The following is a 57,671-nucleotide window of genomic DNA, read 5'->3' on the forward strand; positions in this document are numbered from 1 at the left end:
TCTAGCCGGCAGGAAAGTTCACCCATCCTTTTCTTTTGGAAAATTAATTCAAAATCATTTTACAAACCTAAGAGCCGACAAAGGCAGGCTCATGAGGCATTGCACGGAAACGAATTTTCAATTTCGAGGCAAGTCTTGGAGTATTAAAACCTTTAGCGGTGCCAATAAAGCGCATAAAAAAACCGGCTTCAAGCCGGTTTTTAAATATGATATTGTTGCAAATTACATTTGCTGATTAGCAACAATAGAAATTTCTAATTCGATATCATCGTTGATGAATTTGTCACCAAGGTTATCAAAAACAGATTTAGAACCGTAGTTTACATCCCAATCTGTACGATCGATAGTGAATGGCTCAGACTTTAAAGTCATTGTGTTACCAGAAACTTCATAAGTTACAGGAAATTCAATGTTCTTTTTAGTTTCTTTTAAAGTCAAGTTACCTGCCATCATTTTCTTTCCGTCTTCACCTTCAGTGATTCCTGTGATTTCAAATGCAGCTGTTGGATATTTTTGAACATTAAAGAAGTCACCTTCTTTACCTTCAACAGTTCCTTTTAAGTGATCTTCAAGACTTGCTTTTTGATCTCCTTCTAAATCTTGAACCGTGATAGAAGTCATATCGATAAGAAAGCTTCCGCTTATTTGATCACCTTCAACACGTACAACTCCAGATTCAAGACCTACAATACCATCGTGTGTTCCGGTTGGTTTTTCACCTAACCATTTTATTTCAGAAGCTTCTTTGTCAACCATATATTTGGTTGCTTCTGCAGTTGCCTCAACAGCAGCTTCAGCTTCAGCAGCTTCAGTTTCGTTTTTCTTTTCGTCTTTACAAGATACTAAAGCTGTAACCATCGCAGCCATAGTAAAAAGCGTTAAAAATTTAGTTTTCATTCTATTTACCTTTTTTAGTGTTAATTGAGAGCTCAAAATTAACAGAAGAATTGGTTTTACCTCTTAAATAAACTATAAAATATATCGGTGACATTTTGACATTTTTGTAGAATTGGCAGTACTTTTGCCGTTTGCAAAGCAAATTAGAAAAACAATGAGTTCAGAAAATAAAGAAGAAACACTTCACGAGAACGAAGAACATAAAGCACAAGATGTGCAAAGCGCTGAACATGAAGCTGAAGACAATGCTTCTAGTGCTGAAGCTGCCGAGACCAACGAAGATGAGTTGGCGAAATATCAAGCCGATTTAGAGAAGGAAAAAGATAAATTCTTGCGTCTTTTTGCTGAGTTTGAAAACTATAAGCGTCGCACAAGTAAAGAACGTGTTGAACTGTTTAAAACTGCCGGTCAAGAAGTGATGCAGGCGATGTTACCTGTTTTAGACGATTTTGATCGCGCGATGGTTGAGATTGAAAAAGCAAAAGACAAGAATCTTGTTAAGGGTGTTGAGCTTATAAGTAATAAGTTGAGAGAAACCCTTAAGGCAAAAGGTCTAAAGCAGATGGAAGTGCAAGCCGGCGATGCCTTTGACGCAGACGTACACGAGGCGATTACTCAGATTCCCGCTCCACAGGAAGATTTAAAAGGCAAGATCGTTGATGTAGTGGAGAAGGGCTATGAGCTTGGAGAGCGTATCATACGTTATCCTAAGGTTGTAGTTGGGCAGTAATTGAAGATTAATATTAAAGATTGAAGAAGAGACAGGGATGAAAGAAGATTATTACGACATACTAGGCTTAAGCAAGAATGCGACCGCTGCAGAAATAAAAAAGGCATATCGTAAAAAAGCCATCAAATATCACCCGGATAAAAACCCCGGAGATACAGAGGCTGAAGAAATGTTTAAGAAAGCTGCGGAAGCCTACGAAGTCTTAGGTGATGAGAATAAGCGTGCGCGTTATGACCAGTATGGTCACCAGGCCTTTGAAGGCGGTGGCTTTGGCGGTGGCGGAGGTATGAATATGGACGATATCTTCAGTCAGTTTGGTGATATTTTCGGAAGCGCTTTTGGCGGCGGAGGTGGCTTCGGCGGTTTTGGTGGTGGTTTTGGCGGCCAGCGTAGAACCAAAGGAAGTAACCTGCGCATTCGCGTAAAACTTACCTTAGAAGAAATTGCTAATGGTGCCGAAAAGAAAATCAAGGTCAAGCGTAAAAAGCAAGCCAGCGGAACAACTTATAAAACCTGTTCTACGTGTAACGGTACCGGTCAGGTAACACGCGTTACCAATACGATTTTGGGTAGAATGCAAACCGCTTCACCGTGTACTGCGTGTGGAGGTAGCGGTCAGATGATCGACTCAAAACCTAACGACGCCGATGCTCAAGGAATGAAGACTGAGGAAGAAACAGTTTCTATCAAAATTCCTGCAGGTGTTGTGGACGGCATGCAATTAAAGGTTACAGGAAAAGGTAATGAAGCCCCCGGTAATAATGGTATAGCAGGAGATCTTCTTGTGGTTATTGAAGAGGCAGAACATGAAACCTTGAGCCGTGAGGGTGATAACCTGCATTACGACTTATACATCAGTATTCCGGAAGCTGTTTTGGGTACGAGTAAAGAGATTGATACGGTTACCGGTAAGGTGCGTATCAAGATCGAAGAAGGTGCGCAGAGCGGAAAAATATTACGCTTACGCGGAAAAGGAATTCCTTCGATCAATGGTTATGGTAAAGGGGATTTACTGGTTCACGTAAATGTTTGGACACCTAAAACCCTTAAGAAAGAGCAACGCGAATTTTTTGAAAGCATGCTTGAAGATGAGCACTTTACTCCTCAGCCACAACGCGAGGATAAATCCTTTTTTGAAAAAGTAAAAGATATGTTTTCTTAAATTTTAAGATGTTATTAAGAAAAAAGTGTATATTTGAATATCACTAATCACTAGTTAGTGATATTTTTCTTTTTCATAGCAATTTTTTTCCCATCCTTGATTCACATTAAGGGTGGGTTTTTGTTTTTAGGGCTTTTATGATTGGTTTTTGATACTAAATAATTCTTAACTGACTCCTGAGCTCTAAGGTTTTCAATATCTTTAGCCTTTATTGGCGCCATCAAAGGGTATGATATCCCAAGGCATGCCTTGAAATTCAAAATTTGCGTTTAACGAATGCCTTTTGGGATTGCCCCCGAGGTAGCTTACTTTTATCCGATCATCGAGATTTATATTCTATGACAGACCTTTTAGTCGCAGACCATATTAATAAAAAATACGGAGGATACACCGCGCTCAATGACCTATCTATTTCAGTTCCTAAAGGAAGTATTTTTGGACTTTTAGGACCTAATGGCGCGGGTAAAACGACGCTCATTCGTATCATCAACCAAATCACCATGCCTGATACGGGCAAAGTGTATCTGGATGGAGAGGCGCTAGATCAAAAGCATATCATCAACATAGGTTATATGCCTGAAGAGCGTGGCTTGTACAAATCGATGAAGGTAGGAGAGCAGGTTATTTATTTGGCACGTCTTAAAGGATTGACAAAAGCAGAAGCTAAAGAACGCAGTGCCTATTGGTTTAACCGTCTTGGGATGATGGACTGGTGGAATAAAAAGATTCAGGAGCTTTCAAAAGGGCAAGCGCAAAAGGTACAGTTTATCGTTACGGTTTTGCACAAACCCAAACTGCTTATTTTTGACGAACCCTTCAGTGGTTTTGATCCTATCAATGCTACGTTGATCAAAGACGAAATCTTAAAGTTACGTGATGACGGAGCCACGATCTTATTTTCTACGCATCGTATGGAATCTGTGGAGCAGATGTGCGATCATATTGCATTGATGCACAAAAGCAATAAGGTGCTCGACGGGCGCCTTTCAGATATTAAAAGAGCGTATCGTACCAATACCTTTGAAGTAGGGATTCAAACTGCAGATGATAGTGTTCAAAGTCTTGAAACACTTAAGAAAAATGTACTCGAGAGCGCAAGCGATGATTGGCAGCTTAATCCTGCGCAGTTTAAAACTATTAACGAGAACGACCTCAAACTTCAAGTAAAAATCCCATATGGCTTGAGTCCTAATGATCTTTTAGGCTTCCTTGCAAATAAAGGGACGATCAACCATTTTGTGGAGGTAGTGCCCACAGCAAATGATATTTTCATTCAAACCATAAACGCAAATTAATGGGGTCTTTAGCATTAATAATCAAGAGAGAATATAAAGCCCGCGTAAGCAATCGCTCGTTTATCATCATGACTTTTTTGAGTCCGTTGATCGTGGTTGGGATGATTATGTTAATCACGTATCTCACGCAACTTAATCAAGCCGGAAAGCAAACTATTGTGGTGGTTGATGAGAGTGGGTATTTTTATAAGGAATTTGAGAGCACTGCCAAGATAGATTATCTCGATCTTTCTCCACAAGGGCTGGAAACCGCCAAAGATTTGGTGGAAGAAAATAAATACTTCGGCTTACTTTATATTCCTGAAAATGTTAAGAAAAACACCTCTGGCGTTCGCTTTTACGGCAATGAAGCGCCGGGAATTTCTACAATTGAAGGAATCGAAGAGCAAATTGAAACCAAACTTACTAACGAGAAATTACTAGATCGCGGGGTTGATCTTGATCTTATAGATGCTTCAGAAACTCAAATAAGCATAACTATTGAGGATTTTGCCGGAGAGCGTACTTCAAAAATTTCAAACTGGATTAAAGCCGGTTTTGGAGGTGGTGCCGGTTATCTTTTGATGATGTTTATCATCATTTACGGCAATATGGTGATGCGCTCTGTGATTGAAGAAAAGACCAATCGTATTATCGAGGTGATCATTTCTTCGGTAAAACCTTTCAAATTAATGATGGGTAAAATTATGGGTACCACGCTTGCAGGAATTACGCAGTTTATGATCTGGCTGCTGATTGGCGGTGGTTTACTTACCTTTTTAAGTCTGTATCTGGGCTTAGAGGGCGGTGCGCCCAATGCCGCGGTGGGCAATATGGCCACAACAGATTTAGACAAAATCGAATTGATTCTTCTGGATGTACTTAATCTGCCACTTCTAAAGCTGGCGTGTTTCTTCCTGATCTACTTTATTGGGGGCTACTTTTTATACAGTTCGATCTATGCGGCCATTGGAGCTGCGGTTGATAGTGAGACCGACACGCAACAATTTATGTTGCCTATTATAATGCCGTTGATGCTAGCGATTTACGTTGGCTTCTTTGCTGTGATCGAAAATCCAGACGGTTCTATCGCGACCATATTTTCTATGATCCCGTTGACCTCACCTATCGTGATGTTGATGCGCATTCCTTTTGGAGTGCCGTGGTGGCAGTTGGCACTCTCTGTGAGTATTTTGATCGCAACCTTCCTTTTTACGGTTTGGTTCGGTTCAAAAATATATCGAGTGGGAATTCTTATGTATGGTAAAAAGCCTACCTATAAGGAAATTTTAAAGTGGATGAAGTACTAGCATGATTCAGGAGGATGTAAAAGAAACAGTAAAAGAAGGCGCCGAAAAAGTAAAGGACGTCATCGAAGAAAATGTGTGGGGAACCATAAAGGATTTTCTTAATCTGGGTATTCACTTTAAAACGGGGAATACACCTATAGATTTTACGGTTGGTCATTTACTGCTGGTGATTCTAGCGTTTATTGTGGCCACAGCTGCTTTGCGCCTGATACGCAGTTTTATCACGCGTAATATGGATCTTGAAAACGAACTCAAGTTCAAAAGCATTTTCAAGTTCATCAGGTACATCGTTTATGTCATTGTCGTGGTGATCACTTTAAGCGCTTCGGGAATTGACGTTACCGTATTGCTTACTGCTTCTGCTGCTTTATTTGTAGGTTTAGGTCTCGCCTTGCAGGATTTATTTACAGATATCATTGGCGGAATTTTCATTATGGTCGATAAATCCCTTTCCGTAGGAGATGTGATCGAGATCGACGGAAAAGTGGGTCGTGTTTTTGAAATTAAGCTGCGTACTACTCGAGCCCTTACGCGTGATGATAAGGTAATTATTATACCCAACCATCACTTCATCAACGAGATTGTTTTCAATTATACGCAGAATCATAAAACCACTCGGGAAACCGTGAAAGTAGGTGTCGCCTATGGAAGCGATACACAGCTCGTTCGTAAGATTTTGTTAGACTGCGCCAATAAACAAAATGGTGTGCTCAAGACCCCGAAGCCTACAGTGCTCTTTGAAGATTTTGGAGATTCTTCGTTGAATTTTGGCGTTTATTTCTTCATCAATGACAGCTTTTCAGATCCGCGGATCAAGAGTGAAATTCGTTTTAGAATTGACGAAGAGTTTAGAAAGAATAATATTACCATTCCCTTTCCACAGCGGGATGTACACTTTTTTCCAACCGAAAATAAATAAGAAAACCTTTTATGTCAAAATATATTCTGGTACCTGTATTGCTTTTTGTGATGTTTACGATGCGATCGCAAACCACAGATATCGCCAGGGTAGAATATATGCACATTCCGTTTAGTAATTCTAACAATTCGGTAGGACGATTCAGAGCACTTTTGCAAGTTCCTATTCCGTTAGATAAAGAGCTCAATAATATGCTGGTAGCCGGTTTTCAATATCGAAACATCAATATTGATATCAAAGATGCGGTTCCAGATGGTTTCAATATTCACGATGTGAGCACGCTACATCGTATTTCGGCTTATGCCGGATATGTGTGGCGGTTTAAAGAAAATTGGGTTTTTGGTGTAAAAGCCGGCGCCCGAATCAACTCCAATATCGCGGGCACTTTAGTTCCTGATGATTGGATTTATACGGCTTCTGTCTACGCGATAAATGATAGAAAGAAAAATTCTCCGACAAAACCGTATCGCTGGATTTTTGGTTTGGATTATTCTACAACTCCGGGGCGTAATTTTCCGCTTCCGCTAGTAAATTACTATAGAGAATTTCATCCCAATTGGACATACACCTTGGGTGTGCCCAAAACCAATGTGCGTCATTATTTGAATGACTCACATAAAGATGCACTGCAGGCTTTTGCAACCTTAGATAACATTTTTGCAAACATTCAGAACAATATGGTTATCGATGGGCGCACGGCTGAAAATATTTCGATGACCATTATTCTGGCGGGTCTGGGTTACGAACATTTTTTTACAGATCATTTACTATATTATGCCTACGCAACGCATTCTGTAAGCAATGATTTTAGATTGCGGAATAATAACCGGGATGATATTTACACGATAAATAGTGACAACACGTTTTATTTTAGAACGGGTGTGAAATTTAAATTTTAAGTATGTCAAAGATTTTAATCATAGAGGATGAGGCGGCAATTCGTCGCGTGCTCGTCAAAATTTTAACCGAAGAAAATAAGGCGTATCAGGTTGAGGAGGCTGAAGACGGTCTCGCCGGAATGGAAAAGATCAAAGACAACGATTATGATCTTGTACTTTGTGACATCAAAATGCCTAAAATGGATGGTGTTGAAGTACTTGAGGCGACCAAAAAAGTAAAGCCCGAAATCCCGATGGTTATGATTTCTGGTCACGGAGATCTTGATACAGCCGTAAATACAATGCGATTAGGAGCATTTGATTACATTTCAAAACCACCCGATTTAAACAGACTGCTCAATACAGTGCGTAATGCTTTAGACCGAAAGAACTTGGTTGTAGAAAATACGCGACTTAAGAAAAAAGTAAGCAAGCAGTACGAGATGATCGGGGAGAGCGATCCCATCACCAAGATCAAAGATATTATTGAAAAAGTAGCGCCAACCGAAGCCCGTGTTTTGATCACCGGTCCCAACGGTACCGGTAAAGAACTCGTTGCGCATTGGCTGCACGAAAAAAGTGATCGTGCAAAAGGACCAATGGTTGAAGTGAACTGTGCAGCGATCCCTTCTGAGTTGATCGAGAGCGAACTTTTTGGTCACGTAAAAGGAGCCTTTACTTCAGCAAATAAAGATCGTGCCGGGAAGTTTGAAGCCGCAAACGGTGGGACAATTTTCTTAGACGAAATTGGAGATATGAGTCTTTCGGCGCAAGCTAAGGTCTTACGTGCTTTGCAAGAAAGTAGAGTGTCTCGCGTAGGTAGCGACAAAGATATTAAAGTGGACGTGCGCGTTCTTGCAGCAACCAATAAAGACCTGAAAAAGGAAATTGCAGACGGTAAGTTTAGAGAGGACTTGTACCATCGTCTTGCAGTTATTCTAATTGCGGTACCGGCTCTTAATGACCGCAGAGATGATATTCCGCTTTTGGTAACTCATTTTGCCAATAAGGTTGCCGGCGAACAAGGTACAGCGGTCAAGAACTTTACAGATAAAGCGGTCGAAAAGCTACAAGAATACGATTGGACGGGAAACATACGCGAACTGCGCAATGTCGTAGAGCGTCTAATTATTTTGGGTGGTAGCGAAGTTTCTGAAGAAGATGTGAAACTCTTCGCTAGTAAATAATCAGCATAAAAATTTAGGCTTATGAAAGCTTCAGACTATCAAATTACGGGACCCGTAAAACTTTCAGAACGTAAAACCCACGAGGATTTTGGGAAGACCAAAGAACTCGAGCAAGAGTTGGATGAGGTAAGTAAAAAGATTGCCGATATTCAAAATGCGATGTACGCGCATGGGAAATATGCTGCGCTTATCTGCATTCAAGGTATGGACACTGCCGGAAAGGATAGTCTGATTCGCGAGGTTTTTAAAAACTTTAATGCTCGGGGTGTGGTGGTGCACAGTTTTAAAACGCCAACGTCTTTAGAATTGGGGCACGATTATTTGTGGCGTCATTACATCGCATTGCCGGCTAGAGGTAAAGTGGGTGTTTTTAATAGAACGCATTACGAGAATGTTTTGGTGACGCGCGTGCATCCTGAATATATACTGAATGAAAACATTCCTGGGATCAATGAAGTTTCAGATATTGATGAAGCCTTTTGGGAAAATCGTTTTGAGCAGATCAATAATTTTGAAAAGCACATCGCCGATAACGGAACGATCATCTTCAAATTTTTTCTACATCTCTCTAAAGAAGAGCAAAAGAATCGTTTGCTTAGAAGATTAAATAAACCGAATAAAAACTGGAAGTTTTCCGCAGGCGATCTTAAAGAGCGCGCCTTGTGGGATGAGTATCAGCAGTGTTACGAAGATGCGATTAATAAAACTTCAAAATTTCACGCACCTTGGTATATCGTTCCGGCAGACGATAAACCTACCGCGCGGTTGATTTTAGCTAATATTCTTCTAGAAAAGCTTTCGTCTTACAAAGACATTAAAGAGCCGGAACTCGATGAGAAGACTAAAAGTAATATTGATGCGTATCGCAAACAGTTGGAATCAGAATAATAGTTGAGAACTTTATAATTTCAGCATTACATTTAATGAAACTATCAAAAATCGGCACGGAAGTGGCGATTTTTCTGTTTAATGGCGTAAATACCGCAAGAGAATATTATTTTTAGGACTCATCTAAAACACAACTAATTTTGAAAAGAATTTTCCTCTTCGTCATGTTGTTTGCAGGATTCAATTTGGTTTCTGCTCAAACAACTAAAGACTCCTTACAACTGCGTAATTTTTACGATTTGTCCTTATTGAACGGGAACAGCTATCAGTGGCTTGACGAACTATCAAATGATATAGGTCCGCGTCTTAGCGGAAGCACCGGCGCAGAAAAAGCAGTGCAATGGGCAAAAAAAGAACTTGAATCAATCGGACTTGATAAAGTGTGGCTACAACCGGTAATGGTTCCCAAATGGGAGCGAGGCGCACCGGAAAAAGCACATATTGAAGGTCCTGACGGAAGCATAGACGTTCCTGTTTGTGCTTTGGGTGGTTCTATTGCTACGGCGCCTTCTGGAGTTACTGCAGAGGTTGTTGAAGTGCAAGGTCTTGATGATCTAGCAAAATATGGCGAAGACCAATTGAAAGGTAAAATCGTTTTTTATAATCGCCCAATGCAGGCCGATTTGATCCAGACGTTTTCTGCTTATGGCGGTTGTGTAGATCAGCGTTATGCAGGTGCTATGGAAGCTGCAAAATATGGTGCTGTGGGTGTTATTGTGCGTTCGATGAATTTAAGAATGGACGATCTTCCACACACCGGTTCGATGTCTTACGGAGACTTGCCTAACGACAAGCGTATTCCAGCAGCTGCCATAAGCACTAATGGAGCAGCGCTGTTGAGCAAAATGCTTAAAAAAGACAAGAGCACGCAATTCTATCTTAAAATGAATTGCAAGAATTATGAAGAAGATGTGCCTTCGTTTAATGTGATTGGTGAAATTACCGGAAGCGAAAAACCTAACGAATTTATGGTTGTAGGTGGTCACTTAGATTCGTGGGATCTGGGAGACGGAAGCCACGATGACGGTGCCGGTGTGGTACAAAGTATGGAAGTGTTGCGCTTGATGAAAGCTGCAAATTATAAACCGAAGCACAGCATACGTGTTGTACTTTTTATGAATGAAGAAAACGGCCTGCGCGGCGGTACAGAATATGCAAAAGTGGCGAAGCAAGAAGGAGAGAAACACGTTTTTGGTTTAGAAAGCGACGCCGGTGGCTTCACACCTCGCGGATTTTCTTTTGACGCTGATAAGGCCAATTTTGAGCAGGTACAAAGCTGGATTCCGTTGTTTAAGCCGTACTTGATTCACTTTTTTGAATTAGGAGGTAGCGGGGCAGATGTTGGTCCGTTAAAAGAAGAAGGAACTGTTCTTGCAGGACTACGTCCTGATTCGCAGCGTTATTTTGATCATCACCACGCTTCTAATGATACGTTTGACGCGGTAAATAAAAGAGAATTAGAGCTGGGCGCGGCGACAATGACCAGCTTGGTTTATCTTTTTGATACGTACGGCGTGATTCCTCCAATAACTAATGAGAAGCCGCTTAAAGACTAAGATTGTTGTTAAACTTCTACTAAGTAAAGACCTCGTTTTCACGAGGTCTTTTAATTTTATAGCAAACCAAACTAACAACTAAATCATGGCAATATTAGGCTCCATCATAAAAGGGATTATCGATATTTCAGATAAAGTAATTCCAGAATCCAATCCGCTTGAAGAACAGGAAGAGGTCTTAAAATCTTTATTAGAAAAAGCCAAAGACACCCAGTTTGGAAAGCACTATGATTTTAATGCGATTTTAGAATCAGAAAATCCGGCAACCTTGTTTGCAGAAAAGCTTCCGTATTTTGATTACAACAGTATCAATGAAGCCTGGTGGTCAAAATTGCACGAAGGGGAGACTGATGTCACTTGGCCGGGAACTCCGCATTATTTCGCTTTGAGTAGCGGGACCACAGGAAAAAGCAGCAAGCGCATTCCGGTGACCGATGAAATGGTTGATGCCATTCGTATGGCTGGGATCAAGCAAGTGGGGGCTTTGGCCCACTTTGATCTAGAACCTGACTTTTTTGAAAAGGAAATCATGATGTTGGGTAGTTCTACAGATCTCGCAAAGCGAAATGGCCACGAGGAAGGAGAAATAAGCGGAATTAGCGCAAGTAATATCCCGTTTTGGTTTAGAGGCTATTACAAGCCGGGAGAAGATATTGCCAAGATTGAAGATTGGGATGAGCGTGTACAACACATTGCAGAGAAAGCCGAAGAGTGGGATATAGGTGCCCTAAGCGGAATTCCAAGCTGGATCGAGTTGATGTTAGAAAAAGTTATCGAGTATCACAACTTGAATAATATTCATGAGATCTGGCCTAACCTTCAGGTATATACTTCAGGAGGTGTAGCGTTTCAGCCGTATGAAAAGAGTTTTAATGCACTTCTTGGGAAACCCATTACGGTGATTGATACTTATCTCGCTTCAGAAGGGTTTATCGCATTTCAGGCAAGACCAGAAACCGACGCGATGAAATTGGTAACCGATAACGGTATTTACTTTGAGTTTGTGCCTATGATCCCGGATTATATCAACCAAGATGGTTCTCTGGTACAAGATGCGCCGGTAATAAGTCTGGCAGACGTAGAAGAAGAAACCGATTATATTTTGATCATTTCTACCGTTTCGGGAGCGTGGCGTTATTTGATCGGGGACACCATTGCTTTTACTAATAAAGAGCGCGCAGAGATCAAGATCACAGGAAGAACTAAATTCTTTTTGAACACGGTGGGTTCGCAACTTTCAGTGAATAAAATGGAAGCTGCAGTACAGGAACTCGAAGGGCAATTCGATATTAAAATCCCTGAATTTACTATTGCGGCAAAGCGTAACCCCGAAGATGATGAGTTTTATCATTATTGGTATTTGGGAACCGAAACCTCAGTTTCTAATGAAGAACTGGCAGATGCTTTAGATAAGAGTTTACAGGAAGCCAATAAGAATTATGGTGTTGCACGTAGTAAAGCGCTTAAAGGCGTTTTTGTAAACACGGTGAGTCCTGAGATTTTTTATGAATGGAGTGGTGCCAACAAGAAAAAAGGCGGACAAGTAAAAATGGAAAAAGTGATGAACGAAGAAAAGTTTGCCGAGTGGGAGGAATTTGTTCAGAAGCAATCAACTAATTAAAGCTAGTTGCTAGAATTTAAGTTGTAATGGAATATTTCGTATTTGTTTTCTCTTTTACCATAATACTCTTATGTTCATTTATAGTAGTCCTTTTATTAAAACCTATTTTAAATTTACTGAGTAAGCGCTTTTTCAGGAATTGGAATGTTAAAAATATATTGCTGAAATCTTCAGCAACACTATTTGCAATTTCAATTATTTCATCTTTCTATCTTTCTTATAGGATTGTATATCCTTCTGATTCCGAATTAATAGGAACTTTTGAAAATTCATTTAAATTAAAATATCCTAGTTCGGGAGTTATAATATCAAAAAAAGCAGATAGGGGATTTAACGACTCTTATACATACTTTACTATTAAAATTGATAGACAAAATGAATACGATAAAATAAAGTATGATTTAGTCAAGCAAAACTATAAAATAAGTAGTCATCATTCATATAATAGAATGAGTGATACGATTTATACTGTAACGAGATTAAACACCTTTAACATTCAGTTTATAAATAACAATGAGATTTTCTTTGAAGAAATTAATTGAATTTCTAATTAGAAATTACTCCTTGTTAATCAGTATCATAATCTCTTCCGGGGACAAATAAAGTTTTTTGATACGCGCTTTATACTTTGCTGAAATATGCGCGTGATTGAGGATGAAGTCTTTGGTAACCAAAATGTATTTTCCCATACCGTGCGAGACAGCGAATGTGTCTGCCGCACGCTCTGCTTCCCTGATGAATTTAGGGAAATACAAATATTTAATACCAAACCAAATTAAATCTAAACTGCTGCGATCGCGATAATCCATAATATGTCCCAACTCGTGGCCTATCCATCCAATCAAAACATCTGAAGGAATATCAGTGATCTTAAAAGACTCAGATTCGATCTTTATTTTTTTACTGATGAAAATCACATACGACCTTTTCTTTCTTGGTTTTAGCAAGGATTTGAAAGCAGGTTGCGCCTGCATGGTAGACTTCTTTATGTCTTTCTTAAATCGAAAAGCAATAGGCGTTTCTGCAAGTTCAGGGTAATACGAGAGCGCTATTTTTATTTCGTGCGAAATGCGTTCAGGTATTTCTTTGTTTTTGAGTTCGTGATCGTTGTGCATAGCTTGGTAAAATTACGCATAGCGCAAGCCTTCAGCTGTTAATTAGTTTTTAAAATGCAGCTCAGGTTAAATTTAAAATAAGGTTCGTCTTAAGTAAACTTGTTCTTGAACTTAAATCTTACTTTTGCAGTCCGCAAAAAAATACCGTTGTGCTATCAAATTATACTAAAGAATTTCGACAAAATTTAAAGATCGCTTACCCGGTGATGCTAGGGCAGTTGGGGCATATTCTTGTTGCTTTAGCAGATAATCTTATGGTTGGGCGTTTGGGAGCTGCACAACTCGCCGCAGTCTCTTTGGGTAACAGTCTTATCTTTATTGCACTGAGCTTGGGAATCGGTTTTTCTTTTGCGATCACGCCTTTAGTTGCTGAAGCCGATGGAGCTAATGATACACAAACCGGCCGCAATTATTTTCATCACGGGATCGTAATGTGCGCTTTAAATGGCATTTTACTTTTTGTCTTATTACTGCTGGCCAAACCTATTTTATACTATCTCGATCAGCCTGTTGAGGTGGTTGAGCTCGCCATCCCGTATATGGATATTGTGGCATTTTCATTGATCCCGTTGATGGTGTTTCAGGCATTTAAACAATTTGCAGACGGCTTGTCAAACACGCGTTATGCGATGTATGCTACATTGGTTTCAAATGTAGTTAACGTGTTTTTCAACTTTATTCTTATTTACGGCTTTTGGATTTTTCCGCGTCTGGAGCTTGTTGGTGCTGCCTATGGAACCTTGATCTCGCGTTTCTTTATGCTGTGGATGCTGTATTATATTTTAAGCCGAAAAAAGAAGTTTCAACCGTATTTTGTGTGGACGCGTCGCAAAGCGTTTCAGCTTCCTATTTTTAAAAAGCTTTTTGATCTGGGCTTTCCAACGGCAATGCAAATGTTGTTTGAAGTGTCGCTGTTTACTTCCTGTATTTTCTTATCTGGAATTTTAGGGACTAATGCTCAGGCGGCAAATCAGATCGCGCTCAATCTTGCGGCGATGACGTTTATGATCGCAGTGGGACTCGGGGTTACCGCAACCATTAGAGTGGGCAATCAAAAAGGAAAAGCCGATTTTGAGAATATGCGCCGCATTGCATTCTCGCTGTTTTTACAGGTGTTTTTGATCGAAGCGGTTTTTGCCGTTGGGTTTATTCTGCTTAAAGATATCCTCCCTACATTTTATATTGATAATGTTGAAGTGATCGTGCTTGCAGCGCAGTTGCTTATTGTGGCAGCACTTTTTCAACTGAGTGATGGTTTGCAGGTGGTTATTTTGGGAGCATTACGCGGATTGCAAGATGTGAATATTCCTACGTTTATTTGTTTTATTGCGTATTGGTTGGTCGGGTTTCCGGTGGCTTGGTATTTTGGTCAGGAAGATCAAATGGCAAGTCAGGGAATTTGGTATGGCTTGCTTGCCGGACTTAGCGCTTCGGCGGTGTTGTTGTATATTCGTTTTAATTATTTAAGCCGAAAACTTATTCATCAGGTTTCCGAAGGAAAAACTACAGCAGGCTAATTATGAACGAACTCCTCACAGACCAAGTTTTTGAAAATCACAATTTTGCTGAAAATCCACTTGTGGTAGATTTTGAAGATTGTGTATTCAGGAGTTGTGTTTTTACAAAAGCCAATCTTTCAAAGCTTACGTTTACCAATTGTACGTTTGAAAACTGCGATTTGAGTGGTGCTAAATTGGTACAGACGGCCTTTCAGGAATGTGACTTTTCGGCGTGCAAAATGCTGGGAATTGCTTTTGAAGCATGTAACAGCTTTCTGTTTCAGATCTATTGTTCGAGTAGTACGCTTGATTTTAGCAGTTTTTATCAAGTTGATTTGAGTTCGTCTCAGTTCAGTCAATGTCAGTTAAAAGAAGCCGATTTTACTGAAGCCAATCTTTCGGGCGTTTTTCTAGACGAATGTAATCTTGCAGGAACCACGTTTGACCAAACCAATCTGGAACAAACCGATTTTTCTTCGGCGGTAAATTATGAGCTCAATCCTGATGAAAATAACATACGCGGAGCGATCTTCAGCAAAGAAGGTTTAGCCGGATTGCTCAGTAGTTACCACATAAAAATTGTTTGATCTTGAACCCGGAAAGCCTTATCGAACTTGCCTATTACAAAATGCCTTTTGGCAAATACAAAGACCGTTATCTGGTAGAAATCCCGGAGTATTATTTTGGGTGGTTTAAGAAGAAGGGCTTTCCTGAGGGAAAACTGGGTTTTATGATGCAGCAAATGCACGAGATCAAAATCAATGGGTTAGAAGAGCTTATTTTTAAAATCAAACGACAATACCCAGCGCCTCAGCCTAAAAGAAAACCTTAAAAATTATCCTAAAATCCGCTTAAAAGGTTCGTCAATAAATCGCTATCTTTGCATCCCGTAGACGCGCTCTTCATGTTAAAAAGAGCTTAAAAAATAATCAGGATACAGATGGCAGATACAAAGTACATCTTCGTCACGGGCGGGGTTTCTTCTTCATTAGGTAAAGGTATAATCGCAGCTTCGTTGGCTAAATTACTTCAGGCAAGAGGCTATAGTGTGACTATTCAAAAGCTAGACCCATACATTAATGTTGACCCGGGAACACTTAACCCTTATGAGCACGGAGAATGCTATGTAACCGATGATGGTGCAGAAACCGACTTAGATTTAGGGCATTACGAGCGCTTTTTAAATGTAAATACTTCTCAGGCAAATAACGTGACCACCGGTCGCATTTATCAAAGCGTTATAGAGAAAGAACGCCGCGGTGAGTTTTTGGGTAAAACCGTTCAGGTGGTGCCGCATATTACCAATGAGATTAAAGAACGTATCAAGCATCTGGGGAATACCGGAGATTATGATATTGTGATCACTGAAATTGGCGGGACTGTTGGTGATATTGAGTCTTTACCGTATATCGAATCGGTACGTCAGTTGAAATGGGAATTGGGTGATGAGAATGCTTTGGTCATTCATTTAACCCTTGTTCCTTATCTGTCGGCTGCGGGTGAATTGAAAACTAAGCCAACGCAGCACTCGGTGAAAACCTTGATGGAAAGCGGAATCAAAGCTGATATTTTGGTTTGTCGTACCGAGCACGAATTGAGCGATGATCTTCGTGAGAAGTTGGCGCTGTTTTGTAACGTGCGTAAAGAAGCGGTGATTCAGTCTATTGATGCGTCAACGATTTATGACGTACCTAACTTGATGTTGGAAGAAGGTCTTGATGCGATCACGCTTCAAAAGTTGGGGCTATCTCAAGACAGTGAGCCAGAACTTACGCGTTGGAACGAATTCTTACGCAGACATAAAAACCCAAAGGCCGAAGTGACGATTGGTCTTATTGGTAAATACGTTGAGCTTCAGGATTCTTATAAATCGATCTTAGAAGCCTTTATTCACGCCGGTGCAGAAAACGAGGTTAAAGTACGCGTAGTGCCTATACATTCTGAATTTATTTCGCAGGATGTGATTCAGAATAAGATCTCAAAATTAGACGGTCTACTCGTAGCTCCAGGTTTTGGTGAGCGCGGTATTGAAGGAAAGATCAAAGCCGTGCAGTATGCCCGCGAACATAAAATTCCGTTTTTAGGAATTTGTCTAGGAATGCAAATGGCAGTTATTGAATTCTCACGCAACGTTGCAGGATTGAAAGATGCCAATTCTACCGAAATGCAAAAAGATACTTCGGCTCCTGTAATTTCGTTGATGGAAGATCAAAAAGACCTGAAGCATATGGGCGGAACGATGCGTTTAGGAACTTGGGACTGTAAATTGGCGGCAGATAGTATTGTTGCTGATGTTTATAAAAGTGAACTGATCACAGAGCGTCACCGTCATCGTTATGAGTTTAACGATAAATACAGAGAGACACTAGAAAAGGCCGGACTTAAAATCACAGGTACAAACCCAAAAACCGGATTGGTAGAGATCATTGAGATGGAAGATCATCCTTGGTTTGTAGGCGTTCAATACCATCCTGAATATAAGAGTACTGTGGCGAACCCACATCCGCTTTTTGTGGCGTATGTTCAGGCTGCAGTAAAATACAGTCAATCAAAAAGTTCCGACAATGTGGCACAAAACTAATCTGTGGGATTGTTATTGCTTCTAGCCACTTAACTTAGCCGGGTTTCCCGTAAACTAAATTACATACGAATACAATAAGGCGTGAGCCTCGATGATTATGGAAGAAAAGAAATTTGACAAACAGTCAATGATTGGGTTCCTTTTAATAGGAGCTATTTTATTATTTATGCTTTGGCAAAACCAGCCAACTGAAGAAGAACTTGCTGCGCAAAAAGCACAAGAAGAGCAGGTTGAAGCTCAGGAAGCAGCTGCAGAAAAAGCATCGCAAACCGATGCTGTAGTTGAAAGCACCACGCCGCAAAATGACTCTTTGGCATTAGAGCGCTACAAAGCTACTTTAGGAAGTTTTGCGTACTCAGCGACTTTACCTTCAGCGACAGATGATGTTACCGAGCTGGAAAACGATGTGCTTGCGCTTAAAGTGAGCAACAAAGGTGGTTTTATTACTGAAGCACGTTTGAAGAATTTCAAGAGTTATGATTCTGTTCCTGTTTACCTAATTAAAGATGGAAACAGCCGATTCAATCTTACCTTCAGCACTACAGATAATCGCACCTTGAACAGTGAGAACTTGTACTTTGAACCTTCACTTTCAAAAGAAGGAGAAAATCAAGTGCTGTCTATGAAACTTAAAGTTTCAGATTCAGAATATTTAGAATACCGCTATACGCTGACGCCAGATGACTATATGATGGGCTTCGGCATCAAAACAGTAGGATTACAAAATGTAGTTAATACTTCGCAGCCTATCAATTTAGATTGGCAACTGAAGGGTTATCGTCACGCAAAAAGTATTACTTATGAAAACCGTTATACGCGTTTAACTTATGAATATGAAGAAGGAGACCACGACAAATTAGACCAGACCGGTGATGATGATGCGATCGAGACCGATGTAGACTGGTTTAACTTTAGACAGCATTTCTTCAGCTCTATATTATTAACCGATCAACCTTTTGATGAGGTGCGTTTTTCTTCTAAAAATTTGGTTGAAGATGAAGAAGTTGATACCGTATATACCAAGCAGTATGCAGCCAATATGACGCTGAAGCCGGTAAATGGCGAGCTTAACTATGCGATGGACTTCTATTATGGTCCAACCGATTATCAGATCTTAAACAACTACGATCGAGATATTGACGAAGCGATGCCGTTAGGTTGGGGGATTTTTGGTGTGATCAACAAATACTTGATCATCCCGTTCTTTAATTTCTTGATCGCTTATTTCCCTGCAGGAATTGCCATTATTTTATTGACGATCTCGATCAAATTATTGCTTTCTCCGGTGCAGTACAAGCAGTACTTATCTCAAGGAAAGATGAAGGTTTTAAGACCGGAGATCAATGAGATCAACGAGAAGTATGCAGATAACCCGATGAAGAAGCAGCAGGAAACGATGAAGCTTTATAGTAAAGCCGGTGCCAGCCCCTTGAGTGGTTGTATTCCCGGATTGCTTCAGATTCCTGTGTTCTATGCCTTGTTTACCTTTTTCCCTTCGGCATTTGCATTAAGACATAAGAGCTTCCTTTGGGCAGACGATTTATCGAGCTATGATAAAATTGCAGACTTGCCGTTCCATATTCCGTTTTACGGAGATCACGTGAGTTTGTTCCCGATTTTGGCATCAATTGCAATCTTCATTTATATGACGATGACAACGGGTCAAAGTATGCAGCAAACACAGCAGCCGGGAATGCCGAATATGAAATTCCTGATGTATTTATCACCAATTATGATGTTGTTTTTCTTCAACAACTATGCGAGTGGATTGAGTTTGTATTACTTTATTTCAAACCTGATTACCATCGGAATTATGCTAGTGATCAAGAATTTTATTTTAGATGAAGATAAAATTCACGCGAAGATCGCTACAGCTAAGGCAAAGCCAAAAAAGAAGAGCAAATTCTCTCAGAAGTTTTCTGAAATGATGGAGCAAGCTGAAAAACAGCAGCGCAATAAATAATCTTTTTTGTCCCACCACAAATTGAAAAGCTTCAGTACCTTACTGAAGCTTTTCGTTTTTTAGAAATACGCTCTTTGTTTTCGTAATTTTGCACAAAAGTATTCGACTTAGCATTCAAATTGAACTGTATGAAAACCGTAGTAGTAGGCCTTAGTGGTGGTGTAGATAGTAGCGTCTCAGCATATTTGTTGAAGGAGGCCGGTTATAATGTGATTGGTTTGTTTATGAAAAACTGGCACGATGATTCGGTGACCATTTCAGATGAATGCCCCTGGCTCGATGATAGTAATGATGCCATGCTCGTTGCAGAAAAACTTGGGATTCCCTTTCAAACGGTAGATTTGAGCGAGCAATATAAAGAGCGTATTGTAGATTATATGTTTTGGGAATATGAGATGGGACGCACACCTAATCCTGATGTGTTGTGCAACCGTGAGATCAAGTTTGATGTTTTTATGAAAATTGCGCTCGATCTCGGAGCAGATTATGTGGCTACAGGACATTATTGTCAGCGAGGTGAGACCGAAATTGATGGGAAGCCTGTATATCAATTGCTAGCCGGAGCGGATGCTAATAAAGATCAGTCGTATTTCTTATGTCAGTTATCTCAAGAACAGCTTGCCAAAACCTTATTTCCTATTGGGCATTTGCAGAAAAGCGAAGTGCGTAAAATCGCAAAAGCACAAGATTTGGTGACTGCAGAAAAGAAAGATTCTCAAGGTTTATGCTTTATCGGGAAAGTACGCTTACCTGATTTTCTTCAGCAAAAATTAAAGCCGAAAGAGGGCGTGATTGTAGAAATTCCTGCGGAACGCGCTCAGGAAAAAATTAACGATTTTCAAGAAGCTAATGATTCTGATGTCGCCGTGACTGATGTTGCTGTATTAGCTAAAAAACCAAAGTACAGCATTGCCGAAGGTAAGGTTGTAGGCAAGCATCAAGGGGCGCATTATTTTACAAAAGGGCAGCGCAAAGGTCTTGCCGTAGGGGGTACGCCAGAACCGCTTTTTGTGATAGATACAGACGTTGAAGAAAATGTGATCTATACCGGTCAAGGGAAAAACCATCCGGGATTGTTGCGCAGCGCGTTGTTTGTGCAAGAGGATGAGGTACATTATATCAGAGAAGATCTAAAACTTCAGGAAGGAGAAGTTGTAGAAACTAAAGCACGCATTCGTTACCGACAGCCGCTTGAAAAAGCCTGGTTGCATAAAGTGGAAGATGGGCTTTTTGTTTCTTTTGAAAATCCACAATCTGCGATTAGTGAAGGACAATTTGTAGCTTGGTATGATGGCGACGAATGCTTAGGTAGTGGCGTAATCTCATAAACTTTTATTTTGAATAGAATCACAGCACTTTTTGATATTGAATATCCACTCATTCAAGCCGGAATGGTGTGGAACAGCGGTTGGAAACTTGCCAGTGCAGTGAGTAATGCCGGCGGTCTGGGACTTATAGGTGCGGGTTCTATGTATCCCGAAGTACTGCGTGAACATATTCAAAAATGTAAAGCAGCAACTACAAAGCCTTTTGGCGTAAATGTACCATTGCTGTATCCGGATATCGATAAACTGATGCAAATCATTATCGAAGAAGGAGTTCAAATTGTATTTACCAGCGCCGGAAATCCTAAAACCTGGACGACGCATTTGAAAGATCACGGTATAAAAGTCGTGCACGTAGTAAGCAGTGTAAAGTTTGCGTTGAAAGCCCAGGATGCAAGCGTTGATGCTGTGGTCGCTGAAGGTTTTGAAGCAGGAGGCCATAATGGTCGCGAGGAGACGACGACTTTTACGTTGATTCCCATGGTGAAAGAGCAGCTAGAAATTCCTTTAATTGCCGCAGGTGGTATTGCAACAGGAAAGGGAATGTTTGCTGCGATGATTTTGGGAGCGGATGGTGTACAAATAGGTAGCAGATTTGTCGCTACACCTGAAGCAAGCAGTCATCAAGCTTTTAAAGATTTGGTAGTAGAGGCTAAAGAAGGCGCTACCGAACTTACTTTAAAAGAGCTTGCTCCCGTAAGATTACTGAAGAATAAGTTCTACACAGACGTAAAGCGTCTTTATGAAAGCACGCCGACCAAAGAAGAATTGAGCGCGCTATTAGGACGTGGAAGAGCAAAAAAGGGAATGTTTGAGGGCGATCTTGAAGAGGGCGAACTAGAAATAGGTCAAATCGCCGGACTCATTCACGAAATTAAACCCGCAGCAGAAGTAGTCGCCGAAATCATTACCGAATTTAAAGCGATAAAACTTCCGCAGTTATAAATAAGAAAGGCGCCATCGGCGCCTTTTTAATTAGTTAGTTATAGGTATTTAAACCGTTGTCTTTGTCCAAGACATCGACTCAAAGATGGCTTTAATTAAAGCATTATACTCCTTTTCAGAATTACCTTTTACGGCCATTGAGAAATCGGCATATACGGGTTGTGAATCTCCCGCTTCAGTCAATTGAATTAAATAGTGTTCAACTTGTGCAGAACCAATGCTATTCAATGCACGGTAAGAATACACCTCATAATCACCCATTTTCTCCGGAGTATTATTTTCAATCCTTTGCTTCAAAGCTTCATCAGTACTCATCGTCATAGAAACAATAAACCCATCGGTTAATCCACCATAAAAAGAATTGTCTTCACCCGTATATCGAATCGTCAATTGATTTCCTTTGCCTTCAACTGATGCGTGCTCCGGATGCAGAAAATTTAGTTTCCAACCGTTCATAAGGTTTGGGCTCTTGTATAAATCATAACCTTCGGGAACTACAACCTCGGGTGGCTCGGGTTTTTCCGGTTGTTGCTCTACGACTTTATTTTGTGCCAAATCTTTCTTCGTCGTGTTGGTATTACAAGCAAATAATGCTAATGATAAAATTGCCGTGCTTGTATATATAAATAAACGTTTCATCTTTTTAGATTTTAAATGTTTAGTACTAAGCTAGGGCTATATCCTACACGTCGCTGCTTAAGAAATATTAAAAAAACAACGGTTCTGTTAAGCAATGTTAAGCCGGAAATCTAAAAATTCACATAATTTAAAATTTCAAATTACTGATAATTAAATACTTAAAAGAAAGTGCCAATGTTTTAGTCAGAGATGTTAAAACTGAAGCAAAGCACTATACTTTTCAGGTGAGTTACGGGAATTTTTACAAAATTATCTCAGGAACGAGTTCTTCTTTTAAGCTTATAAGACTTTTTCCCGACTGTGTTTTTACAAATTTGTGCAGGTGGCTTTCGTCTGTAAACCCGAAATCAAGACTGAGTTGTTTGGTACTCTGATGACCATGTTTGAGTCGTTGTTTTAAAAGGTTAAAACGATAATCTTGAATGTATTTCTTAAGCGAAGTGCCAATGTTTTTCTTGAAGAGGATACCGATATAATTTGGAGAATAATGAAAATACCGCGCGATCTCTTTTTGAGATACACTTTTTGGGTCGTAAATATTGAGTTCAATGTATTCCAGCAAGGCTTCGGTGATGTCAGAATCTGCTCTTCGTTGTTGTTTTTTGTCGGAATTGGGTCCGTTTCTGTTCAGTACTAGTAAAATAGCTTTGAAATGATGGTTGACCAATTTTTTGCTCAATAGTGCATTTCGTTCATATTCGGTTACAATAAGTTTAAAGAGATCATCAACGATGTTTATGTCTTCTTTGTTTTTCAGCAGATTGCGCTTTCGGCTCCATTTTTTACTGAGTAGTTTGTCAATGTGTTGATTCCATACGGCAGGATTTTCACCGTCAAACGTGTCAAAGTAAAGTTTGGTAAACTTGAAATATACAAAGTTTGTAGGCTCCTCAATGATGAATTCGTGTTCGTCTTCAGGACCTAATAAATACAAATGTCCTGCGTGATAAGGAACCAAACTATTATTTAAATGATGAATACCAGAGCCAGACCTGATAAAGATAACTTCATAATGATTGTGGTTATGTAGTGGATGCGTCCAGACATCGGTGGTAAAGTCATCTACAATTAATCTGTTAAACTGAGTATAACGTTTCATGATGTAAAATTACAGTTTAATGATATGTTTTTACAAGGACTTGTGTGTTAATCTGTTGTTATTTCGTAGTAGAAAATGTAAAGCTTTTGTCTATTGATTGTTTCAAAATTGAAATGCTTAGATGAGATCACTTAAGTACTATGAAAAATAAACACGCAGCATATACTTTAGCCCGATTGCCTATAGGGTTTAGTTTTTTGGGACATGGTTTTATTCGTATTCCTAAACTAAGCGCTTTTGCTCAGGGTATGACAAGCTCCTTTGCCGAAACCTATTTGCCGGTTGAACTCGTTAAGCCTTTCGCCCTTATACTTCCTTTTATTGAATTACTATTAGGAATCGCCCTTATCATTGGTTTTAAAGCAAGGGAGACTACTGCTGTGGGCATTTCACTCATTTGTATTCTCATTTTTGGATGCTCATTTCAGGAGAATTGGTCGGCTATTGGGATTCAACTGTTCTACGGTTTATACCTGGCCATCCTCTTCTTGTTTTCAGAGTACAATAAAGGACTATTGAGCAAAAGCAACTAACAACAAAAAATAGCTATGGATTTAAAGTTAAAAGGAAAATCTGCATTGGTAACCGGTTCAACAGCCGGAATAGGAAAAGCCATTGCAAAAGGACTTGCACAAGAAGGTGCGCACGTTATCATTAATGGAAGAAAAGCAAATGACATCGCAGAGGTTATTAAAGAATTAAAAAAGGAGACGGACAACAAGGAGATTACAGGAATCGTAGCCGACTTTGCTAAGAAAGAACACATAGATCATCTGCTTGAAGAGATTCCTGATGTTGATATTCTCGTGAATAATGTAGGGATTTTTAATCAAGTAGACTTTGAAAATATTACTGATGAGGAGTGGTTTGAGATGTTTGAAGTAAATGTGATGAGCGGCGTACGTTTAGCCAGACATTACTTTCCTAAAATGCTTAAAAAGAATGAAGGCCGTGTCATTTTCATCTCTAGTGAATCGGCGCTTAACATTCCAACTGAAATGGTTCATTATGGTTTTAGTAAAACCGCACAACTTGCGATCTCAAGAGGTCTGGCAAGACTGAGTAAGGGAACTAATGTCACCGTAAACAGCGTATTGCCGGGGCCAACCATGAGTAGAGCTAATGCCAACGACCTAAAAGAAACTGCTAAAGAAAAGAATACTTCGGTAGAAAAAGTTGTTGAAGCCTTTTTTGAAGAGCGCAGACCTACTTCGTTAATTCAGCGATTTGCAGAGACTGAAGAAGTTGCCAATATGGTCGTGTATGTAGCGAGTCCGCTTTCGGCAGCGACAAACGGAGCAGCATTGCGCGTAGATGGTGGTGTAGCAAACTATATTGTATAATTCTAAAATAACTGGATGATTAAAAAGATACAAATTGGTACAACAAACTTAAACGTGGCACCTATTAATTTAGGAGGAAATGTTTTTGGTTGGACCTTAGATGAAAAAGAATCCTTTGAAATTCTTGATTCCTTTGTAGATCACGGCTTCAATTTTATTGATACCGCAGATATGTACTCGTACTGGGTTGACGGAAAAGAAGGTGGTCAATCTGAAACCATTTTAGGAAAATGGATGAAATCTCGCGGAAATAGAGAGATCAAATCATCATGGCGACTAAAGTAGGTGGAGAAACCGGAAAACATCCTGTTGATACGAGTAAAAAACACATTCTGGAAGCGGTTGATAAATCACTTAAGCACTTACAAACCGATTATATTGACTTGTATTATACGCATTTTGATGATGAAAAAACTCCTGTAGAAGAGACGCTTGAAGCCTATAATGAAATTATAAAAGCAGGAAAAGTCCGTTATATTGCTGCATCAAACATTTCACCAGAACGTTTAGAAGCCTCTTTCGCAGCTTCAGAAAAGTATAATTTACCCAAATATCAAGCCTTACAACCGCATTACAATTTAGTTGAACGTGAAGGCTACGAGAGCAACTATGCGTCCTTAGCCGAAAAATACAATCTTACCGTTTTCCCGTATTGGTCATTGGCTTCAGGATTTTTGACCGGGAAATACCGCTCTGAAGATGACCTTAACAAAAGCGTTCGGGGAGACAGTGTAAAAAAATATTTAGATGAAAAAGGTTTAGCGGTGTTGAAAGCATTAGATCAAGTTTCAGAAAAATACAATACTTCACAAGCGACAGTTTCTTTGGCTTGGTTGATTGCACAGCCTCATATAGGAGCCCCTATTGCGAGCGCAACCAGCGAGAAGCAATTAAAGACCATTTTTGAAGCCCCAAAATTAACCTTAGATAAAGAAGATCTTGACGCTTTAGATCAGGCGAGTAAGTAAGTTTTATGACTTATCAAAAAATAGAAAGGGGAACTTTTATTAAAAGTTCCCCTTTCTATTTGAAGGCTAGTTCAAATAAATAAGTTATTCATTGGCGACAATTTCAAACGAGAAAATGTTACAGAAACGCCCAGGGGTTTGTCCCCATTGCGTAGTGATTTGTCCAATGGTTATATCAGAAATTTCATCAACAGAAAATTCAAGTCTGTAGGTTTCCGGGTTGCTTACGGCGGTTGTGTGAATGCGTTCATAAACTAAAACTTCTGAGGCTGTGGTCACATCGGCTACATCTGGTAAGGTCATACCTTTGGCAACTACAAAGTACGATCCTCCTTCGTCACTCTCGCTATGGTTACTGTCACGTACCGAAACTTCTAAGGCATAATCACCGGGCTTAGCTTCTACCGTTTGATAGATTTTTCCGTTGGTAATGGCGGGAGCTCCCCATCCTGATTCAATATTGAAAATATTATTATTCCACTCATCCCATCCACCGTGACCTCCGGCGTGCACGCGTACAGGTTCTGTAGTAGTCCAGTCTTGTAGAATTCCCCATCTACCTTGTACCGAAGAAGCAAGGAAAGGTACTGCTGCATTAACTAGGGTTGGGAACGGCGGCTCTGGTTTAAAACTGGTATAGTCTGTATAAAACGTATCTATTGATACAGGAGAAGGAATAAACAGGCTGCGATAGCTGTAAGAAGCATTTCTCTTGAAATTTTCTATACGTACTTGATCATTTTCAATAGGTAGATAAATGGTTTCCATCTCACCGTCTGTATTCTCATACATGATTTCGGTACCAATCACACCTGTGGTAAGATCCATTCCTCCATAAACGATTTCTAGTTCATTTCGGCTTAAATAGTTGGTGTCTACAGGTCTGTTAAATAGTGTACTTATGTAAGGATCGCCATAAACCTCAGAACCTCCGGTTAGAATTACCGACCCGTTGCCTGAAGCATCAATCGTTTGCGCTTCAAATGTATAAAAGCCTTCTTCTAGGTCTTCGATAAAAGTAGCGATATGTTGCTCTTCACTGCTAGAGCTTACAGAAATGCTTTTAGCATCTGCTTTGTCATTCCAATAAATGGTGACTTCGGTGATATTTGAATTGGCAGGAATAGTACCTTCAATGAGTACTCTGTTCTTACCAGATTTAGCTGAAAACGCTTGGAGTTGAGCTACACTGGTTTCTTCAGGCCTTGCGGGCAAGGTGTCGTCTGAATCACACGAGAGCACACCCAAAGCGGCAATTAAAAAGAAACTGACAACCAGCAAAGTGTTAAAACGTAATGATAACTTCATATGTTACAATTATTAAAATGAACTTAAATTAGCGAAATCGATATCGCAAAACATGTAAAATCTTAAATATTTGTAAAATTAGGGAAGGATTTTTTAAATGGTACCCTGTGCTATCCTGCTTGAAGCGGTTTGATTTTCAGTGCATTGCTAAAACGTTTAACTGAGTGTTTGACCGGTTCTTTTACTGTATAATGGAGTTTTGAGGATTAGGAGCGACTTCTCACTACATCACCTAGAATATAGTCTTCAATGGTAATATTAGCGTTATTGGTGTGAAGTACACTTATTTCTCCTGTGGTTTCTAAAATAACCGCTTTTACCTGATTGAGTCTGATCACATTTGCTTCTCGTAATTTAGATTGCAGTTCAGCTTGGGTGACTTTACTGGCTTTCATGTTCTCTTCTAGAACCTCACCGTTTTCCATTAATAATAGAGGATCGTTGTCTATTAGATCTTCGGCTTTTTTAGACTTGAAGCGCAATAGGGTTACTGCATAGTTTAAGGAAAAAAGCGCAAGTAGTATGAAGGCGCCCAGAAGAATTGCCGGTTTACTAGAATTGATGCTCATCCCAATAATATTACCAATGGCCACTGTGATGACAAAGTCAAAACCGGTCATTTTACTAAAACTCTTCAACCCAAAAATGCGGGTAAGAATAACCACAAGCAGAAAAATAAAAAGAGTCCCCAAAAAGACTTCGGGGACCATATTTAGATTTTTAAAAAAGTAAGAGGTTTCCATAGGTTGTATTTTGGTTAGGTTGATTTTGAAGTTACATATACAAACCTTTTTAAAAGTCTTGTTACCTATTAAATAATCACTAAAGTGTAGCTAAGACTTTGCCAAAATCACCGCTTGATAGGGGGCAAGGCTTAGTGTTTTGGCAGTCTTTTTCAGATTAGAATAATTGTTGATTTTTAGTTCTGAAAAGCTGCTGAGACCTTCTAATTCTACTGAAGTTTGCTCTTGGCTAAAGTTGAGTACGATTAGAAACTGCTCGTCGCCTAAACTACGTGTGTACGCATACACTTGCGGATGCTCTGGAATCAAGAGTTCGTAATCTCCATAAATCAAAGCGTCTGCATTTTTTCTCAAAGCAGTCAGTTTTTTAAAATGATTTAATACCGAATTCTCATCGGCTTCTTCAGCCTGAGTATTGATTTCAGCATAATTAGGATTTAACGGTAACCACGGATTTCCAGTGGTAAAACCTGCATTTTCTGAAGCGTCCCATTGCATCGGTGTTCTGCCGTGGTCACGGGAGCCAAAGCGTAAATTCCGCATAAATGCTTCCATATCTTCATCTTGACTTTTTGCCTTTTTGTATCCGTTTATTGCAGCGATATCCTGATAGTCTTCAATGTTTTGAAGTTTTGGGTTGTTGGTCATTCCTAGTTCGTCTCCAAAATAGCAATAAGGTGTTCCACGCATAGTCAAGATAAATGTGTTGAGCATTTTTGCAGACGGAGCGCGATAGGGCAGACTATCATTAGCATACCTGCTCACCATACGGGCTTGGTCGTGATTGGATAAGAAAATAGAGATCCAGCCTTTATCGGCAAAAGCACTATCCCATTTTGAAAAGGTTTCTTTGAAAGTTGAAAGTTTGTAACCGTCTACTTTAGGAATGTCAACCCCGTCAAAGGCGTATGCCATATTGATCTCCTTACGATCAGCATCTACGAGTTCGTGCGCCTCTTCCAGCGTTCTTCCTGCGCCTTCGGCAACACTCATCACATCATATTTACTAAGAACCTGCTCATTCATTTCTTTTAGATACTCGTGCAAGCCATCTTGCATCGCATAATACTGAATGAAGTTTTTCTCAAAACCCTCGGGAAACTCAGGAAATGTAGTGTCTTTTGCTGCAAATTGAAATGCATCAAGTCTAAAGCCGTCAACGCCTTTCTCAGCCCAAAAGGTCATAATATCATAAACTTCTTGGCGCACTTTAGGATTCTCCCAGTTTAGATCGGGCTGTTTTTGAGAGAAATAATGCAGGTAATATGCATCGGTTTTCTCATCATATTTCCAGGCATTTCCTTCAGCATCAAAAAGGCTATAGCGATAAGGGGGGGCTCCTTTTTCTGCGGGCCACCAGTGGTAATAATCACGATAGGGATTGTCTCTTGAACTACGACTTTCTTTAAACCACGGGTGCTCATCGCTGCTGTGATTTACCACAATGTCCATCACAAGTTTAATATCTCTTGCGTGCATCTCAGAAAGCATCGTGTCAAAATCTTGCATAGTGCCAAAATCACTCATAATATTTCTATAATCGCTCACATCGTAGCCATTATCATCGTTGGGCGAACTGTAAATCGGGTTGAGCCATACGGCAGTAACTCCAAGATCTTTTACATAGTCTAGCCGGTTGATGATACCTTGTAGATCTCCTACACCGTCACCATCTGTATCCTGAAAACTTCTAGGGTAGATTTGATAAACTATGGCTTCTTTCCACCATTTTTTATCAATAGACTGTTCTTCTTCACGGGTAGGGATTGGCTCTTTTTTCTTTTCGGCACAGCTGTAGAGTGTCAGACTGATTAAACTCAGAAGTAAAATTTTTTTCATTGTTCTGGTGTTAATATGGTGATAGGTAGAATTTGGTCTTTTCTAAGTATTTGTTCTTGAATAGGGTATGACCCAATCTTATGGTTAAAATAGCGATTTAAAAGATCACTACAACGCTTTCGTTTCTTTTTTTATGCAGCTCGTAAATTATATTGGTTTGTTTCCTAAACGCTTTTATAAGTTTATTTTTGTTGTAAATATGTAACTATGACACCAGTTCAAGTATGGATTTCAGCAGCCCGCTTGCGTACACTGCCGCTTTCGGTTTCAGGAATAATTGTAGGTAGCGCGCTTGCTTACCACGCGGGAGTTTTTAGGTGGGATATTTGTATTCTGGCTTTGCTGGCGACTTTAGGGTTTCAAGTACTTTCTAATTTTGCAAATGATTATGGCGATGGAGTAAAAGGAACCGATAATCACGAGCGCATAGGTCCGGCGCGGGCGATGCAAAGCGGTCTTTTAACGGCCAAGCAATTAAAAAACGGAATGATTTTTACCGCGACTCTCACTCTTTTAATAAGTATTGCGCTTATTTACACGGCCTTTGGTTGGGAGCGCTTCTTAGAGTCTACACTGTTCTTTGTTTTAGGAGTTTTAGCGATTTTGGCTGCAATAAAATATACCGTAGGCAAAGGCGCTTATGGCTATCGTGGTCTAGGCGATTTGTTTGTTTTTATATTTTTTGGTCTGGTCGCAGTTGTGGGAAGCTATTACCTCTACGCGCTACATCTGGATTGGACGGTTTTTCTACCCGCATTAACGATTGGGTTTTTAAGTATTGCGGTGCTCAATCTTAATAATATGAGAGATCGTCTTAGCGATACACGAGCAAATAAAAATACGCTCGCCGTATTTTTAGGAGCAACTAAGGTCAAGTATTATCATTATTCTTTGATCCTGGGTGCTTTTTTAGCGAGTTTACTCTTCTTTTATCTCACAAACACATTCTTGTGGTCTGCAATCGCATTTGTGGTTTTTATTCCGTTAGGGAAGCATTTGATCCATGTTTCAAAAAATGAAAACCCTGCCTTGCTTGATCCTGAACTCAAAAAAGTGGCATTGGCTACTTTCTTCTTTTCGGTCTTGTTTACGTTGGGTTTTCTGTTTTAAATCTTTTTTTAACGAAAACTTATAGTAAAGGATTTTTTGATGTGCTTCTGCTTGACGAAATTTAGTTGCAAAAATTCACAATTATGAAAATTACCTACTACGGACAAAATTGTTTTGCCTTTGAAACTGAAAAAGCAACGATTCTTACAGATCCGTTTATTACCGGAAACGAACTAGCCAAAGACAAAGTTGACATTTCAACCTTAAATCCAGATTATATCTTTTTGACACATGCGCATCAAGATCATACCTTAGATGCTGAAGCTATTGCCAAACAAGCTGATGCTGTTATAGTGAGCAATTTTGAGATCGCAAATCATTACGGTGAAAAAGGGATCGAAACGCATCCTATGAATCACGGCGGGAGTTGGTCATTTCCTTTCGGAAAAGTAAAGTATGTAAATGCGATTCATACGAGTTCATTTCCCGACGGAAGTTATGGTGGTCAGCCGGGCGGATTTATTTTCAGTATCGACGGAAAAACTATTTATATGGCAGGGGATACCGCCCTTACAATGGACATGAAGCTCATCCCGATGGAGTTTGATCTTGACCTTGCGATTTTGCCTATAGGTGACAACTTTACTATGGGAATCAAAGACGCTGTTCTAGCAAGTGATTTTGTCGAATGTAAAAATATCATCGGGTGTCACTATGATACCTTTGGCTACATTGAGATTGATCACGAAGGTGCGATCAAAGCCTTCGATGCAGTTGAAAAGCAACTTACACTTTTAGAAATTGGTAGTTCGTACGAACTCTAAACACACCATTTTTGACAGCATCTTATAAAAAATTCGTTTTAAATTTTAAACGCCCCAGCGGGACTTCGCGGGGCGTTATGAATGTAAAGGAGACCTGGTTTATCAAAATTGAAGAACTGGGTAAGGTTGGTTTTGGAGAATGTGGAATCCTACGCGGACTCAGTATTGACGACCGTCCTGACTATGAAGAAACGCTAAAATGGGTTTGCGATAACATTCATCTTGGAGAAGAAACCCTTTATGAGCGGCTTACCGATTTCCCGAGCATTCAGTTTGGGGTAGAAATGGCGTTTAGGTCTTTTCGTGCTCAAAATCCTTTTGAACTTTTTCCTTCAGCATTTACTCAGGGAAAAGAAGGAATAGCCATTAACGGACTCATCTGGATGGGAGAACCCGATTTTATGCAGGAGCAAATAAGCGACAAACTTACCGCCGGATTTGATTGTATAAAGATGAAAATCGGTGCGATAGATTTTGATGCTGAAATTGAATTGCTTCAAGGAATACGAGACCGTTTTCCAGAAGAGGAAATAACACTCCGCGTTGATGCCAATGGTGCTTTTGCTCCAGACGAAGCGTTACAGAAATTAGAACGTCTTGCAGTATTAGATTTGCATTCTATCGAGCAGCCTATCAAACAACATCAGGAAAATGAGATGGCGCAGTTGTGTGCAAAAACACCTTTGCCTATTGCGCTGGATGAAGAGTTAATCGGTGTTTTTGGTTATGCCAAGAAAAAAGAATTACTGCAAAAAATAAAGCCACAATACATTATTTTGAAACCCAGTTTAGTTGGTGGCTTCCGCGGATGCGATACCTGGATTCAACTTGCAGAAGAGCAGGGCATAGGATGGTGGATTACTTCAGCATTAGAAAGTAATATTGGCCTCAATGCCATTGCGCAGTACACCTATTCAAAACAAACCACAATTCCGCAAGGATTGGGTACTGGCGCGTTATATACAAATAATGTATCTTCCCCTTTAGAAATTAAACACGGTGAATTGTGGTACGTACCGGAGAATCGCTGGAGTTTTCAATTTTAATTTATGTTTATAGCACAGGCGTATAAAGCGTTGCACGAGTTTTGGAGGTATCTGGTGGGCTCGGTTCTTATTATTATCGCATCAGTAATTGGTCAAATACCACTTACACTTGCCATTCTGGGAAAACTATGGATGGATAATGACGGCAATCCTGAAGAATTAGGAGACGCAATGGGCAGCCTCGATCAAGCTACGTTGATGGGGGTATTGGATAAAAACTTGACTTTGTTCCTTATGCTATTGTCTTTTGTTTTTGCTCTTGGCGGAGTTTTTCTTGCTGTAAAATATTTACATCAACAGAAGATGAAAGACATCATTACCACTCGAAAGAAATTTGATTGGGGACGCGTTTGGTTTGCTTTTATAATGATTACCATTTACACCATAGGAACTACATTGCTCTCCTATTTTATGGCTCCGGAAGAATTTGAAGTTACCTTCAATTTGATTCCGTTTTTAATTTTGTGTGTGGTTGCCATTCTTTTTGTGCCCATTCAAACCAGTGTGGAAGAATTTGTGTTTCGAGGATACCTGATGCAGGGTTTTGGTATTTTGGCAAAAAACAGATGGTTTCCCTTGGTGATGACTTCCTTTATTTTTGGAGGATTACATTATTTTAATCCGGAAATCGGTGCTATGGGTGACATTGTAATGGTATTCTATTTTGGTACCGGTTTACTTCTGGGAATTATGACCTTGATGGATGAAGGAATGGAGCTTGCTCTAGGCTTTCACGCAGCAAACAATTTAATTTCAGCCTTATTAGTTACCGCTGATTGGACCGCATTTCAAACTTATTCTATTTTTAAAGATATCTCAGATCCTACTGCCGGAATTGTAGACGTATTGCCCGTTTTTATAATTTATCCTATCTTTTTAGGGATTTTGGCTTATAAGTATAAATGGACCGGCTGGAAGGAAAAACTCTTTGGTCCGGTTGACAAGCCAAAAGAATTACAGCTTGACGATAATTTAGTGCCTGATTAAATTTAAAGTGATGTCTAAATATCCTGTACACCCAGAATTTCAACTTAACGGAACTTCCTATAAGGCTTCCGGGCTTAGAGATTTTGCTCAGGAGATTCAGAAAACAGGAGAACTTTATGAGCAAGAACTTGGCGAATTTATCCTAGACTGGCTCAATGATAAAGATTATGTTTTAGTCAATACTTCCGGTTCTACAGGAGCGCCTAAAAGTATTAAGCTTCTTAAAAAACATATGATCAATAGCGCTAAAGCTACAGGAAAGCGCTTTAAGTTAGAAGCAGGAACTACAGCTCTACATTGCTTGCCTACCCGTTTTATCGCCGGAAAATTGATGCTTGTACGCGCCGTAATTTTAGGTTGGAAACTCGATGTTGTTCCGCCTAAATCCAATCCGTTAGATCAGGTGTTGAAGCGTTATGATTTTTCTGCAATGACGCCTTTTCAGCTTGATAATAGTATTGCAAGAATGCATTTGCTGGCTAAACTCATTGTAGGTGGTGGGCCATTTTCCCAAACTTTAAAAGAGCTGGTTCAGGATTGCCCGACCAAAATTTACGAGACCTACGGAATGACTGAAACCGTAACCCATATCGCAGTACGTCGTGTAAATTCAAAAAAGAATAGAGAAACAGAACCTCCATTTAAAACGCTTAGCAAAGTCACCGTGAGTAAAGATGAGCGTGGTTGTCTGGTCATCAAAGCGCCAAAAGTTGCGACAGATCCTATAGTTACAAACGATTTGGTGGATTTGATTTCGTATAAGAAATTCCAATGGTTAGGTCGTATTGATAATGTCGTAAACAGCGGCGGCATCAAATTGTATCCAGAATCTATCGAGAAAAAACTGGCGCATCAAATAGATGTTCCGTTTATCATTGGTGCAGAGCAAGATGATGCTTTAGGAGAACGCCTAATTCTTGTTATAGAATGTGATAGTTTTGACGCTTCCCGTCTCAATTTTGAGGTTTTAGGAAAGTATGAAACTCCAAAACGTATCTTTTGTACACCTAAGTTTGTACGCACGCATAACGGAAAAGTAAAGCGTGGCGCTACCTTAAAGTCCCTTACTGCAGCCGAAGAAATTTAGGCACAATTTATGCTAATTTAGAAGCCGTACAGAATTCTTAGAATTAGGTTTAACTTAGTATCTTTAGCAAAAATTTATATTATGCGCTATATTTTTATTATCGCAATCACTTTATTTTCAATGCAGTCAATCTATGCTCAGTACGGGTATGGTAGAGGCTACGGGGGTTATGGCGGTTACGGTCGCAGCCGAATGAGCAGTATGGGAGCCAGTCAAACACCTCAAGGCCCTACCGAAGAACCTCCTACAGCTGCAGAAATTGCCGAAGAGCGTTTACCAGATTATGTTGCCGAGTTTGAACTTGACCCTTTTCAAACCGAAGTGCTGCGCACCTATTTGGAAGATTATTTTAATAATATAATGGCATTGCAAAAAGATCAAACCAAAGATCAGGAAACTATGCGTAAAGATTTTGAGCGTATGCAAAACGAGTTTAAAACCAATCTGAAATCTATAATGACCGAAGAAGAAGTAGAAAAACTCATCGCGATGGATTTTTCCAGTTCCGCAGTGCGAAAGCGAAAAAAGAAACGAGATAATTAATATAGAAAAGGTGCTTTAAGCACCTTTTTTTATTGGAGCCTAATATGTAATTTAGGTACGACTTTTAAATTCTCCTAATGCATAGATTTCTTTACCTAACTGTTTTCTCCATCTTTCTTTCTTTTACTACTTACGCTCAAATTTTACCCGAACGCGATCGTGCGGCTTTGGTAGATAAAATACTTGAAGAGCGTTTTAAACGTGTTTTGCCCGATGTGATGTCGCGTACCGGCATTGATATGTGGGTGCTTATCACGCGGGAGTATAATGAAGATCCTGTTGTGCGTACCATGTTACCGGCGACTTGGCTCAATGCAAGAAGACGTACCATGCTTGTGTTTTACTGGGATGAAGATCGATTCAAATTAGAAAAACTAGCGGTGGCCCGCTACAATATAGGTGAGAATATCACTTCGGCTTGGGATAAAGAAAAACAACCTGATCAATGGGAAGCCTTGATGCAACTCATAGAGGAGCGCGATCCGGAGAAAATTGCATTGAATTATTCTGATAACTACGGAATTGCAGACGGAATTTCCAAAACAGATTATGAGTTGTTTATGAAAGCCCTTCCTGAAACTTATAAAAACAAGGTAGTTTCAGCTGAAGCTCTTGCGGTAGGTTGGATTGAAACACGCAGCGCACTTGAGATGCAACTTTTTGAAGAGTTGGTGGGCATTACGCATGATATTATACAGGAAGCCTTCAGTTCAAAAGTCATAACACCTGGTAAAACTACGACCGAAGATGTGGTTTGGTTTTTTAGACAAAAGGTTACCGAGATGGGACTGGATACGTGGTTTCACCCTACAGTAGATATTCAGCGTTCTAATGAACCGCTTGAAAGTCATATCACAGCTTTTACAAATCATAGCGAAGGACAGGTTATTCAGCCCGGCGATTTGCTGCATTGTGATTTTGGTATTTCTTATTTACGACTGAATACAGATTGCCAGGAGCACGCTTATGTTTTAAAAGAAGGAGAAACGAAAGCACCAGATTTTCTAGAGGAAGCCTTCAAAAAAGGAAATCAAGTTCAGGATATTTTTACTTCAAACTTTGCTACCGGAAAAACCGGTAATGAGATTTTATTAAAATCCCTTGCTGAAGCTAAATCAGCTGGTTTGCAGCCGTCAATATATACACATCCACTTGGGTTGTACGGGCATTCTGCGGGACCTACAATTGGAATGTGGGATGCACAAGAAGGCGTTCCCGGTCCGGGCGACTATCCACTTTATGAGCATACCGCTTATGCGATAGAATTAAACACGACCGTAAACATCCCGCAATGGGGGAAAGATATTCGCATTATGCTTGAAGAGGATGGTTTTTGGGGACCTAAGGGTTTCAAGTACATCAACAAACGTCAGGAAGAACTGATCCTTATTGACTAGGCTTGAGCAGCCGCTTGCTTTGCTCTTTTCTTACGTAAGGCCATAACGCTAATCGATAATAAAATCCCTCCAAATGCGAGACAGGCTCCTACAAGTTCTGGCGAAGTGTAACCATATCCCGCTGCGATAGGCAAGCCTCCTAAAAAGGCACCTACAGCATTGGCGATATTAAAAGCCGCTTGATTTACCGAAGAAGCAAGCATTTCTGATTCTTTGGCCGATTTGATCATCAACATTTGAATGGAAGGCGCTGTTGAAAAAGCAAAAGCTCCTGTTACAAATACCATTAGCAACATCGCCCATTGAATAGGTGCAATTAAAGAAATTGTGATTAGACAAAGCGTCATCGCGCTTAATAAGATCGCAGTAGCTTTTATAGGTGAAAAACTATCAGCGAGTTTTCCTCCTAAAATATTTCCGCAGGTCATTCCTAGTCCGGCAAGCATAAGAATGAAAATGACCATATCGTTATCAAAGCCACTAACTTCGGTAAGCAAAGGTGTAATGTAGCTGTACCACGCAAAAAAGCCTCCGGTTCCTATGGCGGTAATGGCCAGAATAAGCCAGAGTTCGGTACGTTTAAAAATCTTTAAAGCTTGTTTGATAGGAATAGGTTCTGATTTTTCAATCTTCGGAAGCCAAAAGCGAATGGCAATTACGGTGAGTAAGCCTATAAAAACTACGATCATAAAGGTGTAGCGCCACGAAATATTATGACCTACATAGGTGCCTAAAGGAATACCAATAATATTAGCCACCGTTAGACCACTAAACATCATAGCTACGGCACTGGCCGCTTTTTCTTTGGCAACGAGTCTGCTTGCAACTACTGCACCTACACCAAAAAACGCACCATGAGGTAAGCCGGAAAGCAATCTGGAAATAAGCATTAAGCCGTAACTCGAAGCAAAAACCGATAGCGAGTTGAAGACTGTAAACCCGATCATCAAGGATAAAAGAATCTTTTTTGGCGAATAATTACCGGCAATTGCCACAAGGATTGGAGCGCCAATAACAACACCTAAGGCATAGGCAGAGATAAAGTGTCCCGCTTGAGGAATAGTGACGTTCAGATCTTTAGCCACATCCGGCAAGATTCCCATCATCACAAACTCGGTCATACCAATACCAAAACCACCTATTGCAAGAGCAATCAGACTCTTTTTAAACATAAAAAATGTATTTTTTTACCTGTCAAATATTTCAACAGGTCACAATTTTGCAAATATAGGATAGTTATTTGGGCTAATACTGTTTAGACTTAACCGATTTAGTCGAGTATAACTGTAAAAATAAAACAGGTTTACTATAGGTGTTATCTATAGTAAACCTGTTTTATTGGCGCCGCCAAAGGGTTTAATGCTCCGAGGCTTGTCTCGAAATTGAAAATTCGTTTCCAAGCAATGCCTCTTGAGCCCGCCCTGAGGTAGTTTACTTGACAATCAAGATTAAAAGGCTTGAGCTTTACCAAGAAGGAATACATTAAACCTGAATCACACCAAGATTGAATTTTTTCTCAATAGGTGCATGGTTTGCTGCTTCAATACCCGTAGAGATCCACTTTCTCGTATCTAGCGGGTCGATGATCGCATCGGTCCAAATACGAGAAGCGGCATAATATGGTGAAACCTGCTCGTCATAACGAGCTTTGATTTTGTCATAAAGTTCTTTTTCAACTTCGGGCGTGATCTCTTTGCCTTGTTTTTTAAGCGAAGCCGTTTCAATTTGGAGTAAGACTTTGGCAGCGCTGTTACCGCTCATTACCGCTAATTCAGCCGAAGGCCAGGCAGCGATCAATCGAGGATCATAAGCTTTACCACACATCGCATAATTTCCGGCTCCATAAGAGTTTCCAACTACAATGGTGAATTTAGGCACTACACTATTGCTCACGGCATTTACCATTTTGGCCCCGTCTTTTATGATGCCTCCGTGTTCACTTTTGCTTCCCACCATAAAGCCGGTAACATCTTGTAGAAAAACCAAGGGTATTTTTTTCTGATTACAATTGGCAATAAAACGAGTGGCTTTATCTGCGCTATCGCTATAGATCACACCACCAAACTGCATCTCGCCCTTTTTAGTTTTTACGATCTTGCGCTGGTTGGCAACAATACCTACTGCCCAGCCGTCAATGCGCGCATATGCTGTGATCAAGGTTTGACCATAACCTTCTTTATACTCTTCATATTCCGAATTATCAACCAGACGTTTTATAATTTCGGTCATATCGTATTGGTCGCTACGCTTGGCAGGCAGGATTCCGTAGATATCTTGCGGATCTTCTTTGGGTTTTGCGGCTTCGATTCGATTATATCCGGCTTTTTCAAAATCACCTATTTTACCCATTATATTTTTAATGCGTGTAAGTGCATCCCGGTCGTCAGAAGCTTTATAGTCGGTTACTCCACTAATCTCGCAATGCGTAGTTGCTCCGCCTAAAGTTTCATTGTCAACCGTTTCACCAATGGCGGCTTTCACGAGATAACTTCCGGCGAGAAAAATACTCCCGGTCTTATCTACGATCATCGCCTCATCGCTCATAATGGGCAGGTAAGCACCTCCCGCAACACAGCTACCCATCACGGCACTTATTTGAGTAATGCCCATACTGCTCATCACCGCATTATTTCTAAAAATGCGACCAAAATGCTCTTTGTCAGGGAAGATCTCATCTTGCATTGGCAAGTAGACCCCGGCACTGTCAACGAGATAGATGATGGGTAATTTATTTTCTATGCTTAGTTCTTGCGCGCGCAGGTTCTTTTTTCCTGTAATAGGAAACCATGCTCCGGCTTTTACAGTAGCATCATTTGCAACGACAATACATTGCTTTCCACTTATGTGTCCTATTTTAACCACAACTCCGCCACTAGGGCAGCCACCGTGCTCTTCATACATTCCTTCACCGGCAAAGGCAGCGATTTCAATAGCTTTTTCGGCGTCATCCAGTAGAAAATCAATGCGCTCTCTAGCGGTGAGTTTTCCTTTTTCGTGATGCTTAGCGATGCGTTTTTCGCCACCGCCCAGCTTTACTTTGGCCAAGCGATGCTTTAAATCGGAAACAAGAAGCTTATTGTGATCTTCGTTTTTATTGAATTTTAAATCCATCTATAAATTATATAAAGAGCATTCCCAGAGGCTTTAAGAATTAAACCGGAAACACTCACGTATTGTAAAATTGAATGTTAACGAAAATACGAAATCACTCCCTCATGAAATCGTTATACTTATGTGAAAAACGCGATATTTGCTTTTTAAACCAAAACCCAAGGACGCTTGAAATGCTGTTAAGCTTGAAAACGAGTTGGGTAAATTTTAGCTTCTGATGCCTGTCAGAGCTACAAACAAATTATTATGATGAATAAGAATACAGTACTAGGTTGGGCAACGTTTATAATGATCGTTGTAGGCTTAGGACTTATAGCATTAGGAGCCTTTAAATATTCTGAAGTTGCCGGTTGGGGATTTGCTTCAGTAGGTATAGGTTTCTTTGCAATCGCCTGGGTTTTTAATGCATTAAAAGGAAGAGTTTAATGGCAGACCAAGCGCTCAAAGAACAACTTCTAAAACACCTTAAGGGCGGCGAGGCATTTATGCCCGTAAGTGAGCTTCTTGAGAAAATCTCATTTAAAAAATCGGGTAAGCGCCCGGTGGGGTTGCCGTATTCCTTTTATGAGATTTTCTATCATATGGTGTATGCCCAGAAAGATATTTTGAGCTATTGCACAGCTGAAGATTATAAACTACCGGCTTGGCCACGCGATTATTGGCCTGATGCCAGTAGTGCAGTTTCAAAGGAGTCTTGGGAAGCGCTTAAAAATCAATTTAAAGACGATCAAAAACAACTGGCTGTGTTTGTCGAAACTGTAGATACCCATTTACTAGATGTGGTTAAGCACGGTAAAGAGCAAACGGTGCTACGCGAATTGATGCTCGTCATCGAGCACAACGCATATCATGCAGGGCAGTTAGCCATTATTCTTAGGTTGTTGGGTTTGCTTTAAGCCAAGAATTCTTGTAAGTTGAAGGATAAAATTTAGATTCAAAAAAATAAAACAAACGGAACATGAGTGACGATAAAAAAATAATATTTTCAATGACCGGGGTGAGTAAAACCTTTCCCGGTGCCAATACTCCGGTACTTAAAAATATCTACCTGAGTTTTTTCTACGGAGCCAAAATCGGAATTTTGGGGCTTAACGGTTCGGGTAAATCTACTTTGCTGAAGATCATTGCCGGGATTGACAAGAACTATCAAGGAGATGTAACTTCAGATAAAGAATTCTCTGTAGGCTATTTAGAGCAAGAACCACAGTTAGACGATGACAAAACGGTTCTTGAGGTAGTAAAAGAAGGAGCTGCAGATACGGTTGCAATTCTTGATGAATATAATAAGATCAATGATCAGTTTGGATTAGAAGAGGTGTACAGTGATCCAGATAAAATGGAAAAGCTGATGAACCGTCAGGCTGTACTTCAAGATGAGATTGATGCAAGAGGCGCGTGGGAGTTAGACAATAAACTTGAAGTAGCGATGGATGCGTTGCGTACACCACCTGCAGATCAAAAGATTGGTGTGCTTTCTGGTGGAGAGCGCCGTCGTGTTGCTTTATGTCGTTTGTTATTACAAGAACCTGATGTATTGCTGCTTGATGAGCCTACCAACCACTTAGATGCAGAGAGTGTTCACTGGTTAGAACATCACTTGGCACAATATAAAGGGACGGTTATTGCCGTAACGCACGACCGTTATTTCTTAGATAATGTAGCAGGATGGATTCTTGAGCTAGATCGTGGAGAAGGAATTCCTTGGAAAGGAAATTATTCTTCTTGGTTAGACCAGAAGTCTAAGCGCATGGCACAAGAACAAAAGCAAGCCAGCAAACGTCAAAAAACCTTAGAGCGTGAGTTAGAGTGGGTGCGTATGGCACCAAAAGGACGTCAAGCCAAGCAAAAAGCACGTTTGAGTAATTATGACAAGCTGCTTTCTCAAGATCAAAAACAAACCGATGAGAAATTAGAAATCTACATTCCCAACGGCCCGCGTTTAGGTACTAATGTGATCGATGCAAAAGGCGTAAGTAAAGCCTTCGGCGAAAAACTGCTTTATGAAGATTTGAATTTTGTACTTCCGCAGGCAGGAATCGTTGGTGTTATTGGTCCTAACGGTGCCGGTAAAACCACGATCTTCAAAATGATAATGGGAGAGATCGAGCCGGATAAAGGCGAATTTACTGTAGGAGAAACAGCAAAAATCGCATACGTAGACCAGTCGCACAGTAATATTGATCCTGAGAAAACCATTTGGGAAAACTTTAGTGATAAACAGGAGCTAATCATGATGGGCGGTCGCCAAGTTAACAGTAGAGCCTATTTAAGTCGATTCAACTTCAGCGGAAGCGAGCAAAATAAAAAAGTAAGTATGTTGTCTGGAGGGGAGCGTAACCGCTTACATCTGGCAATGACCCTTAAAGAAGAGGGTAACGTATTGCTACTCGATGAGCCTACAAACGACCTTGATGTAAATACTTTAAGAGCTCTTGAAGAAGGACTTGAGAACTTTGCAGGCTGTGCGGTGGTAATCTCTCACGACCGTTGGTTCTTAGATAGAATTTGTACACATATTTTAGCTTTTGAAGGGGATAGTCAAGTCTATTTCTTTGAAGGTGGTTTCTCTGATTATGAAGAGAATAAGAAAAAACGTTTAGGCGGAGATCTTATGCCAAAACGTATCAAGTATAAAAAGTTGGTGCGCTAATTACTGTAAAAAACAATTTATTGGCGCCGCCAAAGGGTTTTATACTCCGAGGCTTGCCTCGAAATTGAAAATTCGTTTTCAAGCAATGCCTCAAGGGGTTGCCCTGAGGTAGTTTAATAAGAAAACCTCACAGCTAAAACCTGTGAGGTTTTTTTTGGCACCGCCAAACAGAAACAAGTCCCGGGCTTGTTTCGAGGAAGTTTACTTTTAGTACTTTTAGAGAAACTAATAAACACAGATAATTTTGAGTTTTGAAAATATAAAAGCCATCGCATTTGATGCAGATGATACGCTCTGGGTGAATGAGACATTTTTTAGAGATGCAGAAGTTGCGTTTGCAAAGCATCTTGCTGCGTATGGTGACCAAGACGAGATCGTTCAAAAACTTCTGGATACCGAAATAAAAAACTTAGACACCTACGGTTACGGGATCAAGGGATTTACCTTGTCGATGTTAGAGACTGCACATCGGTTGATGGGCAAAAAGATGAATGCTGAAACCATAGATTTTATATTGAATAAAGGCAAGCAAATGCTCGCTGAACCTGTTGAGTTACTTCCGCATATTGAAGAAGTTCTAGGCCAACTTTCAAAAAAATATAAGCTGGTAGTAGCGACTAAAGGTGACCTGCTTGATCAAGAGCGTAAATTGATCAAAAGCGGCTTGATCGATTATTTTCATCACGTGGAGATCGTTTCAGATAAAAAAGAAACACAATACAAGAAACTGGTAAAACATTTAGATATTCAGCCTCAGGAATTCTTGATGATCGGTAACTCGCTAAAATCAGATGTTATCCCGGTACTTGCAATGGGCGGTCACGCTTTTCATATTCCATTTCATACCACGTGGTCACACGAACAGGTAGATGAGGAGATCAATCACTCAAAATTCAAGGCGCTTAAAAGTGCTCGTGAACTTTTAGATATTCTTTAGGTCTTATTGTCTGCGTGGTAAGAAGCTGCGCAGGGTATATATCACTGCGGCGATGCCCAATCCTAAAAGTAAACCTTTGCCAAAACTGGGTTGAAAAAACCAAATGCTTATAGCGATAACAGCCAATACACCAAAGAGAATCGCTGCGCGTTTATGTTCTGCCTTCATACTTCAAAGATACAGTTCTGCAATTTGTTTAGTAGGCTATTAATAAAAAATTAAAGCAGCTGTGTTTGACTTTTTTGTATGTTTGATCGCGATTTTTAAAGTGCATTTTAAAAGTTTTTTTCGTTAAAAAACAGTAAATTATAAAGGCTGTTTTATCACTTTTATACACTTTTGAAGCAGCTTTAACGTTTAAAAATAAAACAGAATCTAATCAATACTTATTTATGGAAAGTGAAAATAAAAACACCGGCATTAAGATCATTACCGGTATTCTTGCAGTACTTCTTGTGGTAGCAGGAGCTTTTGCTATAAAGTTGTACAATCAAGAAAAGAATACAAAGGCCGAGTTGACCGAAGAAAAGGAGCTCGTGCTTAATGATCTAAAGCAAATGGTTACCAAATATGACGCGGTGATCGAAGAAAACAACTTAAAAGATACCGAACTGAACCAAGCGAGAGACCGCATACAAGTTCTTATAGATTCGGTGCAAAAGATGGAAGCTAATATTTCTGTTTTGCGTCGTTATCGTGATGAGGTGTATAAACTTAAAAAGGAGCGTGAGTATCTTTTTGCCCAAAACGACAGCTTAAAGGGAATGAACAAAATGCTCGCTATGCGCGTGGATAGTACGACTTACGAACTTGAAGTTTCTAAGATGAAACGCGATAGTCTGGCGATGGTTAAAGAAGAGCTTGCAGAAAAAGTTGCACTGGGTTCTAGTCTTGCTGCTAACAAACTTGTGGGAACCGGAGTGATCGTGAGAAACAGTGGTAAACTGGTAGAGAATGATAACGCGCGCCGTGTTGATCGCATTAGAGCGTGTTATACAGTACCTCAAAACCGAATCGCAGAAGCCGGAGATAAGCAGCTTTACGTGCAAGTTTTAGATCCGCAGAATAACATCTTGGGAGAAAACAAGACGGTGACGATCGATAGTGTGACCTCGATCACGTATAGTGCGATCTCTAAGTTTTATTATGAGAAAACGGCTTTAGATATCTGTGAAAATGTTGCGCCAAGAGGTGACAAGTTTGCTGAAGGTTTATACAAAATCAACATTTTTGATGGTGGTAAAATGATCGCTTCAACAAGTCTGGTTCTTGACTAGGTAGCAATAGAAAAAGGATAAAAAGAAAAGCTTCGGAGAACATCCGAAGCTTTTTTTATTAACACCGTCAAAGGGTTTTATACTCCAAGGCGCTTTATTTTCCACCGTTAGCGCGTAAATCTTCTAAACAGAATTCACCAAAAGTCGGTAACCCGCTCATATCTGTACTGGTAGCATCTGCGACGGTTTGAAAATACATCAGGCAGTTTTCCTGATCGCAGTGTTTATTTGGTGTTGCGCCACCGTCGTCATCTGCGGTTTCATCTTCGTGATCACGCACCATTTCTGTACCCAGATTTACTAAACCAAATAAGTGACCAAACTCGTGTTCGGTTGTGATGGTTTCTAACTGGGTTAAACTTGGTCCCGTTATGCCGCGGCTAAATTCTCTAAGCGTTTCTCCAAAAATGATACACGAGGTATTGCGATAGGCTGTACCAAGAATTCTACTGTTGCCTTCGTCACTTTCAGAATTCTGATCTGCAAAAAAGACCCAGACGCCTAACTCGCTTCCTTCATTAAAAACAGTGCGATTGTCATTTTCTATCTCAACATATTCATCTCGATTGAGAGCACCTACTGTAGTTGCAGGAACTACCGTTTCAGTAAAACGTACACCGCCGGGTTTGTTAAGGCGGGCAGTAAAAAAACTTCTAAGATTATTCAGCGTATTTTCAGAAGGTCTAAAGCCGTCTACATAGGCGATCTCTACATTCATCGAGGTGAACTCTTCTGCACTCAAAAAAGCTCTGGCAGATGCTCCCAAGGATTGTCTATTTGCTGCCGTTGGATCTGGAGGTGTGGTCTCAGAATTATTAGTATCACTAGAGCAGGATAGTATTAAAAAGGCAAATAGTAGCGTAAAATAGGGGGTAATTTTCTGTAAAATCATTGTATTAATTTAGGTTTCGCTAAAATAACTAAACGTTTTAGCTTGAGCTCTTGTTGTAAAAGCTTTGTGATGTTTTTAATATTTACGCTAATTTTTAGGATTCAGTTTTTATCAAGCGTGCTAAAAAATCATAATGTGGCCCGTCACAAATTTTTTCGCAAGTAAAACCTGCTTTTTCTGCTTCTTTTTTTAAAGTTTTAAAATCTAGATACAACCAGTCAAAAGCTGCTGAGGTCTGGTTTTTATAGTTGATTTGAAAGGTGACCTCCCCATAATAATCACGACTTGCGTCACGCCAGTAACTCCCATCTTCTTCCTCATACATAAAAGCGATGTCTGAAGAGTCAACCAGAATTTGACCGTCGGTTTTGAGTAAAGAACGCAAATGGGTGAGATAGCTTTCAGTCTTTTTAAGCGTTTGAAAAATACCGGTGCCATTCATTATTAATAAAAGCGTATCGTAGCCACTTTCTCTATAATCTAAGATGTCTGTGATTTGTGTGCTCTTAACTCCGCGACTTTTACAAACCTCAATAGCTCCTTCAGAAATATCTAAAGCAGTAACCTCAATACCTTTATTTTGAAGGTATAAAGTGTGGCTTCCGGCGCAGGCACCAATGTCTAAGGTTTTTCCTTGAGCCAGTTGAAGCGCTTTTTGTTCCACTTCAGGCATTTCTTCATAACTGCGGAAGAGATAAGGAACAGGAATCTCATCATCTTCGGTAAGTGACGAGATCACTGTAATATCTTCAGAATACTTGTCGTTGTGAAAATCAAGTAAAGCTTGACCAAATATATCGGGGTTTTGAGAATCTTTTTCGGCCATAAATTATAGGGGCTTTAAATGCTTATTTTTGCGGTATGGATGAATTTATTGAGCAGTTGCCCAATCTGGCCAAAGATAAGCATAAAGAGACTGCTGCCTATTTTAAAAAGCTGAAGCGTAAACCGCCCAAAGATCTGGATTATCAGATGCAGGAGTTGCACGACGAAGAGTTTGAACGCACCGACTGTCTTACGTGCGCAAATTGCTGTAAAACAACAGGGCCGTTATTTACCGATCGCGATGTGAGCAGGATCGCCAAGCATTTTAGAATGAAAGATGCGCAGTTTATTGAGACCTATTTGCGCGTTGATGAAGACAACGATTATGTCTTACAGGAGGTGCCATGTACCTTTCTGGGAGCAGATAATTACTGTATGATCTATGATGTTCGTCCTAAGGCTTGCGCCGAATTCCCGCATACAGACCGAAAGAAATTTCAGCAGATCACCAATCTAACCTTAAAAAATGTTGCGATTTGCCCGGCGGCGTATAATATCGTTGAGCAAATGAAAGAACGCATTAAACTTAAATAAGACGTATGAAAAGCATTATAAGTATTTTAATTCTAGCTTTTACAGCAACAGGTTTTAGCCAACAAATTGACGCCGATAAAAGTGCGTTTGCACACACATTTTCTATTGTTGCTCGCGACGCGGAAACCGGAGAAATGGCTGTGGCTGTACAAAGCCATTGGTTTAGCGTGGGTTCTCTAGTGAGTTGGGGAAAGAGTGGAGTTGGAGTGGTTGCTACACAATCTTTTGTGAATCCTTCTTATGGTCCTAATGGTTTAGCCTTGATGCAGGAAGGAATGTCTGCAGAAGCAGCGCTCGAACAACTCATTGCAGAAGATGAAGGAAAAGCCTATCGTCAAGTCGCTTTTTTAGATGTCAACGGAAATGCTTCAGCCTACACGGGTGAAAAATGTGTAGTTTATGCCAGTCAGATTACCGGAGATAATTTTTCGGTGCAGGCTAATATGATGTTGACCGATCAAACTGTTCCTGCGATGGCAGCGGCTTTTGAGAAGCATAGTAAACTTCCGTTAGCAGAGCGTATGGTTGAAGTTTTAAAAGCGGCGCAAGCTGCAGGTGGCGATATCCGCGGAAAGCAATCAGCTGCATTGATCGTTGTAGGACCAGAATTGGTTGAGAATCCTTGGGAAGAATATAAGATTAATTTGCGTGTAGATGATCACCAAAATCCCATTGAAGAATTAGAGCGTTTACTGAAGGTTGCCCGAGCATACGAATATATGAATCGCGACGATCTGGCTGTAGAAGCAGGCGATATGCCCGAAGCACTAAAACAATACGGCACCGCCGAAAAAATGTTTCCCGATAATTTAGAAATGAAATTCTGGAAGGCGGTAGCGATGGCCAATGACGGTCAACTTGAGGAGGCAAAACCTATTTTTAAGGCGATTTTTGAACAGGATGAAAACTGGCGTGCAATGGTTGGTCGTTTAGTAAAACCGGGATTGCTTACCGTTAGCGCATCAGAAGTTGAGCAAATTCAGAATTTATAATACAGCTTGAAGAATTGAAAGCATAAAAAATGCCTGAGTAACGTACTCAGGCATTTCTATATTTATATTTAATCGACTTTAGTCGTCTAGTCCTCCGCGACGGTTTCCATCACGAGGTGCTGGCCAAGTCATTTGCTCACCAGATCTTCTGTTTATAGGAAGAACGATTTGCTCACGAGAAGTTTTTTCGTCGTCTTCACTTGCCATGTACGCTAAAACCGCAGTCAGGATCGCATTGTTTTGCACATCGTCCCAAACGATCTTATCATATGTATCACGGTTGGTGTGCCACGTGTAGTTCCAGTAATTCCAGCTTAACGAACTTAAATTAAATGCAGGAGCACCAGCTGCTACAAAAGAAGCATAGTCAGAACCACCACGACCAGGAGTTCCCGGGAAATGGGTTTCAATACGTGCTACTTCATCAGGAACAGCGCTTAACCAACTGCCTAAATAATCGTAAGCATTTAAGAATCCGTTTCCTGAAATATTAGCCACGCGACCTGTACCATTATCCTGATTAAATACCGCTTGAACACCCGCTACGATTTCCGGATGATCTTTTACAAAAGAACGAGACCCGTTAAGCCCTTGCTCTTCACTTCCCCAATGTCCTACGAGAATGGTGCGTTTTGGATTAGGATAAACTTGCTTTAAGATGCGCATAGCTTCCATCATTACCAAAGTTCCTGTACCGTTGTCTGTTGCTCCCTGGCCACCATCCCAAGAGTCAAAATGGGCTGAAAGAATCACATACTCATCAGGCTTTTCACTTCCTTTTATTTGAGCGATGGTGTTGAATGTTGGCATTTCACCCAATTCTTCAGATTCTGCAACCACTTTGATCACAGGCTTGTCGCCGTAATCTGCAAGACGGTAAAGCAGACCATAATCTTCTAAAGCGATATCCACCATCGGGATTTCTTCGGTATAGGCAGAAAATACTTTGTTTACACCAAAACCGCGTGACCAGTTGCTGGTAATCACACCAACAGCTCCTGCTTCTTCTAATATTTTAGGAAGTTCTCTTGAAGAATATCCTGTAGCTTTGATGCGCGCATTCCAAGCGTCATTAAGCGCATCACGGTCTTTTTTCATTTTCTCAAAAGACTCAGGAGTCGCCCATTCTTCCCAATTGTCGTCAGGTCTACCGGTAGGTTGTGGCATAGAAACCAAAACAAATTTTCCTTCTACCTGAGAAAGCATATTTTTAAAGCTAACCGAATCTTTAGCTTCCGGAAGCACTACAACTTCAGCCTCTACACCTTTTGATTTGGTTGCAGGAGACCAAGCCAACTGCATACCTTCAAGACTTACACTGCGCGGACTAACCAAATCGATATGGGTGATGCCACGATCCCAACCTTTCCAAACGCCCCACTGCTGATTTTCAGCTTCGATACCCCAATCGGTATAGGTGTCAACAGCCCAATCGTGCGCTTGTTTCATTTCTGGAGTTCCTACAAGTCGTGGTCCCACAACATCCAGAAGTTGGTGAGCAAGTAGTTTAAGTTGTGAATTTTCGGTTGCTTCTTTAACGATCGCGTCAACCGTTTCTTCTTGCGTTTGCGCAAAAAGGCCGGTGCTCAGACTGGCGCCAAGCATACATAAGTAAAACGTTTTTTTCATTAAAATAAATTTAAGTGCTTTTAAGTGTTAGACCTTAAAATTAAAACTTCGATTGGTTCTGCTGAATAAAAAGAGCGATTAATCATTCTCGCTTTTTACTTTTATCGAAAAATAGATTTAATCGAGAAAAATTCAGAATTAATCAGCAATCGCCGCAAAAACAATATTTCTTAACTTCCAAGAGGTTTCATCTCCACCTACTTGCTGTGTTTGCTTCATTATAATACCGATGAGTTGTTCTTCAGGATCAGCAAAATATTGCGTGTTGAAATAACCGCCCCACTCAAAAGTGCCTGCACTTCCATTACCGCCTTTGGCAGCACCTAGGTCATCAACTACACTAAACGCAAGGCCGTGATGTGAACCATTACCTTTCCAAATATCTCCAATTTGATTTTTTAGAATAAAATCGACGGTTGTACGGCTTAAAATTCTGTTTCCATTGAGTATACCTTTATTGAGGTACGTTTGAAGAAATTGCGCATAATCTACCGGAGTGCTTGAAAGTCCGGCGCCACCGGAGAAGAAAGTCATTTTTCCTTTTTTTGGATAATCAGGATCGTAAAAGGTGGTTGGGAAATCAATCCAATCACCTTCCTTCTTCGTTTGAACAGAAACCAGAAGGTCTCGTTTTTCTTTTGGGAGATAAAAGAACGTGTTGTTCATTTTTAAAGGTTCAAAGATTTCAGTTCTAAAAAACTCGTCAAGCGGCTTGCCGGAAATGATCTCAATAAAATACCCCAATACGTCGAGCCCTTCGCTATACGTGAAATTCTCACCGGGATTGTGATGCAATGGCAGTTTTGCAAGTTTCTTGACACTTTCTTCAATCGTGATTTTTTCAGTAGTAAAAAGGTCGGTGATGCCGGCTTTTTTATAGATCTTCTTAAATCTGGGGTCGCCATCGATAGCACCATAGCCAATTCCTGAGGTGTGCGTAAGCAAATGTCTAATCGTTATGGGACGTGCTGCCGGCTTGGTTGTATAGCTTCCGTCAGGTAATAGGGAATCTAAGACCTGAGCATCTTTAAACTCAGGAATGTATTTTGAAATAGGATCGTCAAGTTGAAATTTCCCACGCTCCCAAAGCATCATCACTGCAGTTGAGGTAATTGCTTTGGTTTGTGATGCGATTCTAAAAATGGAGTTCAGATCAAGGGGTTCACCTGCTGCATTTGCGGCTCCAAATGCTTTGTGGTATACAATTTTACCATTACGGGCAACCAGAGCGACCATTCCCGGTACTTGCTTTTGAGCGAGAGCCTCAAGCGCCATCGTATCAAGATAAGCAAGTCGTGAACTGCTCATTCCCGCGGCTTCCGGTCGCATCTTAGGGAGCAAGCTTTCTTGTTGCGCATAGCCGGAAATTTGAAAAAGGAACAAGCAACAGTAGATGGTACACAGATTTAAAATAGGTTTCATTGCGTAGATTGAATTAGTTGAAAAAAAATACCCCGGGAAAATCCCGAGGTATAAATTTAGACAAGTTTAGATTCTAAAAATAATATATCGTTTGCGTAATCATTTAATATTGCTCTTGGCTTCACCAAGTGTGATCACACGATTTGTACCCTTAATAGGTTTGCTATTGACAAATTGCTCTTCAATCAATCGCACTTCGTTATCTTGAGATTGATATTGTTCTAAGGTCAGTTTCAGCGTATGATACCCAACCATATTAAAGAGGATCGTGTCTTTCTTTTCTAGTCCGTGTGCTTGTTCAAAATAAAAAATACCGTCACTCTTTGAAGTAACCCCTTTTTTAATTGATTTTATAAAAACGTTCACGCCTTCAATTGGTTCTTGTGTTTTAGCATCGGTGATGGAGCCATAAAGGCGCTGGCCGTAAAATGGGATGCTGAAGAAAAACGCACAAATTAAAATTATAATAGACTTCATAGTTTAAATTTTATTGGCAAGACCAAAGGCTTTAATAGCCGAGCTTGCCGCGAAATTGAAAACCTGTTTCTAACGAATACCTTAGGGCTACCCCGAAGTATTTCGGATATCAAACGATATAGTGATTTACTACATCGTTATAACAGGTTGGGAAATTAAATAATTTAAACGTTTTAAAACGTTAACGCCGTATTTAATTGCGTTAATTAACGTAAAAATGCTGTTTTAAAGGCGCTAAGTTCAGCGTAAGCTCGATTAATCTAGCATTTTTATTGGCACCGCCAAAGGGTCAAATACTCCGAGGCTTGCCACGATATCGAACATTCGTTTCCAGACAATGCCTCATGGGTTTGCTCTGAGGTGGTTTACTGCTAGATTTTTGATATTGAATTTGTTGTGGAATTGTTCAATTGGAAATTCTGCGGTTTGAAACAGTGCTTAAGATCTATTTATATAACAAATACTTGCTGCGTAGTTTTTTGAACTGTTCCAAATCAATTTGCCAGCTTTGTTCTATCTCATCTAGAGATAATCCTGATTCGATTTGCTTTTGCAGTTGTGCAGTCCCTGCGTGTGCCGTAAAATTTTTAGTATTGAAGAATTCTTCTTTCTTCTCATAATTGCGATACGCGTCCACAATAAATCGCAGATCTACTTTTTGTAAAGGGGCTTGGTTTCTCAAGTCTAATCCGTTACAAGTTTGTCCTTTGAACTTGGGGTTTTTAGAACCAAAATTAGGTTGCGGAGTATAATTCAGCGTATACTTTTCTGCCGGAAGATATGGAGCGCCTATAATTTGAAACTGCATTTCTGTACCACGACCTGCGTTAAGCGTGGTTCCTTCACACAAACCTAAACTTGGATAAAGCATGACGGCCTGGTCATTAGGTAAATTAGGAGAAGGGCGCACCGGTAGGGAGTAATGCATATCGTGGGTGTAATTTTTCATAGGAATCACCGTGAGTTGCGGTGTGTTGTTTGTTTCTAACCAATTTTCTTCAGCCATCATTTGTGCATATTCACCAATGGTCATCCCGTGAACGAGCGGTACACCGGCGTGCATTCCTAAAAAGCTGGTGTGTTCAGCTTCCATAACGGGGCCGTCTACATAACTTCCGTTAGGATTAGGACGGTCTAAAACAAGAATAGGTATCGAAGCTTCCGCGGCAGCCTGCATCACGTAGTGTAACGTAGCGATATACGTGTAAAACCGAACGCCCACATCCTGAATGTCAAAAACTAAAATATCAATACCTACCAGCTGTTCTGGTTTAGGTTTTTTATTGCTTCCGTATAAAGAAATTACCGGTAAGCCGGTTTTAGGATCTTTACCATCTTTGACAGCTTCACCAGCATCGGCGGTTCCTCTAAAGCCGTGTTCAGGAGAAAATACTTTTACAATAGTGATGTTGTGTGCTATTAAAGAATCTACTAAGTGCGTATACTTTTTTTCTGCAGAAGTAGTTTGAGCTTTTAGAATAAGCGAACTTGGGTTTCCTACTACCGCTACTTTTTTGTCTTTTAATATAGGTAAGTAAGCTTCGGTTTGATTTGCACCCAAGACTAAAGCTTCCTTCAGTTTAGCGGTGCTACTATCAGTCGGATTAAAATTTATGGGTTGCTCAGCTTCAGTTTGATTTTTGGTTTCGGAAGCGTTTCCGCAGGAAATACTAATTACACAAACTAAAAAAAAGGTACTTTTGAATAAACGAAACGCCATAGGACGATTGAATTTTGAATATTTTACAGCTAAACGCATAATTGGCGCAAAGAAGTATAAAAGTACTGCTTCGACTCCTATAATTAAAATTGCAATCATCGCCATTGTTTTGGGAATGGTTATGATGATGATCACCATTGCGACGGGGGTTGGGCTTCAGCAAAAGATCAAAGAGAAAGTTTCAGCTTTCAATGGGGATATCATTATTTCACAATTTGATGGAAACAATAGCGACATCACCTTAAATCCTATTCCTAAAAATCAACCGTTCTATCCTGATTTTGAATCGGTACCCGAAGTTACTCACGTGCAGGCGACCGCAACCAAAGCCGGAGTTATACGCACCGCGACAGATTTTGAAGGCATTATTGTAAAAGGAGTAGGAGAAGATTATCGCTGGGATTATATGGAAGATTTTCTAATCGAAGGTCGTGTTCCCGATTACACCCAAAATTTAAATACTGAAATACTTGTAAGTAGCTATCAAGCCAATCGATTAGGATTTAAAAATGGAGATAAGGTCATTGTATTTTTCTTGAAGGAAGATGGTGGTTTTCTAAACCGAAGATTTGATATTGTAGGGATTTACGATAGCGGATTTCAAGAATTTGATGAGAGTTTTCTATTTGCTGATATCAGGCATATTCAAAAATTGAACAAATGGGAAGAGGATCAGGTAGGTGGTTTTGAAGTTTTTGTAGACGACTTTGATCGTCTTAATGAGATTGGTACTGCCATTTATGAGCATACAGACTCGTTTTTAAATACTATGACGATCACACAGAAATACTATTCTATTTTTGAGTGGTTATCGCTTTTTGACTTTAATATTGCCCTTATCATTGTGGTGATGATCATTGTAGCCGGGATCAATATGATCGTTGCATTACTCGTGCTTATTCTTGAGCGTACTCCAATGGTAGGGATCTTAAAAGCTTTGGGCGCAAATAATTGGAGTATTAGAAAAATCTTTATGTACAATGCGCTTTATCTTGTGGGCGTTGGATTGTTCTGGGGGAATGTCATAGGCATTGGCTTATTATTGATACAAAAGTATTTTGGGCTTATTATCTTAAATCCAGAAACCTATTATGTAAGTGAAGCACCGGTTTATATCGATTGGTATTATATCGTGATACTTAATCTGGGTACCTTTCTATTGTGTGCACTTATGCTGTTGATTCCATCTTATGTGATCACCCGTATTTCTCCGGTGAAGACGATAAAGTTTGATTAGTGCTTCCTTTACAATTGAGAACGTTTTTATGATAATTGAGTAAGATCTAATTGAGCAACTTGCTGTAAGCCTGCATCTTTGAGGTGTAATTAAAACTTCAATTATGGAAACAGCAATACGCATCGCAATTTATATTCACGCTTTTTTTGGAGGAATAGGTTTGATTTCGGGAACCTTAAGTCTAGTAACCAAAAAGGGGAGTAAAATTCACAAAAAATCAGGGAAGTGGTTTGTTATAGGTATGTTGGTGAGCTTAGGACTTTCTTTACCTATCGCCAGTATGCCCGGGCATTACAGTCCGTTTTTATTTTTGATCGGACTTTTTACCATTTATATGGTTCTTGTGGGAAAACGTGTGTTACGTTTTAAACTTAAAACGGCACAAGTAACAAAAGCAGACTGGGCGATCACAATCACGATGACTATCTTGTCTTTAATGATGATTCTTTCCGGAGTTTTAAATGTTTTTGGAAACAAGATTCTTTTTATTTTCTTCGGAATAATCAGCCTTGTATTGTGTTTTCAAGACTTTAGGTTTTGGCGTAATCCCAGAAAATCAAAAACAGGCTGGTTGGCGCAGCACATTGGTAAAATCACAGGCGCTTACATTGCATCGGTAACGGCGTTTCTGGTTGGAGGTATGAAAGTGCAGGGCCTAATGGTTTGGATTCTTCCTTCGATTATAGGTAATGCGTTCATCATTTATTATATCATAAAAATACGTGGTGGATTTAAAAAGCGTAAAAAAGTAAATTCTTAAATCTAAGGTTGAAAACATCAAATTGTTGTTAAACCTTCAGTGAGGGTCGGTTTTTATCTATAATTTTTAGAAATAGTTTATCGGTTTTGGTTTTCAGTAGCAAATTCTTCAAACTGGTAGGCTTCAAAAATCGAACCTTATGCATTACGCTGAAAATATATTAGGAACAATTGGGAACACGCCGCTTGTAAAAATGAACAAGCTCACTGCGGAATTACCTTGCCTGGTACTCGCTAAGTATGAAACCTTCAATCCCGGAAATTCTACTAAAGATCGGATGGCGTTAAAAATGGTTGAGGATGCTGAAGCTGAAGGTCTGATCAAGCCGGGTGGGACCATAATCGAAGGAACTTCGGGAAACACAGGAATGGGATTGGCGCTTGCAGCAATTGTTAAAGGCTACAAAATGATTTGTGTAATTTCAGATAAGCAGAGTAAAGAAAAGATTGATGTGCTTAAAGCAGTAGGTTGTGAAGTTGTGGTTTGTCCCACAGATGTTGCGCCAGATGATCCGCAATCTTATTACAGTACTTCAAAGCGCTTAGCTGAAGAGACGCCCAATTCTTGGTATGTTAATCAATATGATAATCCTAGCAATACCAAAGCGCATTTTGAATCTACCGGACCCGAGATCTGGGAACAAACCGATGGAAAAGTGACTCATTTTATTTGTGGTGTAGGAACCGGTGGAACCATTTCGGGTGTGGGGAATTATTTGAAATCAAAAAATCCCAATATTAAAATTTGGGGTGTTGACACCTACGGCTCGGTTTTTAAAAAGTATCACGAGACCGGCGTTTTTGATGAAAATGAAATCTACCCATACATTACCGAAGGGATAGGGGAGGATATTCTACCAGAAAATGTAGACTTTGAAGTAATCGACGGCTTTACCAAAGTAACCGATAAAGATGCTGCGATTTATACCAGAAGATTGGCAAAAGAGGAAGGCTTCTTCCTAGGGAATTCAGCGGGAGCTGCAATAAAAGGATTGTTGCAGTTGAAGCAGCATTTTAAAAAAGGCGATATAGTAGTAATCCTTTTTCACGATCACGGAAGTCGCTATATCAATAAAATATATAATGACGTGTGGATGCGCGAAAAAGGATTTTTAGAATAACTTTAAATGAGAGTTATTTTAGCTTTCTTCACGATTCATCGTCATTCCTTGAATCATATAATCAGCATCTTCTTCACTACTTTTAACGATCATAGCAGAGCCGTTGTAAGTCATCGAGTTGCCGTCTTTGGTTAAAATGGTATATCTAAACGGAAGCTTTACGTCGGTTCCGTTAGCTCCTTTCACAACTTCAGGATTGGTGGTGTAGCTTACCGTAGCAGATTCAACATCGGCATATTTTTCGGCAAATTCAGAAGGCGTTGTGCGGTCGCTGTTGGTTTTTGCCAAGCTCTCATAAGCTTCATTATAGGTTCCGCGTTCAATGGCATCAAAATAGTCGTTGATGACTTTTTTTGCGCTATAGATTTCTGCTAAATCTTCAGGCGAAGTTTCTCCATCTTCCCCAGAGGTTTGAAACATATCTTCAGGAGTTACTTGTTGGTTTTGTGCTTCAAGTTCGATCTCGCCGTTATCTTCTGTTTTTCGGTCTCCGCAAGAGGCAACTAATACAGATGCCGCTAGGCCTAAGGTTAAAATTGAATTTTTCATAGTTGTTTTTTAGTTTTTTATAAAATTAGTCAGGCTTAAGTCTTGAGGCTATTAAGGTTATGCTAAAATTGCTTTAACTTTAAGCTAATGAAAGAGTCCTTTTTACATTACATATGGCAGTTTAGAAAGTTTGAAGGAGCTACTTCGAGCCAAATTTTGCTATCTGATGAAAATAAAAAGATTCAAATTCTTAATCCGGGTAGGTATAATCAATTGGCAGGCCCCGATTTTTTTAATGCTCAGGTGCGAATTGATGATCAGCTTTGGGCGGGCAACGTAGAGATTCACATTAAAAGCTCCGATTGGTATATGCATCGGCACGAGACCGATGCTGCCTACGATAATGTGATTTTGCACGTCGTTTGGGATGATGACTGTGCGGTTTATGATAAAGCCAATTTGCCAATACCTACATTGGTGTTAAAAAATAAAATACCTACTACATTGCTTCATAACTATCGCAATCTGGTCGAAATACAAAAGTCGGGCTTTATCAATTGTGAGACTTCTATCGCTGAGGTTCCGACTGATCGTTTAGAACATTGGCTAGAGCGTGTCTATTTTGAGCGCTTGGAGTACAAAGTGACTCAAGTGCAGCAAAAATTGACAGCGACCCAAGGCGATTGGGAAGCTGTGCTGTTTCAAACATTGATGCGCAATTTTGGTACTGTTATCAATGCTGACGCTTTTGAAGAGCTTGCTCAGAAAATACCTTTTAAAACAGTGCGTAAACTCGCGCGTCAAGAACAGCTTGAGCCTGTTTTGCTAGGTCTTGCCGGTTTGCTTAAACCGAGTCTAGATAGTCAAGGACTTGTG

57 protein-coding genes (1 of these 57 running past the window's edge) are annotated in these 57,671 nt (G+C 40.1%); 40 read left to right on the forward strand and 17 right to left on the reverse strand.

What is annotated here, in order from left to right; all coding sequences use genetic code 11:
* Window positions 1–222: 222 nt before the first annotated feature.
* Window positions 223–897 (reverse strand): YceI family protein, encoded by a 675-nt coding sequence (locus tag WA338_RS15580; protein WP_009781237.1) that lies wholly within the window; start codon window positions 895–897, stop codon window positions 223–225.
* Window positions 898–1,051: 154 nt separating this feature from the next.
* Between WA338_RS15580 and WA338_RS15585 the strand changes: the two genes are divergently transcribed.
* The 11 genes from WA338_RS15585 (at window position 1,052) to WA338_RS15635 (ending at window position 12,964) form a co-directional block, all read left to right on the forward strand.
* Window positions 1,052–1,627: a nucleotide exchange factor GrpE gene (locus tag WA338_RS15585; RefSeq protein ID WP_336094091.1), complete on the forward strand. Its 576-nt coding sequence runs from the start codon at window positions 1,052–1,054 to the stop codon at window positions 1,625–1,627.
* Window positions 1,628–1,664: 37 nt separating this feature from the next.
* A complete protein-coding gene (gene dnaJ, locus WA338_RS15590; protein WP_272986870.1) occupies window positions 1,665–2,789 on the forward strand; it encodes a molecular chaperone DnaJ in 1,125 nt (374 codons plus the stop codon).
* Window positions 2,790–3,127: 338 nt separating this feature from the next.
* Entirely contained in the window at window positions 3,128–4,084 is a 957-nt protein-coding gene (locus WA338_RS15595) for an ABC transporter ATP-binding protein (RefSeq protein WP_336094094.1), read from the forward strand.
* Window positions 4,084–5,373 (forward strand): ABC transporter permease, encoded by a 1,290-nt coding sequence (locus WA338_RS15600; RefSeq protein WP_336094096.1) that lies wholly within the window; start codon window positions 4,084–4,086, stop codon window positions 5,371–5,373. Before WA338_RS15595 ends, WA338_RS15600 begins: the two co-directional genes overlap by 1 nt.
* 1 nt (window position 5,374) lies before the next feature.
* Complete coding sequence (locus WA338_RS15605) at window positions 5,375–6,292, forward strand: mechanosensitive ion channel family protein (protein WP_336094098.1); 918 nt, start codon at window positions 5,375–5,377, stop codon at window positions 6,290–6,292.
* Window positions 6,293–6,303: 11 nt separating this feature from the next.
* The gene (locus WA338_RS15610; protein ID WP_009781231.1) at window positions 6,304–7,191 is read left to right on the forward strand and encodes a hypothetical protein; all 888 of its coding nucleotides are present in this window, start codon (window positions 6,304–6,306) and stop codon (window positions 7,189–7,191) included.
* A 2-nt stretch (window positions 7,192–7,193) separates the two neighbouring features.
* Window positions 7,194–8,357, forward strand: coding sequence for a sigma-54-dependent transcriptional regulator (locus WA338_RS15615; protein ID WP_009781230.1), 1,164 nt, complete (start codon window positions 7,194–7,196; stop codon window positions 8,355–8,357).
* A gap of 21 nt (window positions 8,358–8,378) precedes the next feature.
* A complete protein-coding gene (locus WA338_RS15620; protein WP_009781229.1) occupies window positions 8,379–9,245 on the forward strand; it encodes a PPK2 family polyphosphate kinase in 867 nt (288 codons plus the stop codon).
* A gap of 164 nt (window positions 9,246–9,409) precedes the next feature.
* Window positions 9,410–10,801, forward strand: coding sequence for a M20/M25/M40 family metallo-hydrolase (locus tag WA338_RS15625; protein WP_009781228.1), 1,392 nt, complete (start codon window positions 9,410–9,412; stop codon window positions 10,799–10,801).
* Between the two features lie 85 nt (window positions 10,802–10,886).
* Window positions 10,887–12,422, forward strand: a complete 1,536-nt coding sequence (locus WA338_RS15630; RefSeq protein WP_336094104.1) for a GH3 family domain-containing protein — start codon at window positions 10,887–10,889, stop codon at window positions 12,420–12,422.
* Between the two features lie 26 nt (window positions 12,423–12,448).
* Complete coding sequence (locus WA338_RS15635) at window positions 12,449–12,964, forward strand: hypothetical protein (RefSeq protein WP_040532901.1); 516 nt, start codon at window positions 12,449–12,451, stop codon at window positions 12,962–12,964.
* A gap of 15 nt (window positions 12,965–12,979) precedes the next feature.
* On the opposite strand, the gene WA338_RS15640 is transcribed toward WA338_RS15635, so the two are convergent.
* Window positions 12,980–13,537: a hypothetical protein gene (locus WA338_RS15640; RefSeq protein WP_009781225.1), complete on the reverse strand. Its 558-nt coding sequence runs from the start codon at window positions 13,535–13,537 to the stop codon at window positions 12,980–12,982.
* Between the two features lie 206 nt (window positions 13,538–13,743).
* On the opposite strand from WA338_RS15640, the gene WA338_RS15645 reads away from it, so the two are divergent.
* From WA338_RS15645 to WA338_RS15675, 7 genes are all read left to right on the forward strand, one after another.
* Entirely contained in the window at window positions 13,744–15,054 is a 1,311-nt protein-coding gene (locus WA338_RS15645; protein WP_336094143.1) for an MATE family efflux transporter, read from the forward strand.
* Between the two features lie 2 nt (window positions 15,055–15,056).
* A complete protein-coding gene (locus tag WA338_RS15650) occupies window positions 15,057–15,623 on the forward strand; it encodes a pentapeptide repeat-containing protein (RefSeq protein ID WP_336094108.1) in 567 nt (188 codons plus the stop codon).
* Between the two features lie 2 nt (window positions 15,624–15,625).
* Window positions 15,626–15,868 carry a DUF3820 family protein gene (locus WA338_RS15655; protein ID WP_414671896.1) on the forward strand — a complete coding sequence of 81 codons (243 nt, stop codon included), beginning with the start codon at window positions 15,626–15,628 and terminating at the stop codon, window positions 15,866–15,868.
* Between the two features lie 108 nt (window positions 15,869–15,976).
* Window positions 15,977–17,617: a CTP synthase gene (locus WA338_RS15660; RefSeq protein WP_009781221.1), complete on the forward strand. Its 1,641-nt coding sequence runs from the start codon at window positions 15,977–15,979 to the stop codon at window positions 17,615–17,617.
* Window positions 17,618–17,714: 97 nt separating this feature from the next.
* On the forward strand, window positions 17,715–19,580 hold the full coding sequence (gene yidC / locus WA338_RS15665; RefSeq protein ID WP_009781220.1) for a membrane protein insertase YidC: 1,866 nt from the start codon (window positions 17,715–17,717) through the stop codon (window positions 19,578–19,580).
* Window positions 19,581–19,708: 128 nt separating this feature from the next.
* Complete coding sequence (gene mnmA, locus WA338_RS15670; RefSeq protein WP_009781219.1) at window positions 19,709–20,908, forward strand: tRNA 2-thiouridine(34) synthase MnmA; 1,200 nt, start codon at window positions 19,709–19,711, stop codon at window positions 20,906–20,908.
* A gap of 6 nt (window positions 20,909–20,914) precedes the next feature.
* Window positions 20,915–21,850 carry an NAD(P)H-dependent flavin oxidoreductase gene (locus tag WA338_RS15675; protein ID WP_040532898.1) on the forward strand — a complete coding sequence of 312 codons (936 nt, stop codon included), beginning with the start codon at window positions 20,915–20,917 and terminating at the stop codon, window positions 21,848–21,850.
* 48 nt (window positions 21,851–21,898) lie between these two features.
* Here the strand turns inward: WA338_RS15675 and WA338_RS15680 are convergent, their stop codons facing one another.
* Together WA338_RS15680 and WA338_RS15685 are read right to left on the reverse strand one after the other, a co-directional pair.
* Window positions 21,899–22,489, reverse strand: a complete 591-nt coding sequence (locus WA338_RS15680) for a hypothetical protein (protein ID WP_336094112.1) — start codon at window positions 22,487–22,489, stop codon at window positions 21,899–21,901.
* A 241-nt stretch (window positions 22,490–22,730) separates the two neighbouring features.
* Window positions 22,731–23,588: an AraC family transcriptional regulator gene (locus WA338_RS15685; protein ID WP_336094114.1), complete on the reverse strand. Its 858-nt coding sequence runs from the start codon at window positions 23,586–23,588 to the stop codon at window positions 22,731–22,733.
* A gap of 140 nt (window positions 23,589–23,728) precedes the next feature.
* Between WA338_RS15685 and WA338_RS15690 the strand changes: the two genes are divergently transcribed.
* From WA338_RS15690 to WA338_RS15705, 4 genes are read left to right on the forward strand one after another with little or no spacing between them, the layout of a single operon-like run.
* On the forward strand, window positions 23,729–24,121 hold the full coding sequence (locus WA338_RS15690; RefSeq protein ID WP_272986898.1) for a DoxX family membrane protein: 393 nt from the start codon (window positions 23,729–23,731) through the stop codon (window positions 24,119–24,121).
* Window positions 24,122–24,136: 15 nt separating this feature from the next.
* Complete coding sequence (locus tag WA338_RS15695) at window positions 24,137–24,931, forward strand: SDR family NAD(P)-dependent oxidoreductase (protein ID WP_272986900.1); 795 nt, start codon at window positions 24,137–24,139, stop codon at window positions 24,929–24,931.
* A 15-nt stretch (window positions 24,932–24,946) separates the two neighbouring features.
* Window positions 24,947–25,216, forward strand: a complete 270-nt coding sequence (locus tag WA338_RS15700; protein ID WP_336094117.1) for an aldo/keto reductase — start codon at window positions 24,947–24,949, stop codon at window positions 25,214–25,216.
* Window positions 25,201–25,899, forward strand: coding sequence for an aldo/keto reductase (locus WA338_RS15705; RefSeq protein WP_336094119.1), 699 nt, complete (start codon window positions 25,201–25,203; stop codon window positions 25,897–25,899). Before WA338_RS15700 ends, WA338_RS15705 begins: the two co-directional genes overlap by 16 nt.
* A gap of 84 nt (window positions 25,900–25,983) precedes the next feature.
* On the opposite strand, the gene WA338_RS15710 is transcribed toward WA338_RS15705, so the two are convergent.
* The 3 genes from WA338_RS15710 to WA338_RS15720 form a co-directional block, all read right to left on the reverse strand.
* The gene (locus tag WA338_RS15710; protein ID WP_272986902.1) at window positions 25,984–27,207 is read right to left on the reverse strand and encodes a DUF4998 domain-containing protein; all 1,224 of its coding nucleotides are present in this window, start codon (window positions 27,205–27,207) and stop codon (window positions 25,984–25,986) included.
* 206 nt (window positions 27,208–27,413) lie between these two features.
* Window positions 27,414–27,950 carry a DUF421 domain-containing protein gene (locus tag WA338_RS15715; protein ID WP_272986904.1) on the reverse strand — a complete coding sequence of 179 codons (537 nt, stop codon included), beginning with the start codon at window positions 27,948–27,950 and terminating at the stop codon, window positions 27,414–27,416.
* Between the two features lie 90 nt (window positions 27,951–28,040).
* Window positions 28,041–29,789: a glycoside hydrolase family 13 protein gene (locus tag WA338_RS15720; protein ID WP_009781209.1), complete on the reverse strand. Its 1,749-nt coding sequence runs from the start codon at window positions 29,787–29,789 to the stop codon at window positions 28,041–28,043.
* Window positions 29,790–29,996: 207 nt separating this feature from the next.
* Between WA338_RS15720 and menA the strand changes: the two genes are divergently transcribed.
* The 7 genes from menA (at window position 29,997) to WA338_RS15755 (ending at window position 36,723) form a co-directional block, all read left to right on the forward strand.
* Complete coding sequence (gene menA / locus WA338_RS15725) at window positions 29,997–30,899, forward strand: 1,4-dihydroxy-2-naphthoate octaprenyltransferase (protein ID WP_009781208.1); 903 nt, start codon at window positions 29,997–29,999, stop codon at window positions 30,897–30,899.
* Between the two features lie 83 nt (window positions 30,900–30,982).
* Window positions 30,983–31,663: a metal-dependent hydrolase gene (locus WA338_RS15730; RefSeq protein WP_009781207.1), complete on the forward strand. Its 681-nt coding sequence runs from the start codon at window positions 30,983–30,985 to the stop codon at window positions 31,661–31,663.
* Between the two features lie 11 nt (window positions 31,664–31,674).
* Complete coding sequence (locus WA338_RS15735; protein WP_040532895.1) at window positions 31,675–32,709, forward strand: o-succinylbenzoate synthase; 1,035 nt, start codon at window positions 31,675–31,677, stop codon at window positions 32,707–32,709.
* Window positions 32,710–32,712: 3 nt separating this feature from the next.
* Window positions 32,713–33,696, forward strand: a complete 984-nt coding sequence (locus WA338_RS15740; protein ID WP_040532892.1) for a CPBP family intramembrane glutamic endopeptidase — start codon at window positions 32,713–32,715, stop codon at window positions 33,694–33,696.
* A 10-nt stretch (window positions 33,697–33,706) separates the two neighbouring features.
* Entirely contained in the window at window positions 33,707–34,783 is a 1,077-nt protein-coding gene (locus WA338_RS15745) for an AMP-binding protein (protein ID WP_009781204.1), read from the forward strand.
* 81 nt (window positions 34,784–34,864) lie between these two features.
* Entirely contained in the window at window positions 34,865–35,326 is a 462-nt protein-coding gene (locus WA338_RS15750; RefSeq protein ID WP_009781203.1) for a hypothetical protein, read from the forward strand.
* 77 nt (window positions 35,327–35,403) lie between these two features.
* Window positions 35,404–36,723, forward strand: coding sequence for a M24 family metallopeptidase (locus tag WA338_RS15755; RefSeq protein ID WP_009781202.1), 1,320 nt, complete (start codon window positions 35,404–35,406; stop codon window positions 36,721–36,723).
* Here WA338_RS15755 and WA338_RS15760 read toward each other — a convergent pair.
* Both WA338_RS15760 and WA338_RS15765 read right to left on the reverse strand, forming a co-directional pair.
* Window positions 36,720–37,895, reverse strand: coding sequence for an MFS transporter (locus WA338_RS15760; protein WP_009781201.1), 1,176 nt, complete (start codon window positions 37,893–37,895; stop codon window positions 36,720–36,722). The two genes, WA338_RS15755 and WA338_RS15760, sit on opposite strands and share 4 nt — an antisense overlap.
* 310 nt (window positions 37,896–38,205) lie before the next feature.
* Window positions 38,206–39,834 (reverse strand): acyl-CoA carboxylase subunit beta, encoded by a 1,629-nt coding sequence (locus WA338_RS15765; protein ID WP_009781200.1) that lies wholly within the window; start codon window positions 39,832–39,834, stop codon window positions 38,206–38,208.
* A gap of 249 nt (window positions 39,835–40,083) precedes the next feature.
* Here WA338_RS15765 and WA338_RS15770 point away from each other — a divergent pair, with 249 nt between their 5' ends.
* From WA338_RS15770 to WA338_RS15785, 4 genes are all read left to right on the forward strand, one after another.
* Window positions 40,084–40,260 carry a CAL67264 family membrane protein gene (locus tag WA338_RS15770; RefSeq protein WP_088124396.1) on the forward strand — a complete coding sequence of 59 codons (177 nt, stop codon included), beginning with the start codon at window positions 40,084–40,086 and terminating at the stop codon, window positions 40,258–40,260.
* The gene (locus WA338_RS15775; RefSeq protein ID WP_009781198.1) at window positions 40,260–40,730 is read left to right on the forward strand and encodes a DinB family protein; all 471 of its coding nucleotides are present in this window, start codon (window positions 40,260–40,262) and stop codon (window positions 40,728–40,730) included. Before WA338_RS15770 ends, WA338_RS15775 begins: the two co-directional genes overlap by 1 nt.
* A gap of 62 nt (window positions 40,731–40,792) precedes the next feature.
* Window positions 40,793–42,484, forward strand: coding sequence for an energy-dependent translational throttle protein EttA (gene ettA, locus WA338_RS15780; protein ID WP_009781197.1), 1,692 nt, complete (start codon window positions 40,793–40,795; stop codon window positions 42,482–42,484).
* Window positions 42,485–42,728: 244 nt separating this feature from the next.
* Window positions 42,729–43,421 (forward strand): HAD family hydrolase, encoded by a 693-nt coding sequence (locus WA338_RS15785; protein ID WP_009781196.1) that lies wholly within the window; start codon window positions 42,729–42,731, stop codon window positions 43,419–43,421.
* A 3-nt stretch (window positions 43,422–43,424) separates the two neighbouring features.
* Here the strand turns inward: WA338_RS15785 and WA338_RS15790 are convergent, their stop codons facing one another.
* Entirely contained in the window at window positions 43,425–43,589 is a 165-nt protein-coding gene (locus WA338_RS15790; protein ID WP_009781195.1) for a hypothetical protein, read from the reverse strand.
* Window positions 43,590–43,813: 224 nt separating this feature from the next.
* On the opposite strand from WA338_RS15790, the gene WA338_RS15795 reads away from it, so the two are divergent.
* Window positions 43,814–44,698, forward strand: a complete 885-nt coding sequence (locus tag WA338_RS15795) for a hypothetical protein (protein ID WP_009781194.1) — start codon at window positions 43,814–43,816, stop codon at window positions 44,696–44,698.
* 94 nt (window positions 44,699–44,792) lie between these two features.
* Here WA338_RS15795 and WA338_RS15800 read toward each other — a convergent pair whose 3' ends face one another.
* Window positions 44,793–45,590 (reverse strand): hypothetical protein, encoded by a 798-nt coding sequence (locus WA338_RS15800; protein WP_009781193.1) that lies wholly within the window; start codon window positions 45,588–45,590, stop codon window positions 44,793–44,795.
* Between the two features lie 94 nt (window positions 45,591–45,684).
* On the reverse strand, window positions 45,685–46,416 hold the full coding sequence (locus tag WA338_RS15805) for a class I SAM-dependent methyltransferase (protein WP_336094135.1): 732 nt from the start codon (window positions 46,414–46,416) through the stop codon (window positions 45,685–45,687).
* A gap of 35 nt (window positions 46,417–46,451) precedes the next feature.
* Here WA338_RS15805 and WA338_RS15810 point away from each other — a divergent pair, with 35 nt between their 5' ends.
* On the forward strand, window positions 46,452–46,949 hold the full coding sequence (locus tag WA338_RS15810) for a YkgJ family cysteine cluster protein (protein ID WP_336094136.1): 498 nt from the start codon (window positions 46,452–46,454) through the stop codon (window positions 46,947–46,949).
* Window positions 46,950–46,954: 5 nt separating this feature from the next.
* A complete protein-coding gene (locus WA338_RS15815) occupies window positions 46,955–47,941 on the forward strand; it encodes a DUF1028 domain-containing protein (protein ID WP_336094137.1) in 987 nt (328 codons plus the stop codon).
* Window positions 47,942–48,019: 78 nt separating this feature from the next.
* Here WA338_RS15815 and WA338_RS15820 read toward each other — a convergent pair whose 3' ends face one another.
* The 4 genes from WA338_RS15820 to WA338_RS15835 form a co-directional block, all read right to left on the reverse strand.
* Window positions 48,020–49,570 (reverse strand): M20/M25/M40 family metallo-hydrolase, encoded by a 1,551-nt coding sequence (locus tag WA338_RS15820; RefSeq protein ID WP_336094139.1) that lies wholly within the window; start codon window positions 49,568–49,570, stop codon window positions 48,020–48,022.
* A 138-nt stretch (window positions 49,571–49,708) separates the two neighbouring features.
* Window positions 49,709–50,992 (reverse strand): serine hydrolase domain-containing protein, encoded by a 1,284-nt coding sequence (locus tag WA338_RS15825; protein WP_040532885.1) that lies wholly within the window; start codon window positions 50,990–50,992, stop codon window positions 49,709–49,711.
* Between the two features lie 99 nt (window positions 50,993–51,091).
* Complete coding sequence (locus WA338_RS15830; protein ID WP_009781187.1) at window positions 51,092–51,469, reverse strand: carboxypeptidase-like regulatory domain-containing protein; 378 nt, start codon at window positions 51,467–51,469, stop codon at window positions 51,092–51,094.
* A 445-nt stretch (window positions 51,470–51,914) separates the two neighbouring features.
* Window positions 51,915–53,189, reverse strand: coding sequence for an exo-beta-N-acetylmuramidase NamZ family protein (locus WA338_RS15835; RefSeq protein WP_040532882.1), 1,275 nt, complete (start codon window positions 53,187–53,189; stop codon window positions 51,915–51,917).
* A gap of 7 nt (window positions 53,190–53,196) precedes the next feature.
* Between WA338_RS15835 and WA338_RS15840 the strand changes: the two genes are divergently transcribed.
* The 3 genes from WA338_RS15840 to WA338_RS15850 all read left to right on the forward strand — a co-directional run bounded on the left by WA338_RS15840 (window position 53,197) and on the right by WA338_RS15850 (window position 56,306).
* The gene (locus tag WA338_RS15840) at window positions 53,197–54,426 is read left to right on the forward strand and encodes an ABC transporter permease (protein WP_272986929.1); all 1,230 of its coding nucleotides are present in this window, start codon (window positions 53,197–53,199) and stop codon (window positions 54,424–54,426) included.
* A gap of 103 nt (window positions 54,427–54,529) precedes the next feature.
* The gene (locus tag WA338_RS15845; RefSeq protein WP_272986931.1) at window positions 54,530–55,186 is read left to right on the forward strand and encodes a hypothetical protein; all 657 of its coding nucleotides are present in this window, start codon (window positions 54,530–54,532) and stop codon (window positions 55,184–55,186) included.
* 139 nt (window positions 55,187–55,325) lie between these two features.
* Window positions 55,326–56,306 (forward strand): PLP-dependent cysteine synthase family protein, encoded by a 981-nt coding sequence (locus tag WA338_RS15850; protein ID WP_009781183.1) that lies wholly within the window; start codon window positions 55,326–55,328, stop codon window positions 56,304–56,306.
* An 18-nt stretch (window positions 56,307–56,324) separates the two neighbouring features.
* Here the strand turns inward: WA338_RS15850 and WA338_RS15855 are convergent, their stop codons facing one another.
* On the reverse strand, window positions 56,325–56,855 hold the full coding sequence (locus WA338_RS15855; protein ID WP_272986933.1) for a hypothetical protein: 531 nt from the start codon (window positions 56,853–56,855) through the stop codon (window positions 56,325–56,327).
* Between the two features lie 87 nt (window positions 56,856–56,942).
* Here WA338_RS15855 and WA338_RS15860 point away from each other — a divergent pair, with 87 nt between their 5' ends.
* Window positions 56,943–57,671, forward strand: the 5' portion of a protein-coding gene (locus tag WA338_RS15860; protein ID WP_272986934.1) for a DUF2851 family protein. It continues 558 nt past the right edge of the window; only the first 729 of its 1,287 coding nucleotides appear in the window; it begins with the start codon at window positions 56,943–56,945; its stop codon lies beyond the right edge, outside the window.

This window comes from Leeuwenhoekiella sp. CH_XMU1409-2, assembly GCF_037029365.1.
Lineage (GTDB): Bacteria > Bacteroidota > Bacteroidia > Flavobacteriales > Flavobacteriaceae > Leeuwenhoekiella > Leeuwenhoekiella blandensis.

Coding starts and splice junctions, on each gene's coding strand:
- dnaJ (WP_272986870.1), top strand. CDS start 1,665: ATGAAAGAAGATTATTACGACATACTAGGCTTAAGCAAGAATGCGACC.
- WA338_RS15855 (WP_272986933.1), bottom strand. CDS start 56,855: ATGAAAAATTCAATTTTAACCTTAGGCCTAGCGGCATCTGTATTAGTT.
- WA338_RS15815 (WP_336094137.1), top strand. CDS start 46,955: ATGAAAAGCATTATAAGTATTTTAATTCTAGCTTTTACAGCAACAGGT.
- WA338_RS15845 (WP_272986931.1), top strand. CDS start 54,530: ATGGAAACAGCAATACGCATCGCAATTTATATTCACGCTTTTTTTGGA.
- WA338_RS15710 (WP_272986902.1), bottom strand. CDS start 27,207: ATGAAGTTATCATTACGTTTTAACACTTTGCTGGTTGTCAGTTTCTTT.
- WA338_RS15720 (WP_009781209.1), bottom strand. CDS start 29,789: ATGAAAAAAATTTTACTTCTGAGTTTAATCAGTCTGACACTCTACAGC.
- WA338_RS15690 (WP_272986898.1), top strand. CDS start 23,729: ATGAAAAATAAACACGCAGCATATACTTTAGCCCGATTGCCTATAGGG.
- WA338_RS15680 (WP_336094112.1), bottom strand. CDS start 22,489: ATGAAACGTTTATTTATATATACAAGCACGGCAATTTTATCATTAGCA.
- WA338_RS15820 (WP_336094139.1), bottom strand. CDS start 49,570: ATGAAAAAAACGTTTTACTTATGTATGCTTGGCGCCAGTCTGAGCACC.
- WA338_RS15705 (WP_336094119.1), top strand. CDS start 25,201: ATGGCGACTAAAGTAGGTGGAGAAACCGGAAAACATCCTGTTGATACG.
- ettA (WP_009781197.1), top strand. CDS start 40,793: ATGAGTGACGATAAAAAAATAATATTTTCAATGACCGGGGTGAGTAAA.
- WA338_RS15615 (WP_009781230.1), top strand. CDS start 7,194: ATGTCAAAGATTTTAATCATAGAGGATGAGGCGGCAATTCGTCGCGTG.
- WA338_RS15715 (WP_272986904.1), bottom strand. CDS start 27,950: ATGGAAACCTCTTACTTTTTTAAAAATCTAAATATGGTCCCCGAAGTC.
- WA338_RS15660 (WP_009781221.1), top strand. CDS start 15,977: ATGGCAGATACAAAGTACATCTTCGTCACGGGCGGGGTTTCTTCTTCA.
- WA338_RS15610 (WP_009781231.1), top strand. CDS start 6,304: ATGTCAAAATATATTCTGGTACCTGTATTGCTTTTTGTGATGTTTACG.
- WA338_RS15740 (WP_040532892.1), top strand. CDS start 32,713: ATGTTTATAGCACAGGCGTATAAAGCGTTGCACGAGTTTTGGAGGTAT.
- WA338_RS15620 (WP_009781229.1), top strand. CDS start 8,379: ATGAAAGCTTCAGACTATCAAATTACGGGACCCGTAAAACTTTCAGAA.
- WA338_RS15760 (WP_009781201.1), bottom strand. CDS start 37,895: ATGTTTAAAAAGAGTCTGATTGCTCTTGCAATAGGTGGTTTTGGTATT.
- WA338_RS15650 (WP_336094108.1), top strand. CDS start 15,057: ATGAACGAACTCCTCACAGACCAAGTTTTTGAAAATCACAATTTTGCT.
- WA338_RS15775 (WP_009781198.1), top strand. CDS start 40,260: ATGGCAGACCAAGCGCTCAAAGAACAACTTCTAAAACACCTTAAGGGC.
- WA338_RS15585 (WP_336094091.1), top strand. CDS start 1,052: ATGAGTTCAGAAAATAAAGAAGAAACACTTCACGAGAACGAAGAACAT.
- WA338_RS15745 (WP_009781204.1), top strand. CDS start 33,707: ATGTCTAAATATCCTGTACACCCAGAATTTCAACTTAACGGAACTTCC.
- WA338_RS15600 (WP_336094096.1), top strand. CDS start 4,084: ATGGGGTCTTTAGCATTAATAATCAAGAGAGAATATAAAGCCCGCGTA.
- WA338_RS15755 (WP_009781202.1), top strand. CDS start 35,404: ATGCATAGATTTCTTTACCTAACTGTTTTCTCCATCTTTCTTTCTTTT.
- WA338_RS15810 (WP_336094136.1), top strand. CDS start 46,452: ATGGATGAATTTATTGAGCAGTTGCCCAATCTGGCCAAAGATAAGCAT.
- WA338_RS15750 (WP_009781203.1), top strand. CDS start 34,865: ATGCGCTATATTTTTATTATCGCAATCACTTTATTTTCAATGCAGTCA.
- WA338_RS15765 (WP_009781200.1), bottom strand. CDS start 39,834: ATGGATTTAAAATTCAATAAAAACGAAGATCACAATAAGCTTCTTGTT.
- menA (WP_009781208.1), top strand. CDS start 29,997: ATGACACCAGTTCAAGTATGGATTTCAGCAGCCCGCTTGCGTACACTG.
- WA338_RS15685 (WP_336094114.1), bottom strand. CDS start 23,588: ATGAAACGTTATACTCAGTTTAACAGATTAATTGTAGATGACTTTACC.
- WA338_RS15595 (WP_336094094.1), top strand. CDS start 3,128: ATGACAGACCTTTTAGTCGCAGACCATATTAATAAAAAATACGGAGGA.
- WA338_RS15730 (WP_009781207.1), top strand. CDS start 30,983: ATGAAAATTACCTACTACGGACAAAATTGTTTTGCCTTTGAAACTGAA.
- WA338_RS15795 (WP_009781194.1), top strand. CDS start 43,814: ATGGAAAGTGAAAATAAAAACACCGGCATTAAGATCATTACCGGTATT.
- yidC (WP_009781220.1), top strand. CDS start 17,715: ATGGAAGAAAAGAAATTTGACAAACAGTCAATGATTGGGTTCCTTTTA.
- mnmA (WP_009781219.1), top strand. CDS start 19,709: ATGAAAACCGTAGTAGTAGGCCTTAGTGGTGGTGTAGATAGTAGCGTC.
- WA338_RS15830 (WP_009781187.1), bottom strand. CDS start 51,469: ATGAAGTCTATTATAATTTTAATTTGTGCGTTTTTCTTCAGCATCCCA.
- WA338_RS15625 (WP_009781228.1), top strand. CDS start 9,410: ATGTTGTTTGCAGGATTCAATTTGGTTTCTGCTCAAACAACTAAAGAC.
- WA338_RS15700 (WP_336094117.1), top strand. CDS start 24,947: ATGATTAAAAAGATACAAATTGGTACAACAAACTTAAACGTGGCACCT.
- WA338_RS15825 (WP_040532885.1), bottom strand. CDS start 50,992: ATGAAACCTATTTTAAATCTGTGTACCATCTACTGTTGCTTGTTCCTT.
- WA338_RS15640 (WP_009781225.1), bottom strand. CDS start 13,537: ATGCACAACGATCACGAACTCAAAAACAAAGAAATACCTGAACGCATT.
- WA338_RS15580 (WP_009781237.1), bottom strand. CDS start 897: ATGAAAACTAAATTTTTAACGCTTTTTACTATGGCTGCGATGGTTACA.
- WA338_RS15695 (WP_272986900.1), top strand. CDS start 24,137: ATGGATTTAAAGTTAAAAGGAAAATCTGCATTGGTAACCGGTTCAACA.
- WA338_RS15800 (WP_009781193.1), bottom strand. CDS start 45,590: ATGATTTTACAGAAAATTACCCCCTATTTTACGCTACTATTTGCCTTT.
- WA338_RS15630 (WP_336094104.1), top strand. CDS start 10,887: ATGGCAATATTAGGCTCCATCATAAAAGGGATTATCGATATTTCAGAT.
- WA338_RS15770 (WP_088124396.1), top strand. CDS start 40,084: ATGAATAAGAATACAGTACTAGGTTGGGCAACGTTTATAATGATCGTT.
- WA338_RS15835 (WP_040532882.1), bottom strand. CDS start 53,189: ATGGCGTTTCGTTTATTCAAAAGTACCTTTTTTTTAGTTTGTGTAATT.
- WA338_RS15605 (WP_336094098.1), top strand. CDS start 5,375: ATGATTCAGGAGGATGTAAAAGAAACAGTAAAAGAAGGCGCCGAAAAA.
- WA338_RS15790 (WP_009781195.1), bottom strand. CDS start 43,589: ATGAAGGCAGAACATAAACGCGCAGCGATTCTCTTTGGTGTATTGGCT.
- WA338_RS15850 (WP_009781183.1), top strand. CDS start 55,326: ATGCATTACGCTGAAAATATATTAGGAACAATTGGGAACACGCCGCTT.
- WA338_RS15805 (WP_336094135.1), bottom strand. CDS start 46,416: ATGGCCGAAAAAGATTCTCAAAACCCCGATATATTTGGTCAAGCTTTA.
- WA338_RS15635 (WP_040532901.1), top strand. CDS start 12,449: ATGGAATATTTCGTATTTGTTTTCTCTTTTACCATAATACTCTTATGT.
- WA338_RS15645 (WP_336094143.1), top strand. CDS start 13,744: ATGCTAGGGCAGTTGGGGCATATTCTTGTTGCTTTAGCAGATAATCTT.